Genomic DNA, 55,560 nt, shown 5'->3' on the forward strand with positions numbered 1-55,560 from the left:
ACGCGTCAGCGAGCTTCTTGCCGCTGGCCACCGCCGGTCACCGCCACCGCCGGGGTGGCGGTCCCCAGTTGCCGCCCTGCGCCGTCGGCGGCTGTCCCTCCAGGGGGTAGCTCACCCCGTCGATGGTGTAGCCGTTCGCCTGGGGCCGGGACCCACTGCCGCCGGTCAGCCGGTTACGGCTGATCATGTCCGCGATCCACTCCCAGACCTGACCGGGCTTCACTTGCCGGCCTGCACCTTGTCGGCGGTCGGGGCGTCGGCCACGGTCCACACCCGCGTCTTGGGGTCGTAAGAGACCCGGCCGGCGTCGGCGAGCGCCTCGGCCACCCACTCGGGCAGCGTCTCCCCCGGGGCGTAGTTGAGCCGCTGCCCCGACTCCGGATCGTTGATGTGCAGGTACCCCGGCGACGTGACGGCACGGCCAGCGGCAGCCGTCGCCGACGCGGCGGCAGCGATGGACGCCGCCTGCGGACTGGTGTTCTCCCGGCTCATGATCACGCCCCCTGGATCGCTTGGAAAACGGCGAACGCGCGCGGACGGGCGAGCGCCACGTCACCGCGCCAGTGCGCCACGATGCCGATCTGCCCCTGCTCCGCGTACCGCTCGGTCAGCACCTGGATCTCCAGACTCAGCCGCTGGCCGATCAGCAGCAACGGCCAGCGACCGACGAACACGTCGGTCATGTTCAGGCCGGTGCCCTTGGTGTACGACGGGATCTGGTTGGTGGTGAGCCGGGCCATCTGCTGAATGTCGGGCGGCACCGCCAGAGGCTGCCCCGTGGTGTCGGTCGCCTTCGCGTACTTGCGCGCCGCCTTGCTGTTCCACAGCAGCGCGTTCGGCGACTCGTTGTTGTCCCTCGGGGTGTAGATCGTGTCGATGATCTCCGACCAGAAGGTGGCCGCCGTCTGCACGGTGCCGTTGGTCGCGGCAGTGCCAAGCACGCTGGTCGGCGCGAGCGCCTGCAAGGTCGCGAGCACTCCGCGCGGGTTCGGGTTCGGGTACGGCAGGTTGATCGTGCCGGCCCCCGAGGTGACACCGCCGTACAGCCCCACGAGGTCGAGCTGAAGCGCGATCGCCTGCGCGATCGCCTCCTCCACCAGCTCGTCCGCGTTGACCGCGTCTTGGAACCACTCCATGCTGCCGATCGTCAACGCCGAAAGCGTCTTGGCGTCCAGCGTCACGTTGTCGAACGTCGGATCGCTGGCGGTGATCGCGCTGCCCTCCGTGCGGAACCCTGCGGTCGGGTCGCCGGTGAGCCGGCCGATCTGGACGGTCTTCGCGTCCATCGGCACGATCTGCGCGCCCGCCTGCAGGACCGCGGCGAGGTTCCGCGCCCGGTCGATGATCTGCCCCGCCCACTCGGTCGGCACCACCGCCTGACCACCGCCGGTCGTGGCGAGCGCCCGCACCTGCTGACCGATGCCGCCATGCTGACCGATGATCGCCTGCTCGGCGTGGTGCCGGGCGGCGGCGTACTGCCGCACCACGTGGTGGTCGGCGAACCGCTCGCCGCGCTCAACCACGGCAGGCTTGCCGTCCGTCGACCGCACCCACCGCGCCGGCCCGTCCACGCCGCGCCCCTGGCCGTCAGTCGTGCCGATCCGGTACGTCTCGTCACGGCCCGCACCGCCCGGCATGCCCGGCGCCGGTGACCGCTGCGCCATCAGCCGCTGCACCTCGTCCTCCTCGGCGCGGACCGTACGCAGCTCCTTCAGCCGCGCCTGCGCCCCCGCCCGGTCCGCCTGCGCCGCCTTCGTCTGCTCCATCAGCCGAGTGACGTAGGCGTTCTGGGCAGCGGTCAGCCGTTCCTGGCCGGCGGCCTGCATCTTCGCGGCGATGGCCCGCACCTCGGCGGTGTGCTCAGCGATGGTTCGCTCGGCGGCCCGCTCGACGTCCTCCGCCTGCCCGATCAGCTCATCAATGGTGGGCATGTGCCACACACTCCCGTTCATGTCGTTCCACGGTGGAAGTGCGCGCGAGCTGCCGGAAGCCGGACCGCGAATCTCCGCGGACGTGGGCACCGGTGCGCCGTCCGTCATCTGCGGGTCGCCGCTCCGTCGCCGGACCAAGCCGCCGGGGGGTGCGCCGGGGACATCCGCCCGGTCGGCGGCCCCGCCCCGAAAGGCCTAACAAGCGGGACCGCCGCGACCATGACGACCTGATCACCGGCGAGTCTACGCCTCGTCAGCGTCGGGCCAGAGGCCCTCGGCGTCGAGCCACAGCCGCGCCAGCTCGGTCGCGTGCATCCCGTCGAGCGCCTGGCACCAACCCTCCCGGCCCATCCGGCACGTCATCCGCCACGTCAGCCGGAACGTGCAATCGATCATCCGCTCCGCGCGATCAGCCGGCAGGTCCCAGAGTAGGGCGAAATACCCTTGAGCATCACGTTGGGTAATCGCCTTGAGGAGTGCGATCCGGCGCAGCCGCTCATCGGTGATCTTGTCCATTCCTAGCCCCTTTCGATCTTGCGTTTGCGCTGGTCAGCGCGATGTCTCGACGGGAGAGAGAAAAGCGGGAAGCAGCGGCGTGCTTCCGGGGTTGTGGATCTCTAAAAACGGTCACTGTGTGTGATGGCCGAGGTGGTTGCCGAGTGCGGTGACCAGCTTGAGTCGCCAGGTGTCGATGCCGTGGTGATGGCAGCCGGCGGTGTTCCACTCGTTGATGGTCCAGGCGAGCAGGCTCATGCGGCGGACGTCGTTGCCGGTGAGCCATGCGGCGAGGGGGTACGCGGTGTCGTCGTCGTCGCTGAGCATCGCCAGGGCGACGCCGAGCACGGCGGCGGTGGGATCGATGGGGGTCATGTGCTGGTGCCTCCGTCGCCGATGGCGTCGCGGTACGCCTCGGCCCATGCCTGCTCGGTCCACTCATTGGGCGGCACGTAGCCGCCGACCGTCAGCGAGTACGCCACCGCGCGGGCGTCGTCGTCGTTGAGTCCGTACCGTTCGCGGGCCTCGCGGGCGGCGCGCTCTTTGACGCGCCGGGTGTCGCTGTCTCCGCGCGCGACGGCCGGACGCGCGCGTGTGTCGCGCCGCGCAGCGGAGCGCGACGACGTGCGCGGGTCATGGTTCTTTTCTTGATTCTGTTCGGGTGACACCGTGTCACCCCGTGGCGTCGCTGTTGTCACCCCGTGGCGTCGCTGATGTCGCCCCGTGCGGGGGCGACGGGGCGACACGGTGTCATCCCGCTCGCCCGTACGGGGTGACACCGTGTCGTCCCGTGGCAGGGGTAGATCCCACACCACCGGCCGGCGGTCCGCCCGTACGTGCTCGGCCACGCCCTGATCGCCACGGTGGATCAGACCCCGCTTCTCCAGCTCGTCCAGGTCGCGCTGCACCTGCCGCTTGCTGCGCCGTGCTCGCCTCGCCAGGGTGTCCGTGCTGGGGTATGCGTTGCGCCCGGTTTCGTCGGCGTAGCAGGCGAGCGCGACCAGGGTGAATGCGGGGCCGGTGGGGAGGTCGGCGGGCGCGTCGAGCGCCCACCGTACTGCCCGCCAGCAGATCCACCTGGTCACGACGGTTCGTCCTGACTGGAGGTGCGGCGCCAGGCGTAGAGCGCCCATTGGTTGCGCCGGTCGCGGGCGATGCACACCCGCCGCCACCGCCGCCCCGGCGGTACGATCGGGGTGCGTGTCGTCGTTTGACCGGGAGTGCGGCCTCTTGCCTGGGGGGCCGCTTTCTCGTTGGTCATGTCGGCCCGCCTCCGTTCGCGAGGGCGAGCAGTTCGCCGAGCCGCCGGTGAGCGTCGGCCAGGTCGGCCAGCGTCTCCGGGGTGAGCACCCCGGGCCGCCAGTACCGGTCGCCGGTCGCGGCCTCAAGCCGGCGGGCGGCCATGCTGGCGGCGGCGGCGTTGACGCGCACGAGCTGGGCGAGTGCCCGGGATTCGACTGCGCCGCGGGCGGCGGCGGCACCACGCGCGGGGCTCACTCGCCTGCGGTAGGGGCCGCAGGTGCTGGGGCGAGCAGCGCGGCGAGTCGCCGCCGCTGGTCGTCGGTGAGCGGGGGCGCGCCGTCCACGATGGCCCGGATGTACCGCTCGGCTTGGGCGGCGCGGAGTGTGCGCCGGTCTTCGAGCTGCCGCTCTGGCTCGTTGGGGTGGTGCCTTGCGGCGATGGCGATGCGCCCGATGGCGCGGCGTTCCTCAGGGGTCTTGGCAGGCACGGATGCCCCTCCCGCCGTCCACGCATGGCAACGACGCCCGATCTGGGCGGTGCCTCTAGGAGGTGGGCGGCCTCGCCGTTCCGGGTGGCGGGGCGCGCTGTGACGGGTTGGTGGTGCTGCTCGGTGACTTACTTGGGTCGAGTGTACGCCCCCGGTTGATCAGACGCCGGCCGCTGCCGCCAGCTCTCCCCACGTGCGGCTGTCGCCGACCCACCGTGACCCGGCCAGCCGGGCTGCCGCCTCAGCGAGCCGGTCATCTTCGGGAGTCGACCGGGACAGCCGGCGCGTCGGCTTTCCGATGACCACCTCCGCGAGCAGCGCGATGACCTCTCGCCGGGCGGCCACGCTCAGACCGTCCCAGACGTGCCGCACCCGCTCCACGCCGAAGGTGGCCGCGTCGAGCAGTTCCGGCAGCGCGCCCGGCGCGGTGACCGGCACGGCGCGCTTGTCGGCGTCTTCGATCCGCGGCTTGAGCCGGGCCTCCATGTCCACGAACGACTCAAGGCTGAGCCGGTCGTGCTCCCACATGTCACGGGCCTCGGCCAGCTTCTTCCGCAGCGCGGCGGCCTCGGCGCGCGCCTGCAGTACGGCGCTGTCGTCCACGGTGAGCAGGTCCCGGGCGTCCGGCTGCGCGAGGCGACCGACGATCAGCCGCGTGACGATCTCGTCTGTCTCGGCCACGGCGATCGTGACGCAAGAGTCGGCGAAGCAGGCGTAGCGAGCCGCGTTGTGCCCCGGCCTGGCGGGCTGCACCCGCAGCGGCCCGCCGCACGGCGAGGTGCCGAGGTACGACAGGAGCCACTTGGTCTTGCCTGGCTTGGCGTCGCGCCGTCCGGGCCGGACGAGCACCGCGTTGGCTCGCTGGAAGAGGTCTTCGCTGACGAGTGCCGGCCAGACCGCCTTGTACCGGTTGTCGGTGGGTGCCTCGCCTTCCCGGTGTGCGCGGTGGCGGCGCTGGCCGCGATAGGCGTCGTTGCGGATGAGGCGGCGGATCGTGTGCCGGGACCACTGGCGGCCTTCGGGCGACGGGACGCCTCGCGCGTTCAGGTCACGCTCGATGGAGACGATCGGCTCTGACCGGGCGATGCGCTCGAAGATCTCCACCACGATCGGGGCGTCGACGCTCTTGCGCTGCTCGATGAACTCGCGGGTCCGGTCGTCGTAGACGCGCTCGTACCCGAACGGGGCGCGGCCGTGCACGCCGCCAGCGGCAGCCGCCGACGCGACGCCCTTGCGGACGCGCTCCGAGGTCACCTCTGTCTCGTATGCGCTCGACACGCCGTCCTCTGCCAAGGTCTTCCAATCCCGCGCCCGTCGCGGATCGTAGGTCCGCTCGTGGGAGATCACGTGGATCACCACTCCGCGGCTGCGGCACAGCGCCAGCATGCCGAACCAGTCGACCGGTTCACGGGACCCCCGTGAACTCTCCCACAGCATGAGGACGTCGAGCTTCCCGGCGGCCAGGTCGGCGAGCAGGCGGGACCAGTCGGCGCGGCCCTTGCGCGCGAACCGGCTGGCCGAGCTGCCGTCGTCGTAGGTAGCTGCCATCTGCCAGCCCGGTTCGCCGTCGATGACCTTGCGTCCGAGCGCCAGTTGGTCCGACACGCTCTTGGTCTTGTCCTTGCTCTCGCGGCCGTAGATGCCGACGCGAAGCGTGGTGGGGAGAGTGACCGTCATGGGTTTCACAGTACACGGTAGCGGTGCAGTATCCGAGGACTGCGCCCAGGAGGCTCTCGCGGCGGCGCTGGAACGGTGGCCCCGGGACGGCGTACCGGGGAATCCGGGCGGCTGGTTGATGACGGCCGCCCGGAACCGGGCCGTGGACGTGCTGCGCCGCGCCGCCGTGGAACGCCGCAAGCTGCGCGACCTGGCCCTGCTCACCGACCCGGAGCCGGCACCGACGGGAGGGGACGTGGTGGACGACCGGTTACGCCTCATCTTCACCTGCTGCCACCCCGCGCTGGCCCTGGAGGCCCGGGTCGCGCTGACCCTGCGCACCGTGGCCGGGGTGCCCACCGCCGACATCGCCCGCGCCTTCCTGGTCACCGAGTCGACGATGACCCGCCGGCTCACCCGGGCCAAGACGAAGATCGCCGCCGCCGGCGTCCCGTACCGGGTGCCGACCGGGCCCGCGCTGGTCGAGCGGCTGCCGGGCGTCCTGGCCGTGCTCTACCTGCTGTTCACCCGGGGGTACGACGCCGACGGCGAACCCGCCTTCGCCACCGAGGCGGTCCGGCTGGCCCGGCTGCTGCACACGCTCATGCCCGAGCAGCCCGAGGTGGCCGGCCTGCTCGCCCTGTTCCTGCTGCACCACTCCCGCCGGGCCGCCCGCCGCGACGCCGACGGCGACCTGCGCACCCTCGACGAGCAGGACCGCTCCCGCTGGGACCACGACGCCATCGCCGAAGGCGTCGCGCTGCTGGACCGCGCCGGCGACGGCCCGTACGCCCTCCAGGCCCGGATCGCCGCCTGCCACGCCACCGCCCCGACCGCCGCCGACACCGACTGGCCGGCCATCGCCCGCTGCTACGACCGGCTGGTTCGGCTCCGCCCCACCCCGGTGGTCCGGCTCAACCGGGCGGTCGCCCACGGCTACGCGTACGGCCCCGGGTCCGGGCTGGACCTGCTCGCCGAGGCCCGCGCCGGCGGGGCGCTGGACGGCTATCCGCCCGCGCTGGCCGCGGAGGCCGAGCTGACCGCCCGCCTGGGCGACCGGGTACGCGGGGCGGCGCTGTTCCGGGCGGCGGCCGAGGCGGTGCGCTCCGAGCCGGAGCGACGCGCCCTGCTCCGCCGGGCCGCCGAGCTGTCCGGCTGAGCCTTTCCCGGCCCGTCCGCCGCAGCCGCCGGCAACCCGTCCCCGCCGCCGGAAGCGGCACCGGCGGCAGGGACGGGAGCGGCGGTAGGGACGGGAGCCGCCGGCTCAGGCGCCGGTCGGCAGCTCCGCGGCGAGCCAGATCGGCTGCCAGTCGGCCATCTCGTGGAAGCGGCGCAGCTCGAACAGCCCGGACACGTTGCCGCACCACGCCGCGTACGGGGGGTTGCCCTCGTCGAAGCCGCTCTGCACCAAAGTCAGCTTCGTCTTCCCGTCGGACTCGGCCAGCTCCCAGGTGCTGACCCCGACCGGCCCCCAGTCCACCGAGATCTTCCGGCCGGGGTCCAGGTCGACCACCTTGGCCGCGTACCCGGTCTCGAAGCCGCCCATGGCGTACCGGCCGCCGACCCACGGCTCGATCCCGATCGGGTAGCCGAACCAGGCGCTGGCCTGCTCGGAGTCGGTCAGCGACGTCCACACCCGGTCCATGGCGGCCGCGATGGTCAGCTCGGCGCGCAGCTCGGTCGAGGTGAAGTCGGTGCGGGGCAGCAGCGGCATGCCCTCCACCCGGGCGGCGAGGTTGGCGATCGACAGGGCCCAGAAGGTCTGCAGCACCCCGCGGATGCTGCTGCCGCTCATCGCCTCGGCGAAGTCGTAGTGGCTCTGCCGCAGCGTCAGCACCGTGGAGTCGCCCTCCGGCGCGAGCGCGAACTCGGTGGTCGTCTCGACGCCGTCGAGCAGCCACGCGAAGCGCAGCCCCTGCTCGTCGGCGTGCAGCAGGCGCTGGTGCGGGGCGTCACCCTCGGGGGTGTAGCGGCCCCAGAACTCGTACCGGTGCGGCAGCTCGACCTCGGCGTGCTCGGCCAGCCAGATCCGCAGCTCGGCGGGGTCGATCAGGGCGTGGCGCACGGCGTCCACCGGGGCGGCGAGTCGGGCCCGGACGGTCAACGGTTCACTCACGGTCGTCACCTTTCGGATAGCACGCCACGGCGAGTTTGAAGGCGTCCCCCTCGGCGCCCCCGTAGCGCGTGAACAGGTCCTGCAGCGTCGTCTGCAGGTCGTGCAGGAACTCCTGCCGGCGCTCGGCCGGCACCCGGATCTCGCCGGACACCCCGATCGAGGGCAGCTCCGGCGCGGTGCGGTCCAGCGCGGCGATGTCCGCCTGGACCTCCTCCATGAGGTCGAGCAGGTAACCCAGGCTCAGCTCGTCGCGGGCCCGGCGGCCGCCCCCGATCCGGCCGACCAGGCGGGGCGAGAGCCAGTACGACCGGGCGACGGCCTGGTAGATGCCCTCGCTGATGCCCCGCACCTTGCGGGCCGACACCTGCTCGACGAGGCCGGCCGCGACCAGCTGCTTGACGTGGTAGTAGACGCGCTGCGGCGTCTGGTCCAGCCGGGCGGCGACCTCGGTGCAGGTGCGGGGCTCGGCGAGCTGCCGCAGCACCTCGATGCGCTGCGGCTTGAGCAGGGTCTCGGCCTGCTCACGCTCTTCCAGGTACAGGACGTCTCTCATGGCAAAAATCAGTTTGTACGTACAAAACTTCTTTGTCAATGGGTTCGACGAAAGGCCGCGCGGATCGCGCGGCCTTTTCGTGCTGAGCCGTCGGCTACCTCGACCAGATCAGCGGGGCCGGCACCTCGACCTTCACCGGCAGGCCGTAGTCGGAGAGCTTGATGACCACGTTCAGGTCGGAGTTGAACCTCGGCCTGTTGGCGATCCGGGTCGTACGTACATAGGCCACCTGCGCGATCCGATCGTCCGCGCCGACCGTCACCTCGCCGACGAGCCTGTCGGAGAGGATCTTGGGAGTGGGGTTCTGCATCGTGACCTCGAAGTGGTAGACGCCGGGAGCCTTCTCCGTGACCGTGGCACCCGCGCCGCCCAGCACCCGGAACAGTTCCGCCGGGCTCGCCGACGCGCCCAGGCCACCACCCATCGCCATGGCATAGTCGAGGCTGTCGTGCTGCCCCGCCTCCCGGCCCCACACGATCTTCCCGTTGTCGGGGTCGGCACTGTCCGGGCCCCCGACATACCGGACACCGTCGATCAGCCGCTCGTGCGCCCAGCCCGAAATGGCGGCCGGACGCATCCCGGTGTACGGCGAGTCCAGGTAGCCGGTGGCCGTGGCCGGGTCGAAGGCCCCCACCGTGACCCAGCGCTCGCTCTCCGGCTCGGAAAGCGTCCCGGGCTTGGCGGGCTTGTCCGTCGAAGTGGTGGTGACCTTCACCCGGTAGCTGATGTTCTCGCTGGCCGCAGCGGCCGCGGCCAGGCGCAGCTGCGGCGGCTCGGGGCTTGCCGCCACGGACCGCTCGGCGACCGGCCCCGGCGAGTGGATGGTGCCGCCCGGGGAACCGGCGCCGCCGGTCACGACCGCGGCCAACGCCCCGACCACCCCGACCACACCCGCCGCGTACGCGCTGCGGTGCAGGGCGGTGCGCCGCCGGTGGCGGCGGGTGGCCTCACCCAGCACGTCCCGGCGGAACGTCAGGCCGGCGGCCGCGTCCCGCATCCCGGCGATCAGCTGGTCCTCGAGGTCGGTGCTCATCGTGCTGCTCCCTTCATGCCGGCGGCGTCCAGCGCCCAGTCGGCGGTGATTTCACGGAGCCGGGTCAGGCCGCGGGAGGCGGTCGACTTGACGGTGCCGACCGAGCAGCCGAGCAGGTCGGCGGCTTCCGCCTCGCTGTACTGCTCCCAGTACCGCAGCACCAGCACGGCCCGCTGCCGGGGCGGCAGCAGGCCCAGCGCCTGGATGAGCGCCTGCCGCAGGTGCAGCGCGTCGGTGCCGTCCGGCTGGCCCGGCGGCTCGATCCAGATCAGCACCTCCGGCCGGCGCCGGCGCAGCCGCCACCGGTCGACCGCCAGGTGGTACAGCGTGCGACGCAGGTATCCCTCCTTGTCGCCGTGCACCCGGCTCCAGTTGCGCATCAGCCGCTCCAGCGCCGCCTGCACCAGGTCCTCCCCAGCGGCCCGGCTACCGGTCAGCAGCACCGCCGTCGCGAGCAGGGCACCGCCGCGTTCCGCGACGAGGACGTCCAGCCCCTCGAAGCGCTTCTTCCGCCACACCGGCTCTCCTTTCGTCGCCACCAAGGACGACGGGTACGGCCCGAAGGTTGACTGGCCGAACCGACAGTCTCCGGCCCTGCCCCTAGCACGACGGAAGGCCGCGCGGATCGCGCGGCCTTCCGGGTCGTCCGTCGGTCAGGGCGTCCAGTCGGGACGCAGCGGGTAGCCGTTCACCCCCTGCGGGCCGTTGTGGGTGGCGAGCACCTGGTGCAGCTGGATGTCGTTGCGCTCGAAGGCCAGCCGGGAGCCCGCCATGTAGAGGCCCCACACCCGGGCGGTGCCCGAGCCGACCTCGTTCACGCAGAAGTCCCAGTGCTCGACCAGGTTGCGGCACCAGCCGGCCAGGGTCAGCGCGTAGTGCTGGCGCAGGTTCTCCTCGTGGTGCACCTCCAGCCCGGCGTCGTGGATCTCGCTGATCAGCCGGCCCGGCCCGGCCAGCTCGCCGTCCGGGAAGACGTACCGGTCGATGAAGGCGCCGGAGCGGTGCGGGGCGCGATTGTCCGCCCGGGTGATGCAGTGGTTGAGCAGCCGCCCGCCCGGCTTCAGCCGGCTGCGCAGCGCCCCGAAGTACGCCGGGTAGTTGCGCACCCCGATGTGCTCGGTCAGGCCGATCGAGGAGATCGCGTCGAACTGCTCGCGCGGGGCGTCCCGGTAGTCCAGGTGCCGCACCTCGGCCAGCTCACCGAGCCCTTCCCGCTCGATCGCCGCCTGCGCCCACTCGGCCTGCGCCCTCGACAGGGTCACGCCGAGCGCCTTGACGCCGTACTCGCGGGCCGCGTGCCGGACCATGCCGCCCCAGCCGCAGCCGACGTCGAGCAGCCGCATCCCCGGCTTGAGCGCCAGCTTCCCGGCGACCAGGTCGTACTTGGCCCGCTGCGCCTCCTCCAGGGTGTCCTCCGGGCGGTGGAAGACCGCGCAGGTGTACGTCATCGACGGGCCGAGCACCTTCTCGTAGAAGGCGTTCGAGACGTCGTAGTGGTGGGAGATCGCGTTGCTGTCCCGGGTACGCGAGTGGCGCAGCCCGTTCATCACCCGCTTCCAGCGCGGCGCCGACTCCTGCGGCGGGGGCGGCGGCGGCATCAGCCGCTCCCAGCCCAGCCCCTTCACCAGGGCCAGCGCCTCGCCCACCGACGGGAGGCGCAGGTGCACGTCGTCCTTGAGCACCTGGAACGCCTCGTACGGGTCGCCCGGGTGCACGCCCTCCAGGCCCAGGTCGCCGCTCACGTACGCCCGCGCCAGGCCCAGGTCGCCGGGGGCGGTGAGCAGGTACGACAGGCCCCGCTCGGTACGGATCGCCAGGGTGATCCCGGCGTCGGCCGGGCCGACCGCGCTGCCGTCGTACCCGGTGATGCGGATGGGCAGGTCGCCGGTGGTGACGGCACGGACCACGTCGGCGACGGTCGGGCCGGTACGCCGGCCCCCCGCCGGCGGGCCGGACGGGGCGCCGGTCGCCCCCTGTTCACGGTCGATCAAGCTCACTGTCGTGCCACCGCCTTTTCGTAGAGTCCCGTGAGCCGGTGGTCCGGGTCGTACCGGTCCCGAACGGCGCGCCAGAAGTCGCCGCCGTAGAGCCGGTCGAACTCGTCCCGTTCGTAGTACGCGTCGGAGTAGAGCGACTTGTGCCCGCCCGCCTCCGACACCGCGCGCTCGACCGCCCGGTTGACGTCGCCGTCCGCGGCGCCCTCGGCGATCGGCACACTCCCCCAGAAACCGATGTTCACATAGCTTTCCCCCGGTTGGAGGGGATACAGCGGCCAGGCCCGGGCGGATCCGGGGCCGGCCGGCTCGCGCAGCCGCAGCGGGCAGAGCCACACCGGGGTCATCCCCACGTTCCGGGCGAACCACCGCAGGAAGTCGGCGGTCCCGTCGAGCGGGATCTCCACGTCCTGCACCACCCGCTCCCGGGCCGGGCGGCCACGCCAGCGGTCGATCCGGGCGGCCACCTGGTGCCGGTGCTCCAGCCGCACCAGCCGGTGGTAGAAGTCGCTGCGCCGGTAGCGCTGCGGCCAGAGCCGGCGCACCACCGGGTGCTGCACCCCGAACGCCGCCGAGCACCAGAACCAGTCGGTGTCCCAGCGCCAGAGGTAGTCGTACGTGGTGAGCACGTCCCGGGTGCGCCGGCGCAGCGAGCGGTAGTAGATGTCCTGGCCGGTGTAGTCGCTGGGCCGCCCCGCCGCGTCGTCGGTGAACGTGCCCAGCACCAGGTACGCCTCGCCGGGACTGAACATCACCCCGTCCATCGCGTCGACCGGGTCGCCCTCCCAGGACCCCTTGGCGATCACCTCGCCGACCGCGTCGGTCAACTCCTCCAGCCGGGTGAACCGGATGTTGCGCAGCGCCACGTACCGGCGGACCGGCTGGAGTTCGATGCGCAGCCGGGTGGCGTAGCCGAGGCTGCCGAGCGAGTTGGGGAAGGCCCGGAACAGCTCGGCGTGCTCCCCCTCCGGCCGGGCGGTGACGATCTCGCCGGCCCCGGTGAGCAGGTCCATCTCGAGCACCGACTCGTGCGGCAGGCCGTTGCGGAACGAGGTGGACTCGATGCCCAGCCCGGTCACCGCGCCGCCCAGGGTGATGGTGCGCAGCTGCGGCACCACCAGCGGCATCAGCCCGTGCGGCAGGGTCGCGTCGACCAGGTCCTCGTACGTGCACATGCCCTGCACGTCGGCGGTGCGGGCGTCCGGGTCGACGGAGAGCACCCCGGTCAGCCCGCTGACGTCCAGCCCCGGCGCGCGGGGCGCGGATCGGGGGCGGAACAGGTTGGAGGTCTGCTTGGCCAGCCGTACGGGCTCCCCGGCGGGCACCGCGGCGTACGAGCGCCGCAGCGTGTCCACCGCCCGTTCATGATCACGGACAGCGTGCATGAGATCACCTTACGCCCGGGTACGACGATTCGTGGGATGACCACAGTGGCGGTTTCGCGTCCGGTGTGCGACAGCCGGGTTACCGTGGCGGGCATGCCGTCCCCCGCCATCGCCGCCCTCGACGCCGCCGGACTGCCGTACCGGGTGATCCGGCACGGTCCGGTCCGCAGCCTCGCCGAGGCGGCCGAGGCGCGCGGGGTCGCGGTGCCCGACGTGGTGAAGACCATCGTGGTACGCCGCGGCGAGGACGACCACCTGTTCGTGCTCACTCCCGGCGGTCGGGTGATCTCCTGGCCCAAGCTGCGCCAACTGCTCGGGGTGAGCCGCATGTCCATGCCGGACGCGGCGGCGGCCAAGGCGGCCACCGGATACGAGCGCGGCACCATCACCCCGTTCGGCTCGACCACCGCCTGGCCGGTGATCGCCGACGAGCGGCTGCGCGGCCGGGAGATCACCCTCGGCGCGGGCGAGCACGGGGTGGCCGTGGCGGTCGACGCGGACGCCGCCATCGCCACGCTGTCCGCGACCGTGGCCGACGTCACCGACCCGGAACCGGCCCGCTGACCGCTGGCCGTCCCCGCCCGTCCCGGCATAGCGTGGGAGCATGCCGAAAGCCGTCTGGAACGACCTGATCGTCGCGGAGAGCGACGACACCGTGGTGGTCGAGGGCAACCACTACTTCCCCCGTACGGCGCTGCGCGACGACCTGATCCGCGACTCCGCCACCCACACGTTCTGCCCGTGGAAGGGCACCGCCTCCTACTACAGCCTGGAACACGCGGGCCGGACCAGCGAGGACGCCGTCTGGTACTACCCCGACCCGAAGCCGGACGCGGAGATGGTGCGCGACCGGGTGGCGTTCTGGAAGGACGTCAAGGTCGTCGACTGAGTCACGCTCCGTCGAGGCGATTGGCCATCGACGGTCGCGGTGGTTCAGGATGCCCCCATGTCCGACCCACGCACCGATCCGCCGGGGACCGTGTACGGCGCCCGCCGTCCGGGCCGCCCCGGCCTGCCGCAGGACCCGCTGATGCGGATCGCGCTGGGCGTCGCCGTGGTCGGCGTACTCCTGGGGCTCTTCTTCGCCACCGGCGTGCTCGGCGGTGGCGAAGACCAGCCGGTGGTGCCGGCGGCGGCCGTGCCCACCCCCGCGGCGAGCGGGTCGAGCGCGGCCGCGCCCACGACGGAGGCGGCGCCGACCACCCCGGCCGCGCCGTCGCCGACCCCGGCGGCGACCACCCCGCCGGCCCCGGCGGCCGGGCCGAAGGCGCTCCGTTCGGTGCCCTCGGGGCTCTGCCTCGGACTGGAGGGCGACCAGCAGCAGGCGAAGGCGCAGCTCGCCCCCTGCACCGGCGGGCCGGAGCAGCAGTGGGCGGCCAACCAGCTCGCCCCGGACGCGGTGGCGCTCACCGTGGCCGCGTACGGCCAGTGCCTCGACGTGGAGGGGGGCAGCACCGACGACGGCGCGAAGCTCCAGCAGTACCCCTGTCAAGGGCAGGGCAACCAGCAGTGGCGGTTGCAGCCCGCCGGCCCGGGCGCGGTGCTGCTGGTCGCCGTGCACAGCGGCAAGTGCGCGCAGCCCGAGGGGGCCGGCACCCAGCCCGGCACCAAGCTCGTGCAGGCCCCCTGCACCGGCGCTCCCGAGCAGCAGTGGACCGCCGGCTGACCGGTCAGCCGCGGTAGCTCCAGGCTCGGCGGCCGGCGGCGACCGGAAGCGCGACCGGCGCCACCGGTTCGTCCCCGCGCCGGCGCAGCAGCAGGGACAGCCCGGCCGCCCCGATCGACAGCGCGCCGGCCGCGTACCAGGCCGGGGCGTAGTCGCCGAGCTGGTCGCGGACCAGCCCGGCGCCGGTCGCGGCGAGCGCCGCACCGACCTGGTGGGCGGCGAAGACCCAGCCGAAGACCACCGCGCCGGACGCACCGAACCACTCCCGGCACAGCGCCACGGTCGGCGGCACGGTGGCCACCCAGTCCAGGCCGTAGAAGATGACGAAGACCAGCATGCTGGGCTGTGCGCTGCCGGCGAAGAGGCTGGGCAGCACCAGCAGCGAGCCGCCGCGCAGCGCGTAGTAGGCGCCGAGCAGCAGCCGGCTGTCCACCCGGTCGGTGAGCCAGCCGGAGGCGACCGTACCGACGATGTCGAAGAGGCCCACCAGGGCGAGCAGGCCGGCGGCGGTGGTCTCCGGCATCCCGTGGTCGTGCGCGGCCGGCACGAAGTGGGTGCCGACCAGGCCGTTGGTGGTCGCACCGCAGATCGCGAAGCCGCCGGCGAGCAGCCAGAACGGCCGGGTCCGCGCGGCGGCGGTCAGCGCGCCGATCGCCCGGGCCGCCGCCCCGCCGGTGGCCGGCGGCGGCGGGACCACCTCGGTCGCGCCGTAGGCGGGCAGGCCGAGATCCGCCGGGTGCTCGCGCAGCAGCCACACCGCCAGGGGTACGACCGCCAGCGCGGCCCCGGCGACGACCAGTGCCGCCACCCGCCAGCCGTGGTCACGGACCAGCACGGCGAGCAGCGGGAGGAAGACCAGCTGACCGGCCGCCCCACCGGCGGTCAGCACCCCGGTGACCAGGCCGCGACGGCGGACGAACCAGCGCCCCGTCACCGTCGCCACGAACGCCAGGGCCATCGAGCCAGTGCCCAGGCCGACCAGGACGCCCCAGCAGAGGATCAGCTGCCAGCTCGCGTTCATCGCCACGGTCAGCCCGCTGCCGAGGGCCACCAGCACCAGCGCGCCGGCCACCACCCGGCGGATGCCGAAGCGGTCCATCAGCGCGGCGGCGAACGGGGCGGTGAGCCCGTAGAGCATGAGGTTGACCGAGACGGCGGCGGAGATGGTGGCGAGCGGCCAGCCGAACTCCGCGTGCAGCGGGTGCAGCAGCACCCCGGGCGTGGCACGGAAGCCGGCCGCGCCGACCAGCGCGACGAAGGAGACGCCGGCCACGAGCCAGGCCGGGTGGAGACGGTGTCGGATCACGCTACGAGTCTCGGGGGCGGCGGACCGCGCGACGAGTGGCCGGAAAGCCAGCATGCGCAATAATCGGGCCATGACTATCGTGCCGCACCGGATCGCGGTGCTCGCCCTCGACGACGTGGTCAGCCTCGACCTCGGCACCCCGTCGCAGGTCTTCGGCACCGCCCGCACCGAGGACCTGACGCCGCTCTACCGCGTCGAGGTGTGCACCCCGGGCGGGCGGCCGGTGCGCAGCACGGCCGGCTTCCAGGTCCTCCCCGAGCACGGGCTGGAGCTGCTGGCATCCGCCGACACCGTCATCGTCCCCGGCATCCACGACGGCCCGCCGCTGACCGACGGGACGCTGGACCCCGAGGTGGCGGCGGCGCTGCGGGCCGCCCACGAACGGGGCGCGCGGATCATGTCGATCTGCACCGGCGCGTTCGTGCTGGCCGCCGCCGGCCTGCTCGACGGCCGCCCGGCCACCACCCACTGGGCGTACGCGGACCGCTTCCGCCGCTTCCACCCGGCCGTGGACCTCGATCCGGAGGTGCTCTTCCTCGACTCCGACGGGGTGCTCACCTCGGCCGGGGTGGCCGCCGGCATCGACCTCTGCCTGCACGTCATCCGCACCGACCACGGCAGCGAGGTGGCCAACCGGGCCGCCCGCCGCTGCGTGGTGCCGCCGTGGCGGGACGGCGGCCAGGCCCAGTACATCGAACGCCCGGTGCCCCGGGCCGCGGAGGCCGGCACCGCCGCCACCCGGGAGTGGGCCCGGCAGCGGCTGCACGAGCCGGTCGCCCTGCGCGACCTGGCCGCGCACGCGCGGATGAGCGTACGGACCTTCACCCGGCACTTCCGCTCCGAGACCGGGATCAGCCCGGCGCAGTGGCTGCTCCAGCAGCGCACCGACCACGCCCGGCTGCTGCTGGAGACCACCGACCTGACCGTCGACCAGATCGCCCGGCGCTCCGGCTTCGGCACCACCGCCGCCTTCCGGCAGCACTTCCACCACCGGGTCGGCGTCGCCCCCACCACGTACCGCCGGACGTTCCGCCGGCCCTGATCTGGGACTCAGGCGGCCGGGCCCTGACCTGAAACTCAGGCGGCGGGCGGCTCGACCCCGGGCCCTGACCTGCCGCTCAGGCCAGGTGCGGTTGCCGGCGCAGGGCGCGGAGCTGGGCCAGGTGCATCGGCAGGTGCACGCGGGTGTGCAGGTCCAGCACCCGCCCCCAGGGCAGCGAGTCGTCCACGTCCAGGTCGAAGCCCTCACGCAGCACGGTGTCCACCGGGGTCTCCGCGGCCGGCCCGAGCCGCTCGGCCAGCGCGCAGAGCTTCTGGCTGGTGGCCCGCAGCAGCGCGGCCAGCCCGTCCAGCCCGCCGCACTCGGAGACCAGGGCGTCGAGCTGCGGCCGGTGAATCGTCTCCAGGTCGTAGTACGCGAACGGCGACCCGGCCAGCACCGCCTCGGTCGCCTCGCTCATCAACTCGTCGTTGGCGGCCAGGTGCGCCACGATCTGGTCGGCGCCCAGCTCACCCTCCTCGGGTGGCCCGAACCCGCCGGCGTCCACTTCCGTCAGCACCGCCTCGTACGCCCGCCGCAGCTCCGCGGCGTCCACGTCGTCCATGCCCGCATCCAACTCCCGCCCCCGACGGCCGCACCGCGACTACCCCGCCCGGTTCACCCGGACGGGGTCCACGCACCGGTCACGATCTTGGAAAGTTGCCGTCTGCTGCTGACGGCAACTGTCCAAGATCTGGAGACGCCGCTGGCCGGCACCCCTGTGTCGGGGTGCCGGCCAGCGGCTTTCGTGTGCTGTGGGCGGGTCAGCTGTTCCAGTGCTGGGCGACGATGTCGGCGGCCTGCTGCTCCCACTGGGCGTAGGCGTCCGGGTAGGCCGAGACCTGCACGGTCTGGGCGGCCTCGGTCAGCGGCATGTCCTGCCACCCGTCGACCTGCTTCAGACCCTTCAGAAACGCCAGGGTCGAGTACTCGGGGTCAGTGATCTGCTCCGGAGTGCCCCAACCGCTGGAGGGGCGCTGCTGGAACAGGCCCAGCGAGTCGTGGTCGTTCTTGTCGCCGAGGTGGCCCAGGTTCTCCAGCTTCGACTCCTGCAGGCTGGTGGCGATCGAGATCACCGCGGCCCGCTCCGGCAGACCCGCCTTCTTCGTCGCGGCGATGATCGCCTTCGCGTTCGCGACCTGCTCGTCGTTCAGGTCGATGCGCGACTGCGCGCCCTGCACACCATGCGGAATCAGCTTCGCCTTGTCGACGCCAGGCTTGTCAGCCTGCACCGCGACCGCGACGGGCTTGCCCTCAACGGGGCGGGCGTCGGCGTGCGCGGCGATCGGACCGGCGAACACACCACCGGCAAAGGCCAGACCAGCAACACTCAGCATGCTCTTACGAATGATCGTGTTCATGAGACAAGCTCCATTCGGGGGTTGGCGTCCGCGCCGAGGGGGGTCAGCAACAGACGCAAGCACCACGTCAGGCGCTTAAAAGAGGGGGAAAGTCTTGGGGGATCCGGCTCGCGGGGCTTGGCCTCTTCGCGGCGCCGGGACCATGTGTAACGACCGGCGACCCCACATCATTCCGGGCCCGTCACCCCGCCGTGCGGGGCGGTCTTCCTCGGCCGTTCACCCGTGTTCAACGACCCCCGCCCGCCCACCATTCCGGCCCCGGGATGCCACCGAACACACCCCGAAACCGGACACACCACCCATACGTAACCGGGCCTCACAGGGGCCTGCGTGGTCAGTGGAACAACATGGAGGTCACCGGAGCCCGGAGACATCTATGACGTTCCACCCACCGGCCGAAAGCGGCGCGACAACGGACATTCCCCCCGGGAACTCCGTCGACCGCAGCCAGCTTGACCGACTCGACACGCCCGCAAAGCGGCGGCCCAGACACCCACGACATGCCGAAACCCGAGTCGATCACCGCAGCGCACCCGCGAAACCGGTGGGCAGGTACCTGCCATCCGCCAGGCCACCCGGTCGTGGAGAACCGGGACGGCCCGACGTACACCAGACGCCACCATGCGGCCCGCAGGGCTCGGACGGCGCGGAACCACGACGCGGGTGTGGCCCGCCGTGACCGGCGCAGGGATCAAGCCTGACCGCCCGGAGCCGGGCACGGCGGGCCACACCCGACAAGGGCGACCACCGACGAGGGCGACCACCGACAACGTGACCACAATGGATAACTGTCGCCCGCCGGAAACCCGCCAGGAGCTGAACCGAGCCCGGCAGCCACCGGGCAGGCGTCAACGCCGGCCGTGCCGCGCCCGCAGGTAGTCGGAGACCACGTACTCGCCCAGGTCGTCGAGGTCCGGGGTGAACATCCGCCCCTTCGACCGCCGCGCCACCGCGTCCACGAACCGGCGCAGCCCCGGATCGTCGCCGAGCATGAACAGGTTGAGCGTGGCGCCGTACCGGGTGAGCTTGTCGACCTCCCGGACGGTCGCCTCGATGGTCTCGGGCAGCGGCGGCCAGTGGAAGTACGCCTCGCCGTCCGCCGGGTCCAGGTGCGCGGTCGGCTCGCCGTCGGTCACCACCAGCACGACCGGCTCGGCGCCCGGGTGCCGGCGCAGGTGGCGCCCAGCAAGCTTGAGCGCGTGCTGGAGGTTGGTGCCCTGTTCCATGTCCGGCTCGACCGCGGCCAACTCCTGCTGGGTCAGCGTCATCGCCTCCCGACCGAAGCCGATGATCTGCAACGCGTCCTGCGGGAACCGGGTGGCCATCAGGTGCGACAGGGCCAGCGCGGTCTGCTTCATCGGCCCCCAGCGCCCCTGCGAGATCATCGAGTACGACAGGTCGACGCAGAGCGCCACCGCCGCCGACGCCCGCCGCTCGGTCTCCACCACCTCGAAGTCCTCGACGGCGAGCTGCACCGGCACCCGGGGCCCGGCCCGGCGTACCGCGCGGGTGAGGGTGCGTACCACGTCGAGGGGCTGCTCGTCGCCGTACTCCCACTGGCGGGACGCGCCGCTCACCTCGCCGGCCGCCCCGGCGGAGCGCAGGTCGTGCTGGCCGCGCGGGCCGGCGGTGAGGTCGGCGAAGACCCGCCGCAGGGCGGTGCCGGCGAGCCGGCGCAACGCCTTCGGGCTGAGCGTCAGCCCGTCCGCGTCCCGGGTCACCCAGCCCTGCCGGCGCAGCTCCCGCTCCAACTCCTGCAGCCGGCGTACGTCGTCGGCGGCGTCCCGGCCCAGCGTCCGGGCCACCGCCTCGACGTCGACGTCGTCCAGGGTGGCGCCCGGGTGCTCCTGGTCGAGCTGGTCGAGCAGCTCGTCCAGCTCGGCGATCTCGCCGAGCGCGCCGGTCGCCTCGCCGTAGCCGAGCGGCTGGTCGCCCCGGACCCGCTCGCCGCGCTGCCAGTTCAGGTCGGGGCGCAGCGTCCGCAGGTGGGCGTCGAGCTGTGACAGCTCGCCCGCCAACTGGTCGCCGAGCGACTGGCGCATCAGGCCGGCCAGCTCCTCGCGCTGCCGGTCCGACAGCGACCGCATCAGTCGCTCCCCGGCCGCCGCGCGTCGGGCCAGCACGTCGACCAGCTCGTCGACGTCCTTCGGCCGTTCCGGGAAGAACTCGCCGTGCCGCCGCATGAACTCGGCGAACGCGTCGGTGGTGTCCTCGGACCGGGCGTGCCGGGCGAGCAGGTCGTTGAGGTCGCGCATCATCTCGGCGAGCTGCCGTTGGGCGGCCGGGTCGCCGGCGGCCCGCGCCGCGTCCCGCAGCCCGGCGAAGCGCTGCTCCAGCACCTCGCCGCGCAGCCCGTCGAGGATCCGCTGGTACGTGGCCCGGGCCTCGTCGCTGGCCCAGTCGTACCCGGACAGCTCCTCCACCGCCCGGGCGGTCGAGCGGGGCAGGTTGTCCAGCACCGCCTCGGCGAACCGGGCGCTGTCGTCGTCCCGCCCGCGCAGCTCCTCCCGCTCGGCGGCGAGGGCCTGGTCGAGCAGCGCCCGAGCCCGGGTCACCGCCCCGTCCAGGTCGCCCCGGCGCAGCGCCTCGCGGCGCAGCCGGCGGGCCCGGGCGGCCAGCTCGTCGAGGCCGCCGCGCCCCTGCGGGCCGCGGCGCAGCAGGTCGCGCAGCGCCTCGCGCAGGCTGCCGCCGGCGAGGACCTCCGCGCCGACGGCGTCCACCGCGGCGCGCACGTCGTACGGCGGGGCGAGGGGGTCGGGCCCGCCCCGCCACTGTCCGTACCGGAACCGGTTGCCGGCCACGGTCAGCCCCGGCCGCCGTAGACGGTGCGCCCGGAGTCGGTGACGTCCTTGCCCAGCCGGCGGGTCAGGTGCAGCCCTTCGAGGACGAACTCCACCCCGGCGGCGGCCTCCTCGGGGGTGGGCGCGTCGCCCAGCCCGAGCCGGTCGAGCACCTTGGCCAGCCCGGGCACAGTGCCGACCTGGCGCAGCAGTTCGGCGGAGGAGACCAGCTCGCCGGTCTCGATCTCGCCGCCCTCGGCGACCAGCGCGGTGAACCCGGAGAGGTCCAGCCCGGTCAGCCGGGCCCGGAACGTCTCGGCGGTGGCGGTCCGCAGCAGGTGGGCGAGGATCTCGATCTCCCGCCCCTCCTCGCCGCTCTCGAACTCGACCTTGCCGCGCAGGGTGGAGGTCACCGAGACCGCGTCGCCGACGCGGGCCACCGGAGCCTCGGTGGAGGCGGCGGCGAGCAGGCCGGCGCGGCGCAGCGCGGCGGCGGCGACGGTCTCCGCGGCGGCGATGGCGAACCGGGCGGAGACGCCGGAGCGCGGGTCCACCGACGGCGATTCCCGGACGGCGCGGGCGAAGCGGGCCAGCACCTCGAGCACGTGCTCCGGCACGGCGGCGACCAGGTCGGCCTCCTGGCGGATGAGCGCCAGCTCCAGGTCGAGGTCGACCGGGTAGTGGGTACGGATCTCCGCGCCGAAGCGGTCCTTCAGCGGGGTGATGATCCGGCCCCGGTTGGTGTAGTCCTCCGGGTTGGCGCTGGCCACCAGGAGCAGGTCCAACGGCAGCCGCAGCTGGTAGCCGCGGACCTGGATGTCCCGTTCCTCCAGCACGTTCAGCAGCGCCACCTGGATGCGTTCGGCCAGGTCGGGCAGCTCGTTGACGGCGAAGATCCCGCGGTTGGTGCGCGGCACCAGTCCGAAGTGGATGGTCTCCGGGTCGCCGAGGGTACGCCCCTGGGCGATCCGGATCGGGTCGACGTCGCCGATCAGGTCGCCGACGCTGGTGTCCGGGGTGGCGAGCTTCTCGCCGTACCGCATCGAGCGGTGCAGCCAGCCGATCGGCAGGTCGTCGCCGCGCTCCTCGACGAGGGCGCGGGACGCGGGGGTGAGCGGGTGCAGCGGGTGCTCGTTGAGCACCGACCCGGGGATCACCGGGGTCCACTCGTCGAGCAGCGCGCCCAGCGAGCGGATCAGCCGGGTCTTGCCCTGGCCGCGCTCGCCGAGCAGCACCATGTCGTGGCCGGCGAGCAGGGCCCGCTCGACCTCGGGCAGCACCGTGTCCTCGTAGCCCACGATGCCGGGGAAGCGCTCCGCGCCGGAACGCATCCGGGCGAGGAGGTTGTCGCGGATCTCCTGCTTGACCGTGCGGTAGTGATGTCCGGACGCCCGCAGCACGCCGAGCGTGCCCGGCAGGTCGGCGGGCGGCACCGGGGAAACCTGGTTGGGAGCGGTCACCCGGCCAACGCTATCTCGGCCGGGTGACCTCGTGCCCACTTCCGGATCACGGGCCGGGCACGACCGGGGGCGGTGGCCGGGCCAGGGCCGCCGGCACCGGGCGCCAGCCCCGGCGCTCACGGCCGGGGGATCGGGCCCGGCCAGGGCCGCCGGCACCGGGCACAGGCCCCGCGCCGGCGCAGGTGGTACGCCAGGGTGGCCGCGCCGAGCGCCGGCCCCCACAGCGGCCAGAGCAGCATCGGGGTGGTGGCCGAGCTGAACCCGCCATCCGGGTGCCAGAAGTCGGGGTTGGCCAGCTCGCCGAGGGTGCCGGCGGTCACCGCGATGGCCACCAGGGTGCCCGGGACGACGGCCAGCAGCGGCGGCACCCGCCGGCCGGCCAAACCGGGCAACCAGCGCGGGAATACCTCACCCCAGCGCTGCACGAGCCCGAGGGTGAGCACCGCCCCGACGGTGGCGAACGCCCCGAGGCCGGCCCCGGCCCAGACCGCCCCGGTCTCGTGCAGTTCGGCGAGGAACTCCCGCGGGATGCCGAGCGGGATGTCCAGCACCCAGGCGAACCGGGTGGCGGCGTACACCAGGGGGATGGCGGCCGCGGTCCCGGCCGCCCAGCGGCCCCAGCGGGCGGCGGCCGCCGGGGTGGTCCAGCCCGACTCGTCGCCGTCCCGGCCGCACGCCGCGCACGTCCCCGCGGTACGCCGCTGCCAGACCAGCACGGCGGCGGCGAGCAGCACCCCGGCGACGAGCGCGGCGCCCTTCACCGCGAGGGTCCAGTCGAAGATCTCCGCGTAGTCGACGGGCGGCCAGCCGAACGGCGCCCCGATGATCAGCATGGGGAGGTAGCCGAGGATCACCAGCACCCGCACGTCCGGCACCACCACGGCCAGCGCGACCGCCACCGTCCAGCCGTACCCGAGCAGGAGCGCCCGCAGCGGCCGGGACGGGCGGGCGGTGCCCACCATGGCGAGGGCGGCCACCGCGGCGCCGAGCAGCACCACGGCGAAGACCGGCGGGCCGTACCGGACCGGCAGCAGGCGCAGCAGGCTGGCCTCGCCGTACGCGTCGTTGGCCCCGAGCGGGTAGCCGTGGCCCGTGAGCGTGCCCAGCAGGGCGAGCACGCCCCACAGGCCGAGCCAGCCGGCGGCCAGCGGCGCGCTCCGGGCGGGGCGGTGGGTCGATGTCGTCGTCATGACTCCACCCTCGGCCGGCCGGCCCGGCCGCCCCTCCCGCGCCCGGAGGGACCGCCTCCCCCGCCGGTGGGAACGCTCAGCCGGTCGGCACCACGAAGCCGGACTCGTACGCGGCGATCACCGCCTGGGTCCGGTCCCGGACGGCCAGCTTGGCCAGCACGTTGCCGACATGCGTCTTCACCGTCTCCACCCCGACCACGAGCCGCTCGGCGATCTCGATGTTGGACAGCCCGGTGGCCATCAGGCGCAGCACCTCGGCCTCCCGGTCGGTGAGCCGCGCCGCGCGCAACCCGTCCCCACCCCGGCCCCCGTACGCCCCGACAAGCTGGCGGATCGCCGCCGGGAAGAGCAGCGACTCCCCGGCCGCCACCACCCGGATCGCCTCCACCACCTCGGCCGGGCGGGCCCGCTTGAGCAGGAAGCCGCTGGCCCCGGCGCGCAGCGCGTCGTAGACGTACTCGTCGTTGGCGAAGGTGGTGATGACCAGGACCCGGGGCGGGTCGGCGGAGGTGGCCAGCAGCCGGCGGGTGGCCTGGATGCCGTCGATGGCCGGCATCCGCACGTCCATCAGCACCACCCGGGGCCGTAGCTTCGCCACCAGCGGCGGCACCTCGGCGCCGTCCGCCGCCTCGCCGACCACCCGAAGGTCGGGCTGGGCGTCCACGATGGCCCGCAGCCCGACCCGGATCAGCTCGTCGTCGTCGACGATCAGCACGTCGATGGTCACCCGGCCTCCCGTTACCGCTCAGTGCGCTCTAGTGAGCGCATGATTTTGGTAGTTCCGCCTTGCGGCGGGACGGTCCCGGTCTTGCCCGCCGGGGCGGTGCCGGGTTGACGCTTCATAGCCACCGGCCCGCCAGGGCGGGTCTTACGGTCGGCTCCACGTCCAGCCACCGGGCCACTCCCGGCGGTGTCAACCTCATGCGCGAGCGCGGCGAGGTTCCGTGCGGCGTTTACATCCCGGTCGAGGACAAGGCCACAGGTAGTGCAGGTGTAGGTGCGTTCGGACAGGGCCAGTTTGGTTCTCACCGTGCCGCAGTCCGAGCAGGTTTTCGAGGACGGGTACCAGCGGTCGGCCACGATCAGCCGGCCACCGTTCCATGCGGTCTTGTACGCCAACTGCCGACGCAGTTCCGCGAGCCCGGCGTCGGCGATATGCCGGGCCAGCCGCCGGTTCCGTAGCATCCCAGCCACATGAAGGTCTTCCACCACGATCGTGCCGAACTCGCCGGCCAAGCGGGTCGTGAGCTTGTGCAGACCGTCGCGGCGCAGGTTCGCCACCCGCGCATGCGCACACGTGAGTTGCTTGCGGGCTCGTTCCCACCGGTTCGACGGCAGCTGTCCGGTGCGCCGGTCCGGGCCGACGCGGCGGGACAGGCGACGGGCCAGGCGGCGCATCCGCCGGGCCGCCTCGTCCAGGTGGCGCGGGTTGGGCGTCAGCTCGCCCGTGGACAACACCGCCAGGTGCTTCACCCCAACGTCCACACCAACCACGGCATGCGGTCGCATGGGGGCCCGTTCGGCGCGGTCGACCTCGACACGGAACGCCACATGCCACCGCCCGCCGTGCCGGCGCACTGTTGCCGACATAATCCGGGCCGTGCCCGCCTCCAGCCGGCGGGCGAGCTTTCGGGTTGACTCGTGGGTCTTCAACCGCCCCAGCCGGGGCAGCACCACATGCTTACGGTCCGGCTCGACCCGGATCACGCCAGTGGTGAACCGCACGCTCGGCGTGCTGCGACGGCGCGACTTGAACCGGGGAAACCCGACCGGCCGCCCGCGTCGCTTCCCCACACGACAGTCCGACCAGTTCTTCAACGCCCGCGCCAAGGCGTCGAGGCCGGTGTTGAACGCTTCCTTGGAACACTCGCGCCACCACGGCGCAACGTCGGCTTTCGCCGCATTCCATGCCCTCCGTAGCGCCGGCAACGACCACCCCACCGCCGGGGTCAACCGCTCATCCGACACACCGTAGCTGCGCTCGGCGGTCCGCTGATCCATCACCGCCTTCACTTGCGCGAGCGCCCAATTGTGCGCAACGCGGGCCGCGCCAGCATGGGCGAGGAGCGCCCGTTCCTGCACAGGAGTCAGGTCGAGCGCGAACCGATAAGCCTGGATCGTGTTCACGCCGCATAGTCCCCAGCAACCACCCCACCATCCCGCCGTGCCCCCCGGCCGTCATCGAGACCGTCCAGCATGCGCAGCAGGGTGGCTTGGTGGAAGTTGAACTGCTGGGTCAACGCCCCACGCTCATCGGCCAGGAAGACCGGCATGACCCGGTCCACGGGCGAGCGGAACACCATGCCAGCAACCCTACGGGCAGGGTGCGACAACCGCCGATGCCATCAGGTTTACATGACCACTAGAACATTCCAAAGAGTGCTCAGGTCTCACCAGATGCCTCCCCCCTGGGCACCGGCAGCGACGCCCGTACCCGCCACCGGTCGCCGTCCGGGCCGGCGTCGAGGCGGCCCCCGAGCAGCAGCACCCGCTCCCGCATGCCGTCCAGGCCGCGCCCGCCGCCGCCCGGCCCGGTCGTGCCGCGCAGCCCGTTGACCAGCTCGATCTCCAACCCGTCCGCCGGTACGTCGACCCGCACGGTCACCGGGCCGCGGCCGTGCCGGGCCGCGTTGGTCAGCCCTTCCTGCACGATCCGGTAGCCCTCCCGGGACACCGCCGACGGCAGTTCCCCCACCGCCCCGCTGACCTGCGCGTCCACCGCCAGGCCGGCGGCGCGGGTGTCGGCCACCAGCCGGTCGAGCTGGCCGAGCGTACGCTGCGGCGCGGTCGACGGGCCCTGCCCGTCGCTCTCCCGGAGCAGCCCGAGCACGTGGTCCAGGTCGTCCATCGCGTGCCGGCTGGTCTCCTCGATGGCCCGCAGCGCCCGCCGGGTGAACTCCGGGTCGACGTCGAGCAACTCGCGAGCCGCGCCGGCCTGGAGGGTGGCCACGGTCAGCGCGTGCCCGACCGAGTCGTGCAGCTCCCGGGCCAGCCGGTTCCGCTCGGCCAGCCGGGCGGCCCGCGCCTCCAGGGCGGCGATCCGCTCGCCCTGCGAGGGGCCGAGCAGCACCGGCGCCATCGACGCGGCGAGCGCGCCCAGCCCGGCCACCGCGTACCCGAGGCCGACCAGCACCGCCACCCCGGTCAGCGCCGCCGCGACCGGGTTGTCCGGGCCCAGCGGACCGAACGCGTCGTCGGCGGTCGCGCCCGTGTCGAGGCCGACCTGCCCGGCGAGGAAGACCAGCGCCATCGGGAACGCGCTGATCGCCGCGAACAGCACCAGCCCGCCGGTGACCAGGTGCAGTGCGATCCAGAGCGCGGCGCGCAGCCGGGTCTCCCGGTCGATCCGGTGGCCCACCGCCGGCTCCGGCAGGTCCACCGCGAGCAGCGCGCGGGCGGCGGCGATCTCCAACGTACGGCTGCCGGCGAGGAACACCGGCACCGCCGCGATCACCACGCCCACCAGCAGCAGCCCGAACCCCAGCGGGCGGGGCACGTCGCCGCCGCCGAACAGTTGGACGAAGGCCGCCGCGAGCAGCGCGTACGGCAGCGCGAGCACCCCTCCGAGCAGCAGGAACACCCCGCGCCGCCAGGTGCTCCCCCGCACCAGCGGCCGCAACACCCCCGGGACCGTCACCCACCCATTGTCCCGCCCGACCCCACCAGCCCAACTCCCCCACGATGGGGAGATCCCACCCGAGGCGGCCACCCCTGTTAGATCCCACCCGAGGCGTCACTCAACTGACCCGGGTACCCCCTTGGTCTCTTCAGAGGGCGACGGACGGAGAGCGCCCACGACAGGGTTTCCGGGCAGCCCGGCCCGCGGAGGGATCAAGCCTGACCGCCCGGAGCGGGCCGGGCTGCCCGGAAACCCCACGCACCGCAAGAGATCAGCGATGATCAGCAACGTAACGAGACGGATCCTTGTCCAGGAACGGCAGGTTACGCCCGTTCTTGTGCTCGCCGTAGAACTTGAGCCACCGCGCCCCCAGTTCGGCCCGCAGCTCGACGCTGGCGTGCTTGCGGAAGTCGGGCAGCGCCTCGTCCTCCTCCTCGGCCAGGTGCTCGCTGTTCTCCCGGCGGGCCCGCCACACCGCCGCCCACCACGGGTCCGAGCCGACCTCGTGTTCCTTCGACTCGGCGATCGCGTCCCGGATCTTGTTGTGGTCGCCGATGGCGTCCTCGGTCTCCTCCTCGCCGTCGTCGCCGTGCTTCACCAGGTGCGGGTAGAGGATCGCCTCCTCCGCCTCGGCGTGGATGTCGAGGTGCAGGGCGAGCGCGTCCCAGACGGCCAGCAGCTCGGCCGGGTCGCGGGCGTCGTCGAGCCGGGCGAAGCCGCGCCGGAAGGCGGCGTGGTCGTCGAGGATCAGCGCGGTGATGTCGTCCATCGTGGTCACCTTCCGGTACGGGCACGGATCAGCTTGGGTACGGCGGCCAGCCCGGTGACCGGGCGGAACGCGTGGGCGGCGGTGACCAGGGCGGCGTACTCGTCGTCCGCCAGGTCGATCTCGGCGGCGGCCGCGTTGCGCTCCATCTGCTCGACGCCGGACGCGCCGGGGATGGCCACGACGTTGGGGTGCCGCAGCAGGTACGCCAGGGCGATCTGGCTCGGGGTGGTGTCGTGCGCGTCGGCGACCTCGCGCAGGGTGCCGATCAGCTCGGTGCCGCGGGCCAGGTTCTCCGGCAGGAAGTACGGGTTGGCCCGGCGGATCGCCCCGCGCGGCTGGTTCCGCGCGTCGTAGCGGCCGGAGAGGAAGCCCTGCGCCAGCGGGCTGTACGCGATGACGATCCGGCCGGCCTGCTCGGCGTACGGGATGAGGTCCTGCTCGGGGCCCCGGTCGACCATGCTGTAGCGGACCTGGTTGCTCAGCACCCGGCGGCCGAGCGCGGCCTCGGCGAACCGCCAGCGGCGCAGGTTGTAGTTGCTGACCCCGACCTCGCCGACCAGCCCGACGTCCTGGAGGGCGCGCATGCCCCGCATCGTGGTGGTGTCGGCGACCACCGGGTTGGGCTGGTGGACCTGGTAGAGGTCGATGCTGCTGACGCCGAGCCGGGCGGCGGAGGCGACCGCCCGCTGCTGCACGACGGAGGCGACCGGCAGCACCGGAAAGATCTTGCTGGCGACCACGACCTTGGCCTTGTCCTCGCCGAGCGCCGCGCCGAGGATGCGCTCGCTGCGGCCGAAGCCGTAGATCTCGGCGGTGTCGAAGAGGGTGACGCCCAGGTCGAGCGCCCGCCGGACGATCTGGGCCGCCCGGCGCTCGTAGTCCGGGCCGTAGCCCCACTCCCGGGACCCGAACTGCCAGGTGCCCAGGCCGATCTTCGAGATCGGCTTGGGGGTGTCGAGCTGCACGAAGCGCATGGCCTCGAAGCTACCCGGGACGGCCGGCCCGCACGCCCGTTCCGCACCCGCCGGCACAATGGCCCGATGGATCTCCGCATCCGTCCCGCCCGCCCCGACGAGGCGGCCGAGCTGACCGAGCTGGCCCTGCGCTCCAAGGGCCACTGGGGGTACGACGCCGGGTTCCTGGCCCGCTGCCGCGCCGAGTTGACGCTGACCCCGGCGGACGTGGCCGCCCGCCAGGTGGCGGTCGCCGAGCGGGACGGTCGGGTGGTCGGCCTGGCGGTGCTTGGCGGCGAACCGCCCGAGATGGAACTGGACATGCTCTTTGTCGACCCGCCGGCGATCGGCACCGGCGCCGGCCGGGCGCTCTTCGACCACGCGGTGTCGGCGGCCCGCGCCGCCGGCGCCCGTACCCTGTGGATCGACGCCGACCCGGGCGCGGAGCCCTTCTACCGGCGGGTCGGGGCGGTCCCCGCCGGCACCTCGGTCTCCCCGTCCACCGGCCGGGAGCTGCCCCGCCTGCGCCACGACCTCCAACCGGCAGCCGACTAGGGTCGGGGCGTGACCTACCTCGCCGCTGATCAGCGCTACGACTCGATGCCCTACCGCCGCAGCGGGCGCAGCGGGCTGCGCCTGCCCGCCGTCTCCCTCGGGCTGTGGCACAACTTCGGGCCGGACCGGCCGTACGAGCGGCAGCGGGACATCGTCCGGCGCGCCTTCGACCTCGGCATCACCCACTTCGACCTGGCCAACAACTACGGCCCGCCGCCCGGCTCGGCGGAGGAGAACTTCGGCCGGATGCTCGCCACCGACCTGAAGCCGTACCGGGACGAGCTGGTGATCTCCACCAAGGCGGGCTATCTGATGTGGCCCGGCCCGTACGGCGAGTGGGGCTCCCGCAAGTACCTGATCTCCTCGCTGGACCAGTCGCTGCGCCGGATGGGCCTCGACCACGTCGACATCTTCTACTCGCACCGGTTCGACCCGGACACTCCGCTGGAGGAGACGATGGGCGCGCTCGACGCCGTCGTCCGCTCCGGCAAGGCGCTCTACGTCGGCATCTCCAACTACAACTCGGAGCAGACCGCCCGGGCGGCCGCGATCCTGCGCGACCTGGGCACGCCGCTGCTGATCAACCAGCCGTCGTACTCGATGCTCAACCGGTGGACCGAGGCCGACGGGCTGCTGGACACCCTCGCGGAGGTCGGGGCGGGCTGCATCGCGTACAGCCCGCTGGCGCAGGGCCTGCTCACCGACCGCTACCTGGGCGGCATCCCGGCGGACTCGCGGGTGCGGACCAGCGTCTTCCTCAACGAGAGCGACCTGACCGAGGAGCGGATGGCCACCATCCGCGGGCTGGCCGCGGTGGCCGAGCGGCGCGGCCAGAGCCTGGCCCAGCTCGCCCTGGTCTGGGCGCTGCGCGACCCGCGGATGACCAGCCTGATCATCGGGGCCAGCAGCGTGGCCCAGCTGGAGGGGAACGTCGCCGCGCTGGACAACTTCGACCTGTCCGCCGAGGAACTGGCCGAGATCGACCGCCACCTGGGCTGAGCGGGTCGCGGTCCGGCCCGGGTGTCGCCCGGGTCGGGCCGCCGGTGGTCACCAGACGCGGCGGCGGCCGGCGCGGTGGTTGCGGATCCCGCACGGCCGCCCGACCGGGACGCTGCCGGCCCGGCGCAGCCGCAGTCCGAGGGTGGTCGCCAGGAGCCCGATGACCACCGCCGCCGCGCCGGCCACCAGCGGCCAGCGGAGGCCGGCGTTGCCGGTCACCGCCGCCACCGGTACCCCCTCCGGCGGGACGCCGGCCCCGCCGGACGCGGCCGGGGCGACGGTACGCGGCGGCCCCGCCGGGCTCGCCGCGGCCTTGGTACGCGCCCCCGCGGCGGCGCCCGCCGCCGGCCGGAACACCACGTCCGAACAGGAGTAGTAGGTGTCCTGGGTGTCGGAGTTCTGCCAGATGACGTAGATGATGTGCCGCCCGCTCCGGTCCGCCGGCAGCCGCCCCGACATCTGGTACGCGCCGCCGCGGATCGGCGGGTCGGTGGCCGTGAGGAAGGGCTTCTCCGCCAGGTCGGCCCAGGTCAGCTTCCTGGTCGGGGCGTACGAGCCGGTGGTGGCGTAGAACCGGAACGTGCCCCGGTGCGGGATCGTGGTGCGGTAGCGGAAGGTGAACCGGGCGCCGGCGGTGAGCGTGGTGGCCGGCCAGTCGGCCCGCGGCAGGTCCAACCCCCGGTACGCGGACAGCCCGCCGCTGCACAGCTCCCCGTCGGGGATGCGTTCCCGGTCCCGGCCGTCGATCCGGGCGACCCGGATGTTGTCCCACTCGCGCACCGCGGCGCCCGCGGCGATCGCCGCCCGGCAGGCCGGCGTGCCCGCCCGGCCGCCCTCCGGGCCACAGGCCGCCGCCCGGCTCAGCGGGCTGGTGGGAGCGCCGTGCGCGCCGGCCGGCCCGGCCGTGCACAGCAGGATCGCGGCGACGGCCGCCACGGCGGCGAGCGTCCGGCGTACGACCATGGTCTTCGACCTCCCGGCCACTGGTACGGGCGCGGGCCGGCAAAGGTTCGACCAGAGCCGGGACGGCGCCGGAAGCCGACGGGTCAGCGGGCCGGCCGGGTCTGCTGACCGAACGGACCGCAGGGGGCAACGCCGGGCGCGTCCTGGCCCTACAGTGACGGCACCCCGTTGCGATCAAGGAGCGCCGTGTCCGAGCCGCCGTCAACGCCAGACTCTCCCCGGACCGCCCCGGCGGCCGGGTCAACGGCGGGTGAGGTCCCCGCCGACGTCACGCCGTACCTGCTCGTGATGCCCACCGTGGAGGGTGCCCCGCCCGGCATGGTGTGGCCCGGCCCGGAGGGGCAGCCCGCCTGGGCGATCCCGGTGACCGTGCCGCCCGGCACCCGCGGCTACGCGCTGTTCCTGCCGCTGGTTCCGGCGGGCGAGGGTACGCCGGCAGCCGTCCCCGGGGCGCCGACCGGCCCGCGGGTCCTGGTGCCCACGCCGGGCGTACCCGCCCAGGCGACCGCGCCGGCCGTCGAGGCCGCCGCCCCGGCACCGACCGCGCCGGCTGCCGGCGGATCGGGCGGCGAGGACGCCGGCGGGGAGGCCGTTCGCGACGCCGCCGCGCCGGCCGAGGCCACCGCGGCGTCCGCCCCCGCCTCCCCTCCCACCGGGGCGGCCGCCGCAGGCGCACCCGCTGCCGGGATGCCGGTCGCCCAACCGGCGCCCGGGACCATGCCGCCGGTCGCCGGCCCGCCCGCACCCCCAGCCCGGCCGCTGCCGGGCCAGCCGCACCCCGCGCCGCAGCCCTGGCAGACCTTCCCGCCGCAGCCGGGGGCGCCCTGGGCGCCCCGCCCGGCCGTGCCCCGGACGTCGTTCCTCGGCGCGCCCTGGCCCGGGCCGAAGCAGGCCGCCGGCCGGGCCGTCCCGCTCGGGGTGCTGGCCGGCGCGCTGGGCACCGCGTTCTTCGTACCGCTGGACCGGGTCGGCATCGGCTGGTTCCTCGGCTGGCTCACACTGACCCTCGGCGTGGTGCTGGCGGTGCGGCGGCGTACGGCCGAACTGCCCCGCCCGGAGCGGCTGATCCGCGGTGGGTGGGCGGCGGCGGCCCTGGCGCTGCTGGCGGTGCTGGCCTTCCGCAACGCCTGGTGGCTGGTGACCTTCTGCGTGCTGGGCGCGCTGGGCTGCGCGACCCTGGCCATCGTCGGCGGACGGCTCGTCCGCTCGATCCTGTTCGGCCTGGTCGCGACGCCGTTCACGGCGTTCCGGGGGCTGCCCTGGGTACGCCGGCACATCACCGCGTCCCCCGACGCCGGGATGGTCCGCCGGGTCGGCGGCTCGGTCGCCGCCACCGTGCTGGTGCTGTGGATCTTCGGCGCCCTGCTCGCCTCGGCCGACGCGGCCTTCAACGAGGTCCTCGGCGCGATCATCCCCGAGATCAACGTCGGTACGGTGTTCCGCTGGATCTTCCTGGCGGCGGTCGGCGGGCTGATCGCGGTCGCGGCGGTCTACACCCTGGCCGCCCCGCCGGACCTGTCCGCCGTGGACAAGCCGTCCAGCCGCCGGCTCGGCCTGCTGGAGTGGGCCCCCGCCATCGGGGCGCTGACCCTGCTCTTCGCCGGCTTCGTCGTGGTGCAGTTCACCGTGCTCTTCGGCGGGCAGCGGCACGTGCAGAAGGTCGCCGGGCTGAGCTACTCGGAGTACGCCCGCAGCGGCTTCTGGCAGCTGCTCTTCGTCACCCTGCTGACCCTGGCCGTGCTCGGCGGGGTGAGCCGGTGGGCCAGCCGGGAGCGGCCGGCCGAGCGGACCGTGCTGCGCGTCCTGCTGGGCCTGCTGAGCGCGCTCAGCGTGGTGATCGTGGTGTCGGCGCTGTCCCGGATGTGGACGTACCAGAAGGTCTACAGCTTCACCGGCGAGCGGATCTTCGTGATGGCGTTCGAGCTGCTGCTCGGCGCGGTGTTCCTGATGATCCTGGCGGCCGGCGTCCGGTGGCAGGGGCGGTGGATTCCGGGCACCACCGTGGCGCTCGCCGTGGCGATGCTGCTCGGCCTGGCGGTGCTCAACCCCGAGGACTACGCCGCCCGGCGCAACATCCTCCGGTACGAGCAGACCGGCAAGATCGACGCGTGGTACCTGCGGGCCCTCTCCGCCGACGCCACGCCCGCGCTGAGCCAGCTGCCCGACCCGGTACGCCGCTGCACGCTGAGCTGGATCGCGGACGACCTCGAGGAGTCCGACCCCTGGTACGCCTGGAACCTGGGCCGGTACCGGGCCCGGCAGACCCTCGACCGGCTCGGCGAGGGCGCCATCGGCGGCTCGAAGGACTGCCGGAAAGCCGACCAGTTCGACCTGCCCAAGACCCGCAGTACGCGCTGACGTCGCGGCCGGGCCGCGCGGCGGCCCGGCCCGGCCCGGCGTACCCTCCGCGTCCGCGAACGTTCACGGCCCCCTCACGTCAGGGCCACGACGGGCACCGTCCCCGCCCCTAGCTTCGAAGCGTCATCCGAGCAAGGGGGAGGCTTCCCATGTCCATCCGTCAGCTCCTGGCGGTACTGGCTGCCGGGGCGGTGCTGGCCACGCCGGCCACCGCGCACGCGGCCACCGCCACCGGCCCCGGCGTGCTGCCGCAGCAGACCCACTTCGACCTCCAGGCACACCGGGGCGGCATCGGTATGACCACCGAGGAGACCCTGGCCGGCTTCGCCAAGGCCATGCGCCTCGGGGTCAGCACGCTGGAGCTGGACACCCAGGTCACCCGCGACGAGAAGGTCGTCGTCACGCACGACCGCCAGGTCAGCACGCAGAAGTGCCGGGACACCGCGCCGGTGACGCCCGGCGACCCGATGTACCCGTACGTGGGCAAGTACATCAAGGACCTGACGCTGGCCCAGATCAAGACCATGGACTGCGGCTACCAGCAGCTGCCCGGCTTCCCGGCGCAGGAGCAGATCGCCGGCGTCCGGATGGCCGAGCTGCGGGACGTCCTGGACCTGGTGAAGAGCTGGCACGCCAACCAGGTCACGCTGAACATCGAGACCAAGGTCGAGGCCGGGGCGCCCGAGCAGACCGCGCCACGCGAGCTGTTCGTCCGCCGGGTGTTCGAGGAGATCCGCGCCTCCGGCATCGAGGACCAGGTCACCATCCAGTCCTTCGACTGGGGTGCGCTGCGGGTGATGCACCGGCTGGCCCCCCGGTGGCCGCTGGTGGCGCTGACGAACTACGACTTCCTCCAGGTCGGCAAGCCCGGCGCCTCGCCGTGGCTCGGCGGCCTCGACGCGGACGACTTCGGCGGTGACTTCGTCCGGGCGGCGGCGGCCATCCCCGGCGTGACCGCCCTCTCCCCCAACTACGGCTTCCCGCAGAACGGCACCGTCGCCGACCCCGGCTTCCGCTTCTACCCGGACGCCACGATGGTGGCCGAGGCGCACGCCCGGGGCCTGAAGGTCATCCCGTGGACCTGTGACGACCCGGCCACCGTGGCGGCGCTCATCGACCTGGGCGTGGACGGGATCATCACCAACTACCCGAACCGGGTGCGCCAGCTCATGGCCGAGCGCGGCATGCGCCTGCCGAAGGCGTACGAGCCGCGCTGATCCCCCCGGAGGGCGTCCGTCGGTCCCGGCGGACGCCCTCCGGAACTGCTCCGCCGGCAACTCGAAGAGCTCACGGGGGCCTCTCGTCCGGGGCCGCTTCGTGCCAGCGGGCCCGCCAGCCGGCCTCGTGCTTCTCGTAGGTGGTCCGCTCCTCGAAGACGGCCCCGAGCAGGGCTCGGCGGGCGTCGGCCATGACCACCAACTCGACGGCCACCAAGCCGATGCAGATGGTGGTCAGCAGCGTGAAGGCCAGTAGCGCGGGGAGGTGCATGGCCGGCGCGATGGCGGCCGCGAGGACCAGCACGGTGCCGACCCGCGTCCAGGAGAGCGTGCCCAGGGCGCGCAGTTGGAACAGCATGTCGCCACCGAGGTAGCAGATCACCCCGCCGAAGAGCATCGGAACGCCCGGGCCGTGCGTCCGCTCGGCGAGGCTGATGGAGCGGTCCGCCACCTGCCGCACGATCTCCTCCGCGCCGAGCGCGAACAGGATGATCCCGGCGATCATCACCAGCTGACAGTAGGCGTAGGCGTCCCGAGCCATGGCCACCCGGGCCCGTCCCTGCGCGGCGTGCTGCGCGATGCGCGCCGCCGGAGCGATCACGTCGAAGTGTGCCCACCACAGGGCGGCGGTGAAGAAGATGCCGAGCACGGCCGCGGCGACCGCGGGCCAGGTGACCGGCTGACCGAGGAGGTTGCCGCCGACGCCGACGGAGATGATCGACTCGCCCAGGGCGATGATCAGGATGAGGTCGTACCGTTCCGTCCAGTGCTCGGCGGAGGTCACCACCCAGCCCCACGCACCGGCGACCAGGCCGCCGCTGTACTGGAGCACGACGGTGAGGAGCCACAGCCCGTCCCGCACGAACAGCGCCCGCCCCATGTCGGAAATCAGCGGCGGGACCAGCGCGGCGCTCAGCAGCAGGACGGTGCTGATCAACAGCTCGGGGGAATACCTCAGCAACAGGCGGCGCTCGCCCGGCTTCTCCCGGGCGACGTGCCAGTACAGCAACAGGTGCGTGGAGCGGATCACCAGGTAGCTGACCGCGATCACCAGCGGCCCGGTGGCCGCCTGCCTCGGGTCGCTGAAGGCCTGCGGCAGGGACAGCGCGAAGCAGAACAGCGCGGCCATCGCCACGACCATCAGCGCCGGCACGAACCCCACGCCGAGCCGGATGCGGGTAGCGACCACCGTGTGCACGACCCAGACCCACCAGAGCACGGCAAGCACCAGTAGGCCGTGCAGCAGGTTGGCGCCGGTGATGCTCACCGCGGTGGCCCGGGTGATGATGAAGAACGAGAAGACGAACACCAGGTCGAAGAAGAGCTCGAACCGCTCCACGCGGGCCCCGGGGGCGACCGAGACGGCGGGCCCCAGCCGCTCGTGCCACCGCTTGCCGACCACCGATCGAGTCTCGCAGCGCGCGAGCCCCTCGGGACGCGATTCACGTCAACCCCGGGTGGCCTCCAACCGGCGGGGGACGTGAGCTGGGCCACTGCTCTGCCCGGAAACGACGAAGGGCGCCCGTCGTGTCCGACGAACGCCCCGATCGCGAAGGGTGGAGCCGAGGGGACTCGAACCCCTGACCCCCACACTGCCAGTGTGGTGCGCTACCAGCTGCGCCACGGCCCCTTGCTGTCGTCCCCGGTCGCCCGGGCACGCAGAGAACTATACACACGCCGGTCGGCATGGTCATCTCGCGGGGGTACCCCACCGCGCGGCTCAGTTCAGCGCCACGTCCGGGGGGAAGTGGGCGACCGCCGCCATCATGCCGCCCTGCCGCCGCAGCACCATCGGCCAGAGGTCGTCCGGCCGGTCGACGAAGGCGTCCCCGGGGAGGGCGTCGAGGACGAACCAGGACCCCTCCTCGATCTCCCGCTCCAGCTGGCCCGCGCCCCAGCCGGAGTAGCCGGCGAAGACCCGGATCCCGCCGATGGCGTCCCGCAGCCGCTCCGGGTCGACCGACAGGTCGATGGTGCCCACCGCCCCGGAGACCCGGTGGAAGCCCTTCACCGGCTTGATCGGATGCCGCATCCGGGCCAGGCAGATGGCCGAGTCGGGCTGCACCGGCCCGCCCTCGAAGAGCACCGCGGGATGCCGGGCCAGGTCGCTCCAGTCGCCCAGGACGTCGGCCACCGGGACCTCGGTGGCCCGGTTCAGCACCACGCCGAGCGCGCCGCCGGGCTCGTGGGCGACCAGCAGCACGACCGTACGGTCGAAGTTGGGGTCCTTGAGCATCGGAGTCGCGACCAGCAGCCGCCCGGTCATCGAGTCCATGGCCCGGCCACCGATCGCCTGTCCCTCACCCTGCATGTCCGACACCCGTCAGCCGTACGCCGGTGCGGCGCACCCACCGTCGTCGGGCGTCCGCGCTGTCAACGCCATGCCACGCACCATAGCCTGCGCTTCGCCCGCTGGCTAAGGTCTGACCGGCGGGTGATCGCGACGGGATCGAGGGAGGACCGGATGGGTCCAACGGCCGAGCTGGCGGTGATCGGCGGGTCGGGCCTCTACGCCCTGCTCGACGGCGCCACCGAGCACGAGCTGGACACGCCGTACGGGGCGCCGTCGGGCGCGGTCACGATCGCCGAGGTGGGCGGGCGCCGGGTGGCGTTCCTGCCCCGGCACGGGCGCGACCACCGCTACCCGCCGCACCGCATCCCGTACCGGGCGAACCTGTGGGCGCTGCGCTCCCTCGGCGTGCGCCAGGTGCTCGCCCCGTGCGCGGTCGGCGGGCTCCGGCCGGAGCTGGGGCCGGGGACGTTCGTGGTGCCGGACCAGCTCATCGACCGCACCAGCGGCCGGGTGCAGACCTACTACGACCGGGGCGCGGTGCACGTGCCGTTCGGGGACCCCTACTGCCCGGTGGGACGCCGGACGCTGCTCGACGCAGCGGCGGGCCGGAACGTGCCGGCGGTGGACGGCGGGACCGTGGTGGTGGTCGAGGGACCGCGCTTCTCCACCCGCGCCGAGTCGCGCTGGTTCGCGGCGATCGGCGGCAGCGTGGTCAACATGACCGGCCACCCGGAGGCGGTGCTCGCCCGCGAACTGGCCCTCTGCTACACGTCGATCGCGCTGGTCACCGACCTGGACGCGGGCGTCGAGGCGGGCGAGTCGGTGACCCAGGAGGAGGTCTTCCGGGTCTTCGCGGAGAACACCGAGCGGCTGCGCGGGGTGCTGTTGGACGCGATCGCCGCGCTGCCGGCCGAGCGGGACTGCCCGTGCGGGCACTCACTCGACGGGATCAAGCTGCCGTTCCCGCTGCCCTGACCGCTGGGAAGCGCCCGAAAAGTCAACCCGGGACCGATAAATTCGATTGGTCGGGAGGCTGATCACCGGGCCGTCTCCGGCACGGCGCGGGGGACGGGAGGCAGCCGGCGATGGCAACGGTGCGCGACACCACGTACGCCCTGCTCCGCGACCTGGGCCTGACCACCGTCTTCGGCAATCCCGGCTCGACCGAGGAGACCTTCCTCCAGGACTTCCCGGCCGACTTCCGCTACGTGCACGCGCTGCACGAGGCGTCGGCGATGGGCATGGCGGACGGCTACGCGCAGGCCACCGGCCGGCCCGCGCACATCAACCTGCACACCGCCCCGGGCACCGGCAACGGCATGGGCAACCTGGTCACCGCCTGGCACAACAAGACCCCGCTGATCGTCAGCGCCGGCCAGCAGAACCGGGAGATGCTGCTGATCGAGCCCCGGCTGGCCAGCCGCCGGGCGGCGGAGCTGACCCAGCCGTACGTGAAGTGGTCGCACGAGCCGACCCGGGCGCAGGACATCCCGGCGGCCTTCATGCGGGCGTACGCCACCGCGGTGCAGCCCCCGGCCGGGCCGGTCTACCTCTCCCTGCCGATGGACGACTGGGACCGACCCGCCGACCCGCCCCCGCAGGTGCGGACGGTCGCCACCCGGATCGCCCCGGACCCGGACCGGCTGCGCGGCTTCGCCGCCGTACTCGCCGGCAGTCGGTCCCCGGCGCTGGTGCTCGGCGCGGCGGTGGACCGGGCCGACGCCTGGCCGGCCGCGGTGGCACTGGCCGAGCGGCTGGCCGCTCCGGTCTGGTCCGCCCCGGCACCGGAGCGCGCCGTCTTCCCCGAGGACCACCCGCACTTCCGTGGCGTCCTGCCGTACGCGATCGGCCCGCTCGCCGAGACGCTGCGCGGGCACGACACGGTGCTGGTGGTCGGCGCCCCGGTCTTCCGCTACTACCCGCACGTGCCGGGCGACTACCTGCCGGACGACGCCCGGCTGCTGCACGTGACGGACGACCCGGACGAGTCGGCCCGGGCCCCGGTCGGGGAGAGCCTGCTCGCCGACGCCGGCCTGGCCCTGGCCGGCCTGCTGGAGCTGGTGCCGCCGGCCGGCCGGCCGCCACCGGCAGCCCGCCCGGACCCGGCGCCGCCGGAGGTCGCCGAGCCGCCGAGCGCCGACGCGCTCTTCGCGGCGCTGGCGGGGCATTGGCCGGCCGACGGGGTGCTGGTGCAGGAGTCACCGTCCAACCTGGCCGCGTTGCGCCGCCGGCTGCGGGTCAACCGGCCGCGGTCGTACTTCACGATGGCCAGCGGCGGCCTGGGGTTCGGCCTGCCGGCGGCGGTGGGGATCGCCCTCGGCGAACGGGACACCGGGCGCGGCCGGCCGGTGGTGGCCGTGATCGGCGACGGCTCGCTGCACTACTCGGTGCAGGCGCTCTGGACGGCGGCGCAGCTGCGCCTGCCGCTGGCCATCGTGGTCCCGGTCAACCACCAGTACGCGATCCTCAAGGCGTTCGCCGAGCTGAAGCACACCCCGGGGGTGCCCGCGCTGGACCTGCCCGGGCTGGACGTGGTCGCGGTGGCCCGGGGCTACGGCTGCGCGGCCACGGTGATGGAGTCGCTGGACGCGCTCGGTCCGGCGCTGGACGCGGCGCTGGCCGCCGACCGGCCGACGGTGCTGCCGGTGCCGATCAGCACCGACGTGCCGCGGATCCTGTGACCGCTCAGCGGCGGCCCACCACCAGCGCGGTGCCGCTGCCGACGTCCAGCACCGCCCGCTTGCCCACCGGCGCCTTCAGCGTGACGGTCACCGGCTTGAGGACCAGTTGCATGGTGCAGGGCCCGGGAGTGGTGGTCACGCCGGCCCCGATCACCACCAGGTCGTCCCGCTCCAGCACCAGCGGCGTGGGTTCGCCGTCGCAGGCGCCCGTTCCGACCTTGTAGTCCAGGCGCGCGCCGTCCGCCGCGTCGAGGCTCTGCACGGTCACGACCCCGCCCGGCACCGGCCAGGTGGGGGCGATCCCCTGGGGTACCTCGCCGACCGCGCTCGGCGCGACCGCGACCCGGGCCACCGGCACCTTCAGCTCCGCCACGGTGAACAGCCAGGCCGGCACCTCGGCGGGGCCCCGACTGGTCCGCACCGTCGTGCTGCCCAACGTCACGCCGGTGACCGTCAGCGGCACGCAGGGCTCGGTCGCCTGGGTACCCACCGGCCCGTCCGGCCCCGGCTCGATGGTCGGGCCGCCGGGCGCGGGCTTTCCGGAGCCGCCCGTCGGGGGCTTCATCGGCCGCCCCGCGCAGGGTGGCGGGTCACCCTTGTCCAGCTGGGCGTACGCCGCGGCGGCGCTGATCAGCGGCGCCGGCAGCGTGCCGTCGGGGAAGCGGATCGTCCCGTCGGCCGGCGTGCCGGTCGGGATGGTGACCTGCTCCCGGTACCAGCCCTGGGCGTACGCCCACTTGGTGTCGGCGCTGAAGCCGGGGTCGCCGGCCAGCACCGTGCCGTCCTCCAGCGGCACGTACCCGCTGCGCCACGCCTCGCCGGGCCGCCAGGTGTCGGCCACCTGGGCGGCCCGCTGGTCGAATGCCGGCCAGCCGGTGGTGGCCGGAGTGGTGGCCGGCGGCGCGGCCGGACCGGAGCCGGGCGCGGCGCAGCCGGCGAGGACCAGGAGCGGCAGCCCCAACAGGGCGATCGAACGACGCATGCCGGTTGGACGCAGGCCGTGTCCGTCCGGTTCCGGTCAGTTCTCCCCGCCCAGGTCGGCCTGGTACGCCTCCCAGAGCAGGTCGGCGCCGCGCTGCCGGTGCCGGTGCAACGCCCGGAGCAGCTCGCCGACCCGGCCGCGCAGTTCCTCGGCCGCCACCTCCGGCAGTCCGGCGGCGTGCTCGAGGGCGGCGAGCGCCGCCACGATCACGGCGTGCTCCCGGGTCAGCTGGCGTACGCCCCGGTCGAGCCGAGGGGCCTGGTGGAGCAGTTCGGCGTAGAGGCCGGTGGGGCCTTCGGTGATCCGGACGTGCTCGGCGAAGCCGTGCCGGACCGGGCCGAGCTGAAGGATCAGACGCTCCCGCCAGCGCGGCTCCCCCGGTGGCACGGCGAGCGCCCGGGCGAGGGCGTGCACGTCGCCGAGGAGGATGGGCTGGCGCGCGGCGGGCGGTCGAGCCGCCGCGGCGACCGGGGACGGCTGCTGGATCGGACCGGTGACCATGGGCACCTCCCGTCCGACGGCTCCAGCTCGGCGAGTCCGCCGCCGCGCCGCGACCTGGAGCCGACGCTCCTGCGCTACCGGGTACAGAGATGGTGGACCCGACGCCTCGGGCCTGTCCAGGCCCGGCGGGCACCTCATCTGTCCCACAAGCCCCACTTGTCGCACCAGCCCCTGCAGTCGCAGTGGGTTACCCGCCCGCCCCCCTGCGATCCGGAAACGTGCGACCTTGCCTGGAGACGACTGTGCGCCCCGGTCCAGGTGGACCGGGGCGCACAGGTCAGGTGGTGGAGGTGCCGGGAATCGAACCCGGGTCCTTCGCCGCCTTGTCAGGGCTTCTCCGAGCGCAGCTCGCTGTGCCTCTACTCGGCCCCTCCGATCACGCGAGCGAGTCGGTGTGACGGGCCCAGTCGCTGATTGATCTCGCCGCACGGACCCCGCGACCGGGTCCGATTGGCCAGCCTTCTAGCTGATGCCGGCTAACTGGGTCGAAGGCGCTCCCAGGCCGACAGACTTGCTACTCGCCTCAGGCGGCGAGAGCGAAGTCAGCGCGATTGTTCTTGGCGCTTATTGGTTTCCGACGACCGATTCACGAGACGACGTCGGCTTCCTCGGCTCGCTTCCCCTGCCGCAACGTACGAAGTCGAAACCAGTCACCCCCTCGAAGGGCTGCCCCTGTCGGCAGCACCACCAAGCCTAACGCCTGGCGCAACCGGATTCATTCCGAGGCCGGCCCTGGCCGGCCGCCCGAACAAACCGGACGTATCAGTCATCCATCCCCTTGCCGCGCCGGCCCGCCACACGGGCCATCTCCCGCTCGGCGTCCCGCTTGGCGAGGTCCTGCCGCTTGTCGTACGATTTCTTACCCTTGGCCAGGCCGATCTCCACCTTGGCCCAGCCGTCGGAGAAGTAGACCTGCAACGGCACCAGGGTGAGACCGCTCTCCCGGGTCTTGCCGATCAGCCGGTCGATCTCCAGCCGCTTGAGCAGCAGCTTCCGGGTACGCCGGGGCTCGTGGTTGGTCCAGGTGCCCTGGGTGTACTCCGGGATGTGCATGCCGTGCAGGTAGAGCTCGCCGTTGCGCTCCTGGGCGAACGCGTCGACCAGCGACGCCCGCCCGGCCCGCAGCGACTTGACCTCGGTGCCGGTCAGCGCCATGCCCGCCTCGTACGTGTCGAGGATGGCGTAGTCGTGGCGCGCCTTCTTGTTGGAGGCGACCACCTTGCGGCCCTTTTCCCGTGGCATCGGCGCCACCTCCCTTCCGTTCGGTCCGCAGCCCCACCGGGCGCGAAGCGGGGATCATGCTACCCGAAGCACAAGGGCCCTCCCGCCCGGTTTATTCCGGCGCGGGAGGGCCCCTGGAGAGCCGTCGCGGAGACTAGACCCGCAGGTAGAAGCGGAGCGTGACCCAGGCGGTGACCGCGCTGACCAGGCCACCGACGCCGGCCATCAGCGGGAACGCCAGGAGGATGTCGGACCAGGAGATCGGCGTGATCAGCCCCTCCAGGGCGGCCATCGAGCTGCCGGCGGCCACCACCTTGACGGTGGCCAGGGCGATCAGGCCGAGGATCGAGCCGAGCAGACCGGCGACCACCGCCTCCAGCACGAACGGCGCCTGGATGAACCAGTTCGAGGCGCCGACCAGCTTCATGACCGCCACCTCCCGCCGCTTGCTGTACGCGGCCACCTGGATGGTGTTCGCGACCAGCAGCAGCGCGGCGATCGCCATCACGATCGCGATGGCCAGCGCGCCGTTCTGGAACCCGGTCAGCACGCCGAAGACCTTGTCGAGCAGCTTGCTCTGGTCGACGATCTCGTCGACCCCCTCGGTGTCCTTGTACTGGTCGTAGATGCTCTTGTACTGCTCCGGGTTCTTCAGCGTGATCCGGAACGACTCGGGCAGCTGGTCCGGCTTGACGGCGTTCACCAGGTCGGGGGCGTCGGCGTACATCTGCTTGAAGCGGTTGTACGCCTCGTCCTTGTTGACGTAGGTGACCTCCTTGACCAGCGGGTCGCCCTTCAGCTTCGCGTCCAGGTCGGTGCGCTGCTGCTCGTTGACGTCGGTCTTGAGGAAGATCGACACCTGGACGTTCTCGTAGTAGAGGTCCTTCATGTCGCCGACCTTCTGGTAAAGAAGGCCGCTGCCGCCCAGCATGAACAGCGACACCGCCAACGTGATGATCATCGCGATGGTCATGGTGACGTTGCGCCACAGTCCGACCAGTACCTCGGACAGGACGTACTTCATCCGCATCGGGAAATTCCTCCGGCTCTCCGGCGTGAGGTGTTCGTCGTCAGGGTCTACGGATCGTCAGCCGGAACGGCTCAGCCGTAGACGCCGCGGTGCTGGTCGCGCACGATGCGGCCGCTCTCGATCTCAACGACGCGGCGGCGCATCTGGTTCACGATGTTGGAGTCGTGCGTGACCATCACGACGGTCGTGCCGGTGCGGTTGATCCGGTCCAGCAGGCGCATGATCTCGATCGACGTGTCCGGGTCCAGGTTTCCGGTGGGCTCGTCCGCCAGCAGGATCAGCGGGCGGTTCACGAACGCCCGGGCCACGGCGACACGCTGCTGCTCACCACCGGAGAGCTCGTGGGGGTAGCGGTGCTCCTTCCCACCGAGACCGACCAGCTCCAGCACCTCCGGCACGACCCGGCGGGCGACCGCCTTGGTCTTGCCGATCACCTCCAGCGCGAACGCCACGTTCTCGTACGCGGTGCGGTTCGGCAGGAGGCGGAAGTCCTGGAAGACGCAGCCGATGGAACGCCGGAAGGCGGGTCGCTTCCAGGAGCGCATCGACGTGACGTCCTTGCCGTTGACGACGATCCGCCCCTTGTTGGGGGTGACCTCGTGCAGCAGCATCTTGATGATCGTGGACTTGCCGGAGCCGGATGGACCGATGAAGAAGACGAACTCGCCCTTCTCGATCGAGACGGACACGTTGTCGAGCGAAGGCCGGGACGCCTTCGGGTACGTCTTCGTCACTTGCTCAAGCTGAATCACGGGTCGAGAGTCTACGCGGTGTAATGGAGGAGCCAAGCCCCCCGCCCCGTCGTTACGCGTCGCGTCATCGATTCAGCCGGTCAGACAGAGATCGACGACGCGCTGCGTCCGACCCCGATCACGCACCGTCAGCGGTGAGCTGCTGCTGCTTCCGCCAGCGGATACCCGCCTCGATGAAGCTGTCCAGTTCGCCGTCGAAGACCGCGGACGGATTGCCCGTCTCCTGCTCGGTCCGCAGATCCTTCACCATCTGATACGGGTGCAGGACGTACGAGCGCATCTGGTCGCCCCACGAGCCGGCGGCGTCGGTCTTCAGGCCCTGGAGCTTGGCCTGCTCCTCCTGGCGCTTGCGCTCCAGCAGCCGGGCCTGCAGCACCCGCAGCGCGGAGGCCTTGTTCTGCAGCTGCGACTTCTCGTTCTGGCAGGTGACCACGATGCCGGTCGGGATGTGGGTGATCCGGACCGCCGAGTCGGTCGTGTTGACGCTCTGCCCACCCGGGCCGGAGGACCGGTAGACGTCGATCCGCATCTCGTTCTCGGGGATCTCGATGTGGTCGGTCTGCTCGACGACCGGCAGCACCTCGACGCCGGCGAAGCTGGTCTGGCGGCGGCCCTGATTGTCGAACGGGCTGATCCGGACCAGCCGGTGGGTGCCGGACTCCACGCTCAGCGTGCCGTACGCGTAGGGCACCTTGACCGTGAAGGTGGCCGACTTCAGGCCCGCCTCCTCGGCGTACGAGGTCTCGTAGACCTCGGTCGGGTAGCCGTGCCGCTCGGCCCAGCGCAGGTACATCCGCAGCAGCATCTCGGCGAAGTCCGCGGCGTCCACGCCGCCGGCCCCGGCCCGGATGGCGACCAGCGCCTCCCGGGAGTCGTACTCGCCGGACAGCAGGGTGCGGACCTCCATCTCCTGGATGGCCTTGGTCAGCCCGGTGATCTCCGACTCGACCTCGGCCAGGGTGCCCGGGTCCGACTCGGCCTGGGCGAGCTCCAGCAGCACCCCGGCGTCGTCGAGCCGGGAGCGGAGGTCGGAGAGCTTGGTGATCTCGCCGTTGACGTACGACAGCTGCGACGTCACCTGCTGCGCCTTGGCCTGGTCGTCCCAGAGGTCGGGCGCGGAGGCCTCCTGCTCCAGGCGGGCCTTCTGCTCGCGCAGCTTGTCGAGGTCGAGGACGGCCTCGATGTTGCGCAGGGTGGCGTCGAGTTCCTTGAGCTGTTCGGCGTAATCGGCAGCGGTCACGACAGACAAGACTACTGCCTACGCCGACCGACCTGCGGCAGGTGTCAGCCGACCGGGGCGGTCTTGAGCCAGGACAGGGCCGCCTTGTGATAGGCGACGGCGAACTCGAGCGCGCTGGCGTCGTAGTTCTCGCCTTCCTTCTTGGCGTTCTTGACCTGCTCCCGCACCGCCGCCAGGGCCTCGCTGTGGTACTCGTTCGCCGAGGCGTACAGGTTCTTGAGCTGACTCGCCGAGTGCAGGTTGCCGAAGGCCATCCGCAGCGCGACCGGGTTACGGATGGTGTCCTTGCCGGGATTTTCGGCCAGCCAGCGGGAGAATGTCCGTTTCCCGGCCGCCGTGATCGCGTACGGCTGGCTCATCCGCGGCCCGGGCTTCCCGAGCCGCACCAGACCCTTCTCGGCCAGCACCGGGAGCTCCCGGTAGACCTGGCTGCGGGTCATCGACCAGTACGGCGCCAGCCGGCGCTCGGCGGCGGCCATCAGCTGGCCGCCTGTCATCGGGCCCTCGTGCAGCAGGCCGAGCAGGGCCGCCGCCGTCGGATTGACTCCGGATTCCGCCATGCCCTCTAAGCTGCCACTTTGTCGGACCTGGCGTCCAGGATTTGCCGTTTTCGGCACCTGTTGGGTCGTCCGATGTGCACTGTCGGCCGACGACAGTCCGCCGGGGACGGCCGGGCCCTCCTCCGGCCGGCCGGTCGCCGGTGACGATCCGTGCGCCACCGGCGACACTCGCCGGGGTCAGCCCATGTGCGGGTACCCGTGGTCGGTCGGCGGGACGAAGGTCTCCTTGATCGTCCGCGGCGACATCCAGCGGACCAGGTTGTGCCAGGAGCCCGCCTTGTCGTTGGTGCCGCTGGCCCGGGCACCGCCGAACGGCTGCTGCCCGACCACCGCGCCGGTCGGCTTGTCGTTGATGTAGAAGTTGCCGGCCGCGTACCGCATCTTCTCGGCGACCTGGTCGACCACCCGGCGGTCGGTCGCGAAGATCGACCCGGTCAGCGCGTACGGGGCGATCGACTCGGCCTGGTGGACCACCTCGTCGAAGCGGGCGTCGTCGAAGACGTGCACGCCGAGGATCGGCCCGAAGTACTCGGTGGTGAAGGTCTCGTGCGCGGCGTCCGAGCACTCGAAGAGGGTCGGCCGGACGAAGTAGCCGACCGAGTCGTCGGCGGTGCCGCCGGCCAGGATCCGGCAGCTCTCGTCACCGCGGATCAACTCCAGCGCGGCGAGGTGCCGGCCGAACGCCTTGTCGTCGATGACCGCGCCGCCGAAGTTGCTGAAGTCCGTCACGTCGCCGTAGGTCAGCGAGTCGGCGGTGGCGGCCAGCCGGTCCCGCAGGCCCCCCTCCCACAGCGACCGGGGGATGTACGCCCGGGACGCGGCCGAGCACTTCTGCCCCTGGTACTCGTACGCCCCGCGGATCAGCGCGGTGTGCAGGGCGTCCACGTCGGCGCTGGCGTGCGCGACCACGAAGTCCTTGCCGCCGGTCTCGCCGACCAGGCGCGGGTAGCCCCGGTAGCGGGCGATGTTCTCGCCGACGGTCCGCCACAGGTGCTGGAAGACCTTCGTCGAGCCGGTGAAGTGGATGCCGGCCAGGTCCGGGTCGGCGAGCACGACATCGGAGACCTCCTCGCCGCGCCCGGTCACCATGTTGATCACGCCGGGCGGCAGGCCGGCCGCCTCGAAGAGGCGCATGGTGAAGTGCGCCGCGAACTGCTGGGTCGGACCCGGCTTCCAGACCACCGTGTTGCCCAGCAGGGCCGGCGCCGAGGGCAGGTTGCCGGCGATCGCGGTGAAGTTGAACGGGGTGACCGCGTAGACGAAGCCCTCCAGCGGGCGGTGGTCGAACCGGTTCCACACCCCGGGCGAGGACATCGGCTGCTCGGCCAGCAGCTTGCGGGCGAAGTACACGTTGAACCGGAGGAAGTCGATCAACTCGCAGGCCGAGTCGATCTCGGCCTGGACGACGGTCTTCGACTGGCCGAGCATGGTGGCCGCGTTGAGGGTGTCCCGCCACGGGCCGGAGAGCAGGTCGGCGGCGCGCAGGAAGATCGCGGCCCGCTCCTCGAAGGGCAGCGCCCGCCACATCGGAGCGGCGTCCTTGGCCGCCTTCACCGCGGTGCGGGCGTCGTCGTGGGTGGCGTGGCCGGTGACCCCCAGCACGTGGGCGTGCTTGTGCGGCTGGACCACGTTGATCGACTCGCCGCCGGCCATGCGCTGCTCGCCGGCGATGGTCATGGGCAGCTCGATCCGGTCGGCGGCCAGCTCAACCAGCCTCCGCTGGAGCCGCTCCCGGTCGGCGCTGCCGGGCTCGTAGGTGTGGACCGGCTCGTTGCGCGGCTCGGGTACGGAGAACACGGCGTCCATCACTGGCTCCTGTGCGATCTCGACGGCGGTGGCGAAACCGGACCCGCCGGGCACCGACCGGGCGGCCGGGTGCCGGGCACCGCGCGGCGGACCGGTCGCGGCGGCGGGACCTCGGCCAATTCTTCCATGCGGCACCCCGCGACACCCCCTCCGGTGCCGGCTCCGATCGGAACACCGGACGCACCCGAACACAACGGACCGTAGGCCGCAAGTCGCTCTCAACCGACGGACCGTCGGTCCCGACCGCGTAACACCTGCGATCCGTCACCGCCCATCCCGGCCCCGGCGGACCGTCCCGGCATCGTCGGGCGGGTCCGGAGGGGCACCCGGGGCGACGCGTACGCTGGATGGCCGGTGACCTGCCCGGCCCGGCGCGGCCGACCCGGCGTCCGTCGAAAGGGAGACGATGAGCAAGCAGCCCGGCAGCTCCACGGCCGCGGAGCCGGACCAGCCCGAGGTCGCCCCGGCCGAGGTGCCGGACCAGCCGGACGCCGGCCCCGCCGACGAGGCGGTCCCGGCGGCGGACCGGCCGGCGTACGCCCCCGGCGCGCTGGTGCTGGCGCTGGTGTCGGTCGGCTGGCTGGCCGCCATGCTCTGGTCCACCCGGGCGGCGATCACCTCCGCCGCGGCGGGCGTCACCGCGATCAGCCTCTCCGCGTACGCGCTGCCCGGCGTCATCACCGCCGCGCTGGTGGCCGGCGCCGCGGTCGCGCTGGCGGTGACCAACCCGATCGGCCGGACCACCCTGCGCTTCCTCGCCGCCGCCGGCACCGGCCTGCTGGTCGGGATCGCCGCCGCGGTCGCGATCAACCTGACGTACGCCGACAACGCGACCACCAACACCATCGCCGGCACCACCGCGGCGGCGGCGATCATCGGCGGCGCGATGGCCGGCGCCCGCAACGCGCGGGTGGTGGGCGGGGTGGCCACCGCGACGCTGGCCGCGCAGGTCTTCGTGGTGCTGTTCAGCCGGGCCCGGGACCCGCTCTCCGACCTGTTCGGGGCCGGGGACACCCAGCAGTCGATGCTCGACGCCGCCAAGTGGGTGTCGCGTACCGAGTCGCTGCTCGCCGGGCTGATCGCCGGCCTGGTCGCCTTCGGCTACCTCGCCTGGGCCCGCCGCCGGGCGGCCCGCCGGGCCGGGGCGGCGCCCGACGGCTCCAGGTCGGGGCGCGGCGGCAGCCGCGCCGAGCTGGAGTTGTCGCAGCTGCGCTGGCCGTCGTACCTGGTCGCGGGGGCCGGGGCGGGCCTGCTCCTGCTGCTGACCGAGGTGATCATCCGGGTCGGCGGGCACGGCCTGCTGGACCTGGCCGCCGCGCTCAGCGAGGCGGACCAGGTGGCGCAGACCGCCCTCGGCACCTCGCGGGTCGACAACGGCATCTGGGTGCTCTTCGTCGGGGCGCTCACCGCGCTCATCGCGTTCGGCCGCACCCTCGGCCCGCGCCCGGGCGTGGACGAGGACGAGGACGAGCCGGCGGAGGGCTGACCTCCGGCCCGCCGGTCTCAGCCGACCTCGCGGAGCAGCAGGTCCAGCTCCGTCACGTCGTACCACTCCAGCTCGTGGTCCTCGGCGCCGTCGACGGTGAACTGGGCGTCCGGGTCACCGGCCTGGGCCTCGGCGACCACCTCGGCGGCGGCCGCCACGTCGTCGACCGCCTCCGCGCCGTCCACGTGGATCGCGGCGACCGCCTTGACCGGCACCGGCCCGGCCAACCGGACCACGCTGGAGCCCAGCTCACCGCCGGCCCGGCCGACCGCTCGGGCCGGCAGGTCCACCGAGACGACCACCCGACGCCGGGGCGCCGCCGGGTCGGCCCGGAGCAGCAGCAGCGCGTCCTGGGCGGCCCGGGTGAAGGCCACGTACTCCAGCTCCTCCTCGTCGCCCTCGGCGTACCACTCGCGCAGCTCCGGGGTGACCGCGTGCGCCTCCTCGGCGGCGAGCCCCACCTCGCGCAGCCGCGCCAGCATGGGGACGGTCGCCGGCACGTACACCCGGACAAGCTCGTCGGTCACGGGTCTCTCCCAAGCTCAGGCCCCGCCGGCGGACGCCGGCTCCGGGCGCCGATCATGCCGTACGCCGTGACCGTCATACACCTCGCATCCGCCCGGGAGAAGTTCCCCGCCGGTGTGTCCCCCGGCCGGTTCGGCGCGCCGGGCCCTGGGGTCGCCGGGCTGCTGATGGCAAACTGAGGCAAACGAAGCCAACCCCGGGAGTCGTCGTGGAGCCGAGGTTCCTGCTGCTGTCCGACGTGGCCGCCGAGCTGAACGTGTCGGACTCGCAGGTCTACCACATGGTGCGCAGCGGCGAGCTGCCCGCAATCAAGATCGGCGGCCGCGGCCAGTGGCGGGTCGAGCGCGCCCGGCTGGAGGAGTACATCCAGCGCAAGTACGCCGAGACCGCCGAGTGGGTACGCGGCAACCCGCTCACCGATCGCGACGCAGAGTGACCGTCCCGTTTCCCACCGGCATTGACGCTCGGCATCCCCGTACCCGAAAATGAACCAGGTCGGAGGTAAACGAAGGCAAACGCAACGAACAGGGGTTGAGGATGGTCGACACCCGCCGCCCGCCGGCGCCGCGCCCCCCGGTCCGCCTCCGCCCCGCCCCGCCGATCGATCCGCCGCTCGTTGACGAGGTTTCCTCCTGGGTCGACGCCGACCAGCTCACCCTCGACCTGTTCGACCCACGCCGGCGGGACCCCGGCCGTCCCACCAGCCGTCCTGCCGAGGTGCGGCCGGTGCCCGCCGGCCCGGGGCGGCGCTCCGCCGCTCCCCCGGCCGACGCGCTGGCCACCGCCACCCCCGAGGGCACCCGGGCGGCGCAGCGGTTCGTCCGCACCTTCCTGGAGATCGTCAACGGCTACCGGCCACCCGGCCAGCTCCGGCCGCTCTGCCTGCCCGAGGCCGCCACCGGGGTGGCCGCCGAGCTGACCCGGGCGTCCCGCCGACTCGGCCCGGTACGCCGCCGCGCCACCCGGCCCACCCTCCAACTCCGCCGGCTCCGGGTCTGCGAACCGCGGACCGGGACCGTCGAGGCGGCCGCCGTGTTCGCCGGCCCCGGCGGCGCGAGCTGGGCCATCGCCCTGCGCCTGGAACACCGCCGCGGCACCTGGCTCTGCACCGTCCTCGACCTCCTCTGACCTCACGCCGCCGCGCGCCCCGATGAGACCGTGCTCCATCCAGGATGTAGTGGCATCGGAGCGAAGCCGACACCACTCGATCCAGGATCGAGCGCGATCTTGGGAGGTCCACCCGAGGTCTGCGCCGGACCCGACGCCCGAGGCCGTGCTCATCCGGGGAATGGGGACGGGCCCCGGCCTGTCGGCCGGGGCCCGTCGTCGCTGGTGCGGGCGGGGTCAGTTGCCGCCGTTGGGGGCGCCGTGGCAGCGCTTGTACTTCCGGCCCGATCCGCAGGGGCAGGGCGCGTTGCGGGACGGGCCCTCCCCGGAGTCCACCTGGCCCGGGGCGGCGCGGCGGGCGGTACTGGCCGCGAGGGCCTGGCCGCTCATCCCGGCCGGCGCGCGGCGCGGACCCGAGGCGGCGGGGCGCTCGGACTCGCTCCCGACGCCGAGGGCCGGCGCCTGCTGCTCGGTGCGCTCGACGACCGGGGCACCCCGGCCGGCCTCGCCGTCCACCGCGGGAGCGGAGTATTGCAGGCCCTGCTGCTGCGGCGCGCGGTTGAGGCCCTTGGCGCGGATCTCCACCGGCTTCTCCAGCAGCTGCACCTCCTCGGCCTCCGGCTCCGGCTCCTGGACCTGCACCTCCAGGTTGTAGAGGAAGCCGACCGTCTCCTCCTTGATGCCGTCCATCATGGTGGCGAACATGTCGAAGCCCTCGCGCTGGTACTCGATGACCGGGTCGCGCTGGGCGTACGCCCGCAGGCTGATGCCCTCCTGGAGGTAGTCCATCTCGTAGAGGTGCTCGCGCCACTTGCGGTCGATCACCTGGAGCAGGACCATCCGCTCGAGCTGGCGTACCGCGTCCTCGCCGAGCTGCTCCTCGCGCCGGTCGTACGCGGCGTGCGCGTCCTCCTTGAGGCGGGCGAGCAGGAAGTCCTGGTCGAGACCGGCCCGGGAGCCGACCTCCTCCTCCAGCTCGTCGACGGTGACGCCCACCGGGTAGAGCTGCTTGAGGCTGGACCAGAGCTGGTCGAGGTCCCAGTCCTCGGCGTAGCCCTCGCTGGTGGCGCCCACCACGTACGCGGAGACCACGTCGTCGATCATGTTGCGGACCTGGTCGGAGAGGTCCTCGCCGTTGAGCACCCGGAGGCGCTCGGCGTAGATCACCTGGCGCTGCTTGTTGAGCACCTCGTCGTACTTCAGGACGTTCTTCCGGATCTCGGCGTTCTGGCCCTCGATCTGGGCCTGCGCGCTCTTGATCTGGCGGGTGACCATCTTCGACTCGATCGGCACGTCCTCCGGGATGTTGAAGCGGTCCATCACCGCCTCGACCGCGCCGGCCCGGAAGCGCTTCATCAGCTCGTCCTGGAGGGACAGGTAGAAGCGGGACTCGCCCGGGTCACCCTGCCGGCCGGCACGACCACGCAGCTGGTTGTCGATCCGGCGCGACTCGTGCCGCTCGGTGCCCAGCACGTAGAGCCCGCCGGCGGCGGCGACCTCCTCCGCCTCGACGTCGCAGGCCTGCTTCCACTTGGGCAGGACCTCCTCCATCGCCTTGGCGTACTCCTCCGGCTGCTCGACCGGGTCGAGGCCGCGCTGGCGGAGCTCGTTGGCGGCGAGGAACTCGGGGTTGCCGCCGAGCAGGATGTCCGTACCGCGGCCGGCCATGTTGGTGGCGACGGTGACCGCGCCCTTGCGCCCGGCCTGGGCGACGATCTCCGCCTCCTTGGCGTGGAACTTCGCGTTCAGCACGGAGTGCGGGATGCCGCGGCGGCGCAGCATGTGGGACAGGATCTCGGAGTTCTCCACCGAGACCGTGCCGACCAGCACCGGCTGGCCCTGCTCGTGCCGCTCGGCGATGTCCTCCACGACCGCGTTGAACTTGGCCTTCTCGGTCTTGTAGATGACGTCGGGCCGGTCCATCCGGACCATCGGCCGGTGCGTCGGGATGGTCACCACGCCGACCTTGTAGACCTTGTTGAACTCGCCCGCCTCGGTCTGGGCGGTACCGGTCATGCCGGAGAGCTTCTCGTACAGGCGGAAGTAGTTCTGGAGGGTGATGGTGGCCAGGGTCTGGTTCTCCTGCTTGATCTCCACCCCCTCCTTGGCCTCGATCGCCTGGTGCATGCCCTCGTTGTAGCGGCGGCCGTGCAGGATGCGGCCGGTGAACTCGTCGACGATCAGGACCTCGCCGTCGCTGACGATGTAGTCCTTGTCGCGCTTGTAGAGCTCCTTGGCCTTGATCGCGTTGTTCAGGTAGCCGACCAGCGGGGTGTTGACCGATTCGTAGAGGTTGTCGATGCCGAGCCGGTCCTCGACCTTGGCGACACCGCGCTCGGTGATCGCGATCGTGCGCTTGGCGTGGTCGACCTCGTAGTCGCCCTCGCCGTCGGTGCCGGGCTGGAGGCGGGCCACCACGGCGGCGAACTCCTGGTACCAACGGGCGGAGTGCTCGGCCGGGCCGGAGATGATCAGCGGGGTCCGGGCCTCGTCGATGAGGATCGAGTCGACCTCGTCGACCACGGCGAAGAAGTGGCCGCGCTGGACCAGTTCCTCCCGCGACCAGGCCATGTTGTCGCGCAGGTAGTCGAAGCCGAACTCGTTGTTGGTGCCGTAGGTGATGTCGCACTCGTACGCGGCGCGGTGCTCGCTGGCCGGCCGGTTGGGCAGCACCACGCCGACGGTCAGGCCGAGGAACTCGTGCACCCGGCCCATCCAGGCGGCGTCCCGCTCGGCCAGGTAGTCGTTCACCGTGACCACGTGCACGCCCTTGCCGGCGAGCGCGTTCAGGTAGACCGGCATGACCGAGGTCAGGGTCTTGCCCTCACCGGTCTTCATCTCGGCGATGTTGCCGAAGTGCAGCGCCGCGCCGCCCATCACCTGGACGTCGTAGGGCCGCTGGCCGAGCACCCGCGAGGCGGCCTCCCGGCACACCGCGAACGCCTCGGGCAGCAGGTCGTCGAGGGTCTCGCCGTCAGCGAGCCGCTCCCTGAACTGCTCGGTCATGCCGCGCAGCTCGTCGTCGCTGAGGTTGACGTAGTCGTCCTCGATCGAGTTGACGGCGGCGGCGATGGCCTTGAGCCGACGCACCATACGGCCCTCGCCCGCGCGAAGGACCTTTTCCAGAATCGACACGGATCAACGCTCCCCTAGACGGTCTCGAACCATCGTAGGCGCTTCACTGCGGCGATGGTCACTGGTGGCGGCGGTCCGGCGCAGGGAACCCGACATAACACCCCGGGTGGCCGCTGAGCGGTCGTTATCCGGTTACGCCCAGCGCGAACGATCCGGCACGATGGCCGAATGGAGCCCGTGGAGATCATCGAGGACGGTCTGCTGCTGCGACCCTGGCGGGCGGAGGACGCCGACGCGGTGTACCGCGCCTGCCAGGATCCGGACATCCAGCGCTGGACCACCGTACCCCGGCCGTATCTGCCCGAGCACGCCCTCGGCTTCGTGACCGGGATCAGCGGGACGGCCTGGACGGAGGGCACCGGCGCGCCGTTCGCGGTCTGCGACGCGGCCACCGGCGAGCTGCTCGCCTCCTGCGGCCTGGTCTCGATCGACCGGGGCCTGGACTCCGGCGAGGTGGGCTACTGGACCGCGCCGTGGGCCCGCGGCCGAGGCGTGGCGGTACGCGCCACCCGGGCGGTCGCCCGCTGGGCCTTCGACGCGCTCAAGCTGCGCCGACTGATCTGGCAGGCCGAGATCGGCAACCACGCCTCCCGACTGGTCGCGCTGCGGGCCGGCTTCCGGATCGAGGGCGAGCTGCGGCTGGCCCAGCCGGCCGTCGACGGCCGCCCGGAGGGCTGGATCGGCTCGCTGTTCCCGAGCGAACTGGCCGCGCCGGGCGAACCCGTGCCGTACGGCCCGGACACCCTGCCGGCCCGGCGGGCCGCCGTCTTCGGCCGGCCGCAGCCCGTCCTCTTCGCCACCGCCGCGGGCACCGAACTGCGGCTGCGCCCGATCGAGGAACGCGACCTCGACGCGATCGTGACCACCTGCCGGGACGAGGAGACCGTCCGCTGGACCACCGTGCCGCACCCGTACCAGCGGGAGCACGCGGAGGGCTTCCTGCGGGACGTGGCGCAGGCGGCGTGGGCCCGGGGCACCGGCGCGAGCTACGTGATCGCCGACCCCGACGACCGGTACGCCGGCTCCATCGACCTGCGGATCTCCCCCGCCAGCCCGCTCGTCGCCGACGTGGGCTTCATGACCGCGCCGTACGCCCGGGGGCGCGGCTGGATG

The 55,560-nt window shown here is 72.9% G+C and carries 56 protein-coding genes, 1 tRNA gene and 1 other RNA gene (2 of these 58 cut by a window edge); 15 read left to right on the plus strand and 43 right to left on the minus strand.

Translation table 11 applies throughout. From position 1 onward, the window contains the following. From ACGFI9_RS31885 to ACGFI9_RS31930, 10 genes are all read right to left on the minus strand, one after another. On the minus strand, positions 1–31 hold the beginning of the coding sequence (locus tag ACGFI9_RS31885) for a hypothetical protein (RefSeq protein ID WP_393183905.1). It extends 2,369 nt beyond the left edge of the window; 31 of the gene's 2,400 nt are visible here — the first part of the coding sequence; its start codon is at positions 29–31; its stop codon lies off the left edge, out of view. Positions 32–37: 6 nt separating this feature from the next. Continuing rightward, a complete protein-coding gene (locus ACGFI9_RS31890) occupies positions 38–223 on the minus strand; it encodes a hypothetical protein (RefSeq protein ID WP_393183907.1) in 186 nt (61 codons plus the stop codon). Then, positions 220–492, minus strand: coding sequence for a hypothetical protein (locus ACGFI9_RS31895; protein ID WP_393183909.1), 273 nt, complete (start codon positions 490–492; stop codon positions 220–222). Before ACGFI9_RS31895 ends, ACGFI9_RS31890 begins: the two co-directional genes overlap by 4 nt. Before the next feature lie 2 nt (positions 493–494). After that, entirely contained in the window at positions 495–1,931 is a 1,437-nt protein-coding gene (locus ACGFI9_RS31900; protein WP_393183911.1) for a phage major capsid protein, read from the minus strand. A 243-nt stretch (positions 1,932–2,174) separates the two neighbouring features. Further along, positions 2,175–2,447, minus strand: coding sequence for a hypothetical protein (locus ACGFI9_RS31905; protein ID WP_393183912.1), 273 nt, complete (start codon positions 2,445–2,447; stop codon positions 2,175–2,177). Between the two features lie 111 nt (positions 2,448–2,558). Continuing rightward, positions 2,559–2,801 (minus strand): hypothetical protein, encoded by a 243-nt coding sequence (locus ACGFI9_RS31910; RefSeq protein WP_393183914.1) that lies wholly within the window; start codon positions 2,799–2,801, stop codon positions 2,559–2,561. Further along, positions 2,798–3,511, minus strand: coding sequence for a helix-turn-helix domain-containing protein (locus ACGFI9_RS31915; protein ID WP_393183916.1), 714 nt, complete (start codon positions 3,509–3,511; stop codon positions 2,798–2,800). Before ACGFI9_RS31915 ends, ACGFI9_RS31910 begins: the two co-directional genes overlap by 4 nt. A 172-nt stretch (positions 3,512–3,683) precedes the next feature. After that, positions 3,684–3,923, minus strand: a complete 240-nt coding sequence (locus ACGFI9_RS31920) for a hypothetical protein (protein ID WP_393183918.1) — start codon at positions 3,921–3,923, stop codon at positions 3,684–3,686. Next, the gene (locus ACGFI9_RS31925; protein WP_393183920.1) at positions 3,920–4,156 is read right to left on the minus strand and encodes a hypothetical protein; all 237 of its coding nucleotides are present in this window, start codon (positions 4,154–4,156) and stop codon (positions 3,920–3,922) included. The genes ACGFI9_RS31920 and ACGFI9_RS31925 overlap by 4 nt, the downstream gene beginning before the upstream one ends. Before the next feature lie 159 nt (positions 4,157–4,315). Continuing rightward, a complete protein-coding gene (locus ACGFI9_RS31930; protein WP_393183922.1) occupies positions 4,316–5,833 on the minus strand; it encodes a recombinase family protein in 1,518 nt (505 codons plus the stop codon). Between ACGFI9_RS31930 and ACGFI9_RS31935 the strand changes: the two genes are divergently transcribed. Then, a complete protein-coding gene (locus ACGFI9_RS31935; protein ID WP_393183924.1) occupies positions 5,832–6,971 on the plus strand; it encodes an RNA polymerase sigma factor in 1,140 nt (379 codons plus the stop codon). The two genes, ACGFI9_RS31930 and ACGFI9_RS31935, sit on opposite strands and share 2 nt — an antisense overlap. A gap of 105 nt (positions 6,972–7,076) precedes the next feature. Here the strand turns inward: ACGFI9_RS31935 and ACGFI9_RS31940 are convergent, their stop codons facing one another. The 6 genes from ACGFI9_RS31940 to ACGFI9_RS31965 all read right to left on the minus strand — a co-directional run bounded on the left by ACGFI9_RS31940 (position 7,077) and on the right by ACGFI9_RS31965 (position 12,893). After that, positions 7,077–7,928 carry an SRPBCC domain-containing protein gene (locus ACGFI9_RS31940; protein WP_393183926.1) on the minus strand — a complete coding sequence of 284 codons (852 nt, stop codon included), beginning with the start codon at positions 7,926–7,928 and terminating at the stop codon, positions 7,077–7,079. Next, a complete protein-coding gene (locus tag ACGFI9_RS31945) occupies positions 7,921–8,481 on the minus strand; it encodes a helix-turn-helix domain-containing protein (RefSeq protein ID WP_393183928.1) in 561 nt (186 codons plus the stop codon). The genes ACGFI9_RS31940 and ACGFI9_RS31945 overlap by 8 nt, the downstream gene beginning before the upstream one ends. 94 nt (positions 8,482–8,575) lie before the next feature. Further along, positions 8,576–9,514, minus strand: a complete 939-nt coding sequence (locus ACGFI9_RS31950) for a hypothetical protein (protein WP_393183929.1) — start codon at positions 9,512–9,514, stop codon at positions 8,576–8,578. Further along, positions 9,511–10,032: a SigE family RNA polymerase sigma factor gene (locus ACGFI9_RS31955; protein WP_393183931.1), complete on the minus strand. Its 522-nt coding sequence runs from the start codon at positions 10,030–10,032 to the stop codon at positions 9,511–9,513. Before ACGFI9_RS31955 ends, ACGFI9_RS31950 begins: the two co-directional genes overlap by 4 nt. 135 nt (positions 10,033–10,167) lie before the next feature. Continuing rightward, entirely contained in the window at positions 10,168–11,511 is a 1,344-nt protein-coding gene (locus ACGFI9_RS31960) for a class I SAM-dependent methyltransferase (protein ID WP_393183933.1), read from the minus strand. Further along, a complete protein-coding gene (locus ACGFI9_RS31965; RefSeq protein ID WP_393183935.1) occupies positions 11,508–12,893 on the minus strand; it encodes an FAD-binding oxidoreductase in 1,386 nt (461 codons plus the stop codon). The genes ACGFI9_RS31960 and ACGFI9_RS31965 overlap by 4 nt, the downstream gene beginning before the upstream one ends. A 93-nt stretch (positions 12,894–12,986) precedes the next feature. Here ACGFI9_RS31965 and ACGFI9_RS31970 point away from each other — a divergent pair, with 93 nt between their 5' ends. Genes ACGFI9_RS31970 through ACGFI9_RS31980 form a run of 3 tightly spaced genes read left to right on the plus strand, consistent with a single transcriptional unit; the run spans position 12,987 to position 14,559 of the window. Further along, positions 12,987–13,457: an aminoacyl-tRNA deacylase gene (locus ACGFI9_RS31970; protein ID WP_393183937.1), complete on the plus strand. Its 471-nt coding sequence runs from the start codon at positions 12,987–12,989 to the stop codon at positions 13,455–13,457. A gap of 40 nt (positions 13,458–13,497) precedes the next feature. Next, entirely contained in the window at positions 13,498–13,782 is a 285-nt protein-coding gene (locus ACGFI9_RS31975) for a DUF427 domain-containing protein (RefSeq protein ID WP_393183939.1), read from the plus strand. A 57-nt stretch (positions 13,783–13,839) separates the two neighbouring features. Further along, a complete protein-coding gene (locus ACGFI9_RS31980; RefSeq protein WP_393183941.1) occupies positions 13,840–14,559 on the plus strand; it encodes an RICIN domain-containing protein in 720 nt (239 codons plus the stop codon). A 4-nt stretch (positions 14,560–14,563) separates the two neighbouring features. Here the strand turns inward: ACGFI9_RS31980 and ACGFI9_RS31985 are convergent, their stop codons facing one another. Beyond that, positions 14,564–15,865, minus strand: a complete 1,302-nt coding sequence (locus ACGFI9_RS31985; protein WP_393183943.1) for an MFS transporter — start codon at positions 15,863–15,865, stop codon at positions 14,564–14,566. 52 nt (positions 15,866–15,917) lie between these two features. Between ACGFI9_RS31985 and ACGFI9_RS31990 the strand changes: the two genes are divergently transcribed. Then, positions 15,918–16,907 (plus strand): GlxA family transcriptional regulator, encoded by a 990-nt coding sequence (locus ACGFI9_RS31990; protein ID WP_393183945.1) that lies wholly within the window; start codon positions 15,918–15,920, stop codon positions 16,905–16,907. 76 nt (positions 16,908–16,983) lie between these two features. Here the strand turns inward: ACGFI9_RS31990 and ACGFI9_RS31995 are convergent, their stop codons facing one another. The 11 genes from ACGFI9_RS31995 to ACGFI9_RS32045 all read right to left on the minus strand — a co-directional run bounded on the left by ACGFI9_RS31995 (position 16,984) and on the right by ACGFI9_RS32045 (position 29,057). Then, on the minus strand, positions 16,984–17,460 hold the full coding sequence (locus tag ACGFI9_RS31995) for a hypothetical protein (RefSeq protein ID WP_393184021.1): 477 nt from the start codon (positions 17,458–17,460) through the stop codon (positions 16,984–16,986). Positions 17,461–17,668: 208 nt separating this feature from the next. Further along, positions 17,669–18,265: a hypothetical protein gene (locus ACGFI9_RS32000; RefSeq protein WP_393183947.1), complete on the minus strand. Its 597-nt coding sequence runs from the start codon at positions 18,263–18,265 to the stop codon at positions 17,669–17,671. Between the two features lie 848 nt (positions 18,266–19,113). Continuing rightward, positions 19,114–21,066, minus strand: a complete 1,953-nt coding sequence (locus ACGFI9_RS32005; protein WP_393183948.1) for a VWA domain-containing protein — start codon at positions 21,064–21,066, stop codon at positions 19,114–19,116. 2 nt (positions 21,067–21,068) lie between these two features. Next, the gene (locus ACGFI9_RS32010) at positions 21,069–22,505 is read right to left on the minus strand and encodes a magnesium chelatase (RefSeq protein ID WP_393183950.1); all 1,437 of its coding nucleotides are present in this window, start codon (positions 22,503–22,505) and stop codon (positions 21,069–21,071) included. Between the two features lie 116 nt (positions 22,506–22,621). Beyond that, positions 22,622–23,695, minus strand: a complete 1,074-nt coding sequence (locus tag ACGFI9_RS32015) for a hypothetical protein (protein ID WP_393183951.1) — start codon at positions 23,693–23,695, stop codon at positions 22,622–22,624. Between the two features lie 76 nt (positions 23,696–23,771). Next, positions 23,772–24,422, minus strand: coding sequence for a response regulator (locus tag ACGFI9_RS32020; protein WP_393183953.1), 651 nt, complete (start codon positions 24,420–24,422; stop codon positions 23,772–23,774). Between the two features lie 11 nt (positions 24,423–24,433). Continuing rightward, the gene (gene tnpB, locus ACGFI9_RS32025) at positions 24,434–25,822 is read right to left on the minus strand and encodes an IS607 family element RNA-guided endonuclease TnpB (protein WP_393183955.1); all 1,389 of its coding nucleotides are present in this window, start codon (positions 25,820–25,822) and stop codon (positions 24,434–24,436) included. Continuing rightward, the gene (locus ACGFI9_RS32030) at positions 25,819–25,998 is read right to left on the minus strand and encodes a hypothetical protein (RefSeq protein ID WP_393183957.1); all 180 of its coding nucleotides are present in this window, start codon (positions 25,996–25,998) and stop codon (positions 25,819–25,821) included. The genes tnpB and ACGFI9_RS32030 overlap by 4 nt, the downstream gene beginning before the upstream one ends. Before the next feature lie 80 nt (positions 25,999–26,078). After that, positions 26,079–27,332 (minus strand): sensor histidine kinase, encoded by a 1,254-nt coding sequence (locus ACGFI9_RS32035; RefSeq protein WP_393183959.1) that lies wholly within the window; start codon positions 27,330–27,332, stop codon positions 26,079–26,081. Between the two features lie 253 nt (positions 27,333–27,585). Then, entirely contained in the window at positions 27,586–28,083 is a 498-nt protein-coding gene (locus ACGFI9_RS32040; protein WP_393183960.1) for a hemerythrin domain-containing protein, read from the minus strand. A gap of 5 nt (positions 28,084–28,088) precedes the next feature. Next, complete coding sequence (locus ACGFI9_RS32045) at positions 28,089–29,057, minus strand: aldo/keto reductase (protein WP_393183962.1); 969 nt, start codon at positions 29,055–29,057, stop codon at positions 28,089–28,091. Between the two features lie 66 nt (positions 29,058–29,123). Between ACGFI9_RS32045 and ACGFI9_RS32050 the strand changes: the two genes are divergently transcribed. Together ACGFI9_RS32050 and mgrA are read left to right on the plus strand one after the other, a co-directional pair. Beyond that, positions 29,124–29,591: a GNAT family N-acetyltransferase gene (locus tag ACGFI9_RS32050; protein WP_393183964.1), complete on the plus strand. Its 468-nt coding sequence runs from the start codon at positions 29,124–29,126 to the stop codon at positions 29,589–29,591. Between the two features lie 9 nt (positions 29,592–29,600). After that, positions 29,601–30,590: an L-glyceraldehyde 3-phosphate reductase gene (gene mgrA / locus ACGFI9_RS32055; RefSeq protein WP_393183966.1), complete on the plus strand. Its 990-nt coding sequence runs from the start codon at positions 29,601–29,603 to the stop codon at positions 30,588–30,590. Positions 30,591–30,638: 48 nt separating this feature from the next. Here mgrA and ACGFI9_RS32060 read toward each other — a convergent pair whose 3' ends face one another. Then, positions 30,639–31,553, minus strand: a complete 915-nt coding sequence (locus ACGFI9_RS32060; protein ID WP_393183968.1) for a lytic polysaccharide monooxygenase — start codon at positions 31,551–31,553, stop codon at positions 30,639–30,641. A gap of 288 nt (positions 31,554–31,841) precedes the next feature. On the opposite strand from ACGFI9_RS32060, the gene ACGFI9_RS32065 reads away from it, so the two are divergent. Together ACGFI9_RS32065 and ACGFI9_RS32070 are read left to right on the plus strand one after the other, a co-directional pair. Continuing rightward, a complete protein-coding gene (locus ACGFI9_RS32065; protein ID WP_393183970.1) occupies positions 31,842–33,911 on the plus strand; it encodes a DUF4153 domain-containing protein in 2,070 nt (689 codons plus the stop codon). Between the two features lie 149 nt (positions 33,912–34,060). After that, complete coding sequence (locus ACGFI9_RS32070; protein WP_393183972.1) at positions 34,061–35,128, plus strand: glycerophosphodiester phosphodiesterase family protein; 1,068 nt, start codon at positions 34,061–34,063, stop codon at positions 35,126–35,128. Positions 35,129–35,198: 70 nt separating this feature from the next. Here the strand turns inward: ACGFI9_RS32070 and ACGFI9_RS32075 are convergent, their stop codons facing one another. The 3 genes from ACGFI9_RS32075 to ACGFI9_RS32085 form a co-directional block, all read right to left on the minus strand. Continuing rightward, positions 35,199–36,530 (minus strand): low temperature requirement protein A, encoded by a 1,332-nt coding sequence (locus tag ACGFI9_RS32075; RefSeq protein WP_393183974.1) that lies wholly within the window; start codon positions 36,528–36,530, stop codon positions 35,199–35,201. Positions 36,531–36,685: 155 nt separating this feature from the next. Continuing rightward, positions 36,686–36,758: transfer RNA gene (locus ACGFI9_RS32080), tRNA-Ala, on the minus strand. Positions 36,759–36,848: 90 nt separating this feature from the next. Continuing rightward, positions 36,849–37,439 (minus strand): YqgE/AlgH family protein, encoded by a 591-nt coding sequence (locus ACGFI9_RS32085; protein ID WP_393183976.1) that lies wholly within the window; start codon positions 37,437–37,439, stop codon positions 36,849–36,851. Positions 37,440–37,592: 153 nt separating this feature from the next. Between ACGFI9_RS32085 and ACGFI9_RS32090 the strand changes: the two genes are divergently transcribed. Further along, positions 37,593–38,396, plus strand: coding sequence for an S-methyl-5'-thioadenosine phosphorylase (locus ACGFI9_RS32090; RefSeq protein WP_393183978.1), 804 nt, complete (start codon positions 37,593–37,595; stop codon positions 38,394–38,396). Between the two features lie 110 nt (positions 38,397–38,506). Beyond that, entirely contained in the window at positions 38,507–40,102 is a 1,596-nt protein-coding gene (mdlC, locus tag ACGFI9_RS32095) for a benzoylformate decarboxylase (protein WP_393183980.1), read from the plus strand. Between the two features lie 4 nt (positions 40,103–40,106). Here the strand turns inward: mdlC and ACGFI9_RS32100 are convergent, their stop codons facing one another. From ACGFI9_RS32100 to pruA, 9 genes are all read right to left on the minus strand, one after another. Next, entirely contained in the window at positions 40,107–41,084 is a 978-nt protein-coding gene (locus ACGFI9_RS32100; RefSeq protein WP_393183982.1) for a hypothetical protein, read from the minus strand. Between the two features lie 36 nt (positions 41,085–41,120). After that, the gene (locus ACGFI9_RS32105; protein ID WP_393183983.1) at positions 41,121–41,585 is read right to left on the minus strand and encodes a hypothetical protein; all 465 of its coding nucleotides are present in this window, start codon (positions 41,583–41,585) and stop codon (positions 41,121–41,123) included. 282 nt (positions 41,586–41,867) lie between these two features. Continuing rightward, positions 41,868–42,243: a transfer-messenger RNA gene (ssrA, locus tag ACGFI9_RS32110) on the minus strand. A gap of 104 nt (positions 42,244–42,347) precedes the next feature. Beyond that, a complete protein-coding gene (smpB, locus tag ACGFI9_RS32115; RefSeq protein ID WP_393183985.1) occupies positions 42,348–42,827 on the minus strand; it encodes an SsrA-binding protein SmpB in 480 nt (159 codons plus the stop codon). Between the two features lie 133 nt (positions 42,828–42,960). Then, positions 42,961–43,836, minus strand: a complete 876-nt coding sequence (ftsX, locus tag ACGFI9_RS32120; RefSeq protein ID WP_393183987.1) for a permease-like cell division protein FtsX — start codon at positions 43,834–43,836, stop codon at positions 42,961–42,963. Between the two features lie 71 nt (positions 43,837–43,907). After that, entirely contained in the window at positions 43,908–44,588 is a 681-nt protein-coding gene (gene ftsE, locus ACGFI9_RS32125; protein ID WP_393183989.1) for a cell division ATP-binding protein FtsE, read from the minus strand. 118 nt (positions 44,589–44,706) lie between these two features. Then, positions 44,707–45,828, minus strand: a complete 1,122-nt coding sequence (gene prfB, locus ACGFI9_RS32130) for a peptide chain release factor 2 (protein WP_393183991.1) — start codon at positions 45,826–45,828, stop codon at positions 44,707–44,709. A gap of 44 nt (positions 45,829–45,872) precedes the next feature. Further along, a complete protein-coding gene (locus ACGFI9_RS32135) occupies positions 45,873–46,388 on the minus strand; it encodes a PadR family transcriptional regulator (RefSeq protein ID WP_393183993.1) in 516 nt (171 codons plus the stop codon). Positions 46,389–46,565: 177 nt separating this feature from the next. Further along, positions 46,566–48,194 (minus strand): L-glutamate gamma-semialdehyde dehydrogenase, encoded by a 1,629-nt coding sequence (gene pruA / locus ACGFI9_RS32140; RefSeq protein ID WP_393183995.1) that lies wholly within the window; start codon positions 48,192–48,194, stop codon positions 46,566–46,568. A gap of 406 nt (positions 48,195–48,600) precedes the next feature. Here pruA and ACGFI9_RS32145 point away from each other — a divergent pair, with 406 nt between their 5' ends. Further along, a complete protein-coding gene (locus ACGFI9_RS32145) occupies positions 48,601–49,680 on the plus strand; it encodes a hypothetical protein (protein ID WP_393183997.1) in 1,080 nt (359 codons plus the stop codon). A gap of 17 nt (positions 49,681–49,697) precedes the next feature. Here ACGFI9_RS32145 and ACGFI9_RS32150 read toward each other — a convergent pair whose 3' ends face one another. Next, positions 49,698–50,207: a DUF6912 family protein gene (locus tag ACGFI9_RS32150; protein WP_393183999.1), complete on the minus strand. Its 510-nt coding sequence runs from the start codon at positions 50,205–50,207 to the stop codon at positions 49,698–49,700. Between the two features lie 206 nt (positions 50,208–50,413). Here ACGFI9_RS32150 and ACGFI9_RS32155 point away from each other — a divergent pair, with 206 nt between their 5' ends. Both ACGFI9_RS32155 and ACGFI9_RS32160 read left to right on the plus strand, forming a co-directional pair. Next, positions 50,414–50,641, plus strand: coding sequence for a helix-turn-helix transcriptional regulator (locus ACGFI9_RS32155; protein ID WP_393184001.1), 228 nt, complete (start codon positions 50,414–50,416; stop codon positions 50,639–50,641). Positions 50,642–50,742: 101 nt separating this feature from the next. After that, on the plus strand, positions 50,743–51,333 hold the full coding sequence (locus tag ACGFI9_RS32160; protein WP_393184003.1) for an Rv3235 family protein: 591 nt from the start codon (positions 50,743–50,745) through the stop codon (positions 51,331–51,333). Between the two features lie 216 nt (positions 51,334–51,549). Here the strand turns inward: ACGFI9_RS32160 and secA are convergent, their stop codons facing one another. Then, positions 51,550–54,447: a preprotein translocase subunit SecA gene (secA, locus tag ACGFI9_RS32165; RefSeq protein ID WP_393184005.1), complete on the minus strand. Its 2,898-nt coding sequence runs from the start codon at positions 54,445–54,447 to the stop codon at positions 51,550–51,552. A 168-nt stretch (positions 54,448–54,615) separates the two neighbouring features. On the opposite strand from secA, the gene ACGFI9_RS32170 reads away from it, so the two are divergent. After that, positions 54,616–55,560 carry the 5' portion of a GNAT family N-acetyltransferase gene (locus ACGFI9_RS32170; protein ID WP_393184007.1) on the plus strand. 213 nt of this gene lie beyond the right edge of the window, so the window shows 945 of its 1,158 coding nt (coding positions 1–945); it begins with the start codon at positions 54,616–54,618; its stop codon lies beyond the right edge, outside the window.

This window comes from Micromonospora sp. NPDC048930 (assembly GCF_043197935.1).
Lineage (GTDB): Bacteria > Actinomycetota > Actinomycetes > Mycobacteriales > Micromonosporaceae > Micromonospora.

Excerpts from the sequence above, each read along its gene's own strand:
- ACGFI9_RS32050 (WP_393183964.1), top strand. The coding sequence starts at position 29,124 with ATGGATCTCCGCATCCGTCCCGCCCGCCCCGACGAGGCGGCCGAGCTG.
- ACGFI9_RS31905 (WP_393183912.1), bottom strand. The coding sequence starts at position 2,447 with ATGGACAAGATCACCGATGAGCGGCTGCGCCGGATCGCACTCCTCAAG.
- ACGFI9_RS32000 (WP_393183947.1), bottom strand. The coding sequence starts at position 18,265 with ATGAACACGATCATTCGTAAGAGCATGCTGAGTGTTGCTGGTCTGGCC.
- ACGFI9_RS31935 (WP_393183924.1), top strand. The coding sequence starts at position 5,832 with ATGGGTTTCACAGTACACGGTAGCGGTGCAGTATCCGAGGACTGCGCC.
- ACGFI9_RS31970 (WP_393183937.1), top strand. The coding sequence starts at position 12,987 with ATGCCGTCCCCCGCCATCGCCGCCCTCGACGCCGCCGGACTGCCGTAC.
- ACGFI9_RS32070 (WP_393183972.1), top strand. The coding sequence starts at position 34,061 with ATGTCCATCCGTCAGCTCCTGGCGGTACTGGCTGCCGGGGCGGTGCTG.
- ACGFI9_RS32085 (WP_393183976.1), bottom strand. The coding sequence starts at position 37,439 with ATGCAGGGTGAGGGACAGGCGATCGGTGGCCGGGCCATGGACTCGATG.
- ACGFI9_RS32065 (WP_393183970.1), top strand. The coding sequence starts at position 31,842 with ATGCCCACCGTGGAGGGTGCCCCGCCCGGCATGGTGTGGCCCGGCCCG.
- ACGFI9_RS32060 (WP_393183968.1), bottom strand. The coding sequence starts at position 31,553 with ATGGTCGTACGCCGGACGCTCGCCGCCGTGGCGGCCGTCGCCGCGATC.
- ACGFI9_RS31950 (WP_393183929.1), bottom strand. The coding sequence starts at position 9,514 with ATGAGCACCGACCTCGAGGACCAGCTGATCGCCGGGATGCGGGACGCG.
- ACGFI9_RS31930 (WP_393183922.1), bottom strand. The coding sequence starts at position 5,833 with ATGACGGTCACTCTCCCCACCACGCTTCGCGTCGGCATCTACGGCCGC.
- ACGFI9_RS32145 (WP_393183997.1), top strand. The coding sequence starts at position 48,601 with ATGAGCAAGCAGCCCGGCAGCTCCACGGCCGCGGAGCCGGACCAGCCC.
- ACGFI9_RS32135 (WP_393183993.1), bottom strand. The coding sequence starts at position 46,388 with ATGGCGGAATCCGGAGTCAATCCGACGGCGGCGGCCCTGCTCGGCCTG.
- ACGFI9_RS32090 (WP_393183978.1), top strand. The coding sequence starts at position 37,593 with ATGGGTCCAACGGCCGAGCTGGCGGTGATCGGCGGGTCGGGCCTCTAC.
- ACGFI9_RS31945 (WP_393183928.1), bottom strand. The coding sequence starts at position 8,481 with ATGAGAGACGTCCTGTACCTGGAAGAGCGTGAGCAGGCCGAGACCCTG.
- ACGFI9_RS32160 (WP_393184003.1), top strand. The coding sequence starts at position 50,743 with ATGGTCGACACCCGCCGCCCGCCGGCGCCGCGCCCCCCGGTCCGCCTC.
- ACGFI9_RS32030 (WP_393183957.1), bottom strand. The coding sequence starts at position 25,998 with ATGGTGTTCCGCTCGCCCGTGGACCGGGTCATGCCGGTCTTCCTGGCC.
- ACGFI9_RS31965 (WP_393183935.1), bottom strand. The coding sequence starts at position 12,893 with ATGCACGCTGTCCGTGATCATGAACGGGCGGTGGACACGCTGCGGCGC.
- ACGFI9_RS32040 (WP_393183960.1), bottom strand. The coding sequence starts at position 28,083 with ATGGACGACATCACCGCGCTGATCCTCGACGACCACGCCGCCTTCCGG.
- ACGFI9_RS31900 (WP_393183911.1), bottom strand. The coding sequence starts at position 1,931 with ATGCCCACCATTGATGAGCTGATCGGGCAGGCGGAGGACGTCGAGCGG.
- ACGFI9_RS31990 (WP_393183945.1), top strand. The coding sequence starts at position 15,918 with ATGCGCAATAATCGGGCCATGACTATCGTGCCGCACCGGATCGCGGTG.
- ACGFI9_RS31895 (WP_393183909.1), bottom strand. The coding sequence starts at position 492 with ATGAGCCGGGAGAACACCAGTCCGCAGGCGGCGTCCATCGCTGCCGCC.
- mdlC (WP_393183980.1), top strand. The coding sequence starts at position 38,507 with ATGGCAACGGTGCGCGACACCACGTACGCCCTGCTCCGCGACCTGGGC.
- pruA (WP_393183995.1), bottom strand. The coding sequence starts at position 48,194 with ATGGACGCCGTGTTCTCCGTACCCGAGCCGCGCAACGAGCCGGTCCAC.
- ACGFI9_RS32105 (WP_393183983.1), bottom strand. The coding sequence starts at position 41,585 with ATGGTCACCGGTCCGATCCAGCAGCCGTCCCCGGTCGCCGCGGCGGCT.
- ftsX (WP_393183987.1), bottom strand. The coding sequence starts at position 43,836 with ATGCGGATGAAGTACGTCCTGTCCGAGGTACTGGTCGGACTGTGGCGC.
- ACGFI9_RS32100 (WP_393183982.1), bottom strand. The coding sequence starts at position 41,084 with ATGCGTCGTTCGATCGCCCTGTTGGGGCTGCCGCTCCTGGTCCTCGCC.
- ACGFI9_RS31975 (WP_393183939.1), top strand. The coding sequence starts at position 13,498 with ATGCCGAAAGCCGTCTGGAACGACCTGATCGTCGCGGAGAGCGACGAC.
- ACGFI9_RS31910 (WP_393183914.1), bottom strand. The coding sequence starts at position 2,801 with ATGACCCCCATCGATCCCACCGCCGCCGTGCTCGGCGTCGCCCTGGCG.
- ACGFI9_RS31980 (WP_393183941.1), top strand. The coding sequence starts at position 13,840 with ATGTCCGACCCACGCACCGATCCGCCGGGGACCGTGTACGGCGCCCGC.
- ACGFI9_RS32015 (WP_393183951.1), bottom strand. The coding sequence starts at position 23,695 with ATGACGACGACATCGACCCACCGCCCCGCCCGGAGCGCGCCGCTGGCC.
- ACGFI9_RS32045 (WP_393183962.1), bottom strand. The coding sequence starts at position 29,057 with ATGCGCTTCGTGCAGCTCGACACCCCCAAGCCGATCTCGAAGATCGGC.
- smpB (WP_393183985.1), bottom strand. The coding sequence starts at position 42,827 with ATGCCACGGGAAAAGGGCCGCAAGGTGGTCGCCTCCAACAAGAAGGCG.